This is a genomic window from Archangium violaceum, from assembly GCF_016859125.1.
GTDB lineage: Bacteria > Myxococcota > Myxococcia > Myxococcales > Myxococcaceae > Archangium > Archangium violaceum_A.
The window spans coordinates 6434768-6491510 of sequence record NZ_CP069338.1 but is presented as its reverse complement, the minus strand read 5'-3'; the positions used below and the strand labels follow the sequence as shown (position 1 = coordinate 6491510).

Below are 56743 nucleotides of genomic sequence, written 5' to 3'. Positions count from 1 at the left end.
GAAGAGCGATCCCTCGGCCCTGCTGACCGGCGTCTTCAAGATCATGAAGGAGGCCAATGGTGCCTTCTGGAAGTGGCTCGCCGAGTTCGCACCGACGATCGTCCGGTGGAAGCAGGAAGAGGCGCTGGGGTACATCGAGCACCTCATCATCCAGCGCGTGCGGGGCATCTCGGTGGACCTGCTGCGCAAGAAGGTGAACCTCTACGAGACGACGACCATCGTGCGCGTCCGGCAGACGTTCACCATCACCGTGCTGACGCCCGAGCACATCCGCCTCAACGAGACCCCCAACGCCCAGCGCATCAGCGGTTTCCTGAACAAGGCCTTCGAGGCCATCAACCTGGCGCTCGCGCTCAACGAGCTGAGCAAGAAGCAGGGCACCAAGGAGATCCTCTCCGCGGTGGGAGCGGTCGCGGCCATGCTGGAGCAGTTCAAGTCCGTGACCACCGTGCTCACGGCGCGCAAGTGGATGCGCGTGGCCGGCGCGGGCACCGAGGCCTCGGTGCTGGCGATCATCACCGGCGTGTGCGACGCCGTCACCGGCAGCATGGACGCCTGGGACCGCGCCTCCAAGGGTGACTACGACGCGGCCCTGCTCTACGGGGCGGGCGCGGCGGGAGGCGCGGCGGCGGCGGTCGGCGCCTCGCTCATCGTCTTCGGCGCGGGCACCTCCTGGACGGGCGTCGGCGTGGTGGTGCTGCTGGCCGGGGCCATCGTGTCCCTGGGAGCGGCCCTCGCCTCGGTGTTCGGCAACTTCGATGACACCGCGCTCCAGCTCTGGGTGCTCAACAACCGCTTCGGCAACGATGGCGATGACCCCGCCAGTGAGTTCCGCGAGTGGAAGAACAACCCCACCAGGCAGCTCGAGGGACTCAAGGACGCACTCGCCCTCGTCGAGTTCGAGGGCAGCTTCAGCGAGGAGCGGCATCAGATCGTCATCAAGCCATCGATGGTGCTGACGTGCTCGCAGGTGCGCATGACCATTGGCGCCGCGTGGGACCTGGGCGGGTACCAGCACTGGCGCAACCGCCTGCTCGACGAGCGCAGCGCGTCCCTCAAGCTGGAGGGCAACCGGGTGACGGAGATCACCATCACCGTGCCCCAGCCTCCAGGTCAGCGGAAGCAGGTGCTGTATACGGAGCTCCGCGTGGAGATGCTCGTGGACGCCTACAACGACGGCAAGACGATGACGTACAAGCGCTCGGCCAAACTGTCGCCGTCGGTGACGGAGAGGATCCGCTCATGGTTCTGACGCCCCCTCCTCCTTCGCGAGCCCTGGCGGCCATCTGCTATGTGGCGGCGCTCGGAGCGGGTGGACTCGGCGTGTTCCTGCTGGCGCGGGTGCTGCCGGGGGACGGCTCGCAGCAGAAGCGACTGTTCTTCATCGGGCTGGCGGGGCTGTCCCTGTCCTTCGCCGTGCTGATGGTGGCCGTGGCCGAGCTGGGCCGCCGCGGACTGCTGCTGTGGCGGAACGAGGGCGGGAAGCTCATCGGACAGGTGATGTCCACCGGCGAGCAGGTGTTCATGCCGGCGCGGGGCCCCGCCCGGGTGGAGGTGGAGCTGCGGCCCCTGTCCAACGGGGTGCACGCGGAGCAGTACTCCGTCTGGCTCTTCTCGCCGTTGTTCGGCCCGGTGCGAATGGGAGCGGGCGGTGGTGGGAACGTGGAGGTCGTGCGTGAGCGGTGGGGCGCGGCCACGTTCTCCGCGACGGACGCGGAGCTTCCGCCTCGACCCCCACCGGATAGCGGCGTGGAGGTGGAGCCCGATGGGCGGTGCCGGGTGCCCGCCGGATGGGGCCCCTTCGCGATGCTGTTCCTGATGTCCGGACTGCTGGTGGTGCTGCCCGTGGTGGCGCTCGCGCTCATGTCGTCCGGGCCGGGAGGCCAGCTGTTCGCGGCGGCAACGGGCATGCTCGCCGCCGCGGTGGCGCTCTTCACCAGCCTGTACGCCTTCTCCCACTGGGAGCTGCGGGTCGAGCCGGACGGAGTCCAGATACGCCGCCGCGTGGGGCCGCTGTCCCTGGGCTCGTGGCGGCGGTTGCCCGGGGACCTGCGGTTGGATCTGTCCCGCGCACCGCGGATTTCGTGGGTCGACAGCTCCGGACGGGTCTGGTTCCGAGTCCTGGCCCTCGTCCGGCGTCCAACGCTGACCGGCGTCCTCTGGCTCACGGCCGCGCTGCGGCGCACCAGCGGCGCGGACGCCCGCTCCTGGCGCGCATGAGCCAGCGCCAGCCACTCACCCCTGCTCGAGCAGCAGCTTCAGCTCGCGCACGCGCCGGGTGATGTGGTCGCGGTCCAGCCGGCGGAAGCTCTCGGGCAACAGCTCGCGGCTGGTGCACTCCTGCACCGCCACCAGGTTCTGCAGCTCGATCTCCAGCGGGTAGCTCGGCGGCACGAAGTCCTCGAAGACAGCCTTGAGGTCCTCCACCGTGGCCTGCTCGCGCCCCTGGGCCAGCGCACGGAAGCGCGTGCGCACCAGCACCGCCTCCATGTCCGCGCCGCTCAGCTGGCGCGTCCCCGTCGGAATCAGCTCGGAGATGGACGGCACCTCCAGCTTCAGGCCCGTCTTCTTCTGCATCACCTTGAAGAGCTCCTCCCGCTCCTCTTCCGTCTCCGGATAGAAGAGCGCGAGGTGTTCCTCGGCACGGCCCTGGCGCTTGAGGTCGATGGGCAGCAGGTCCGGCCGCGCCGTCATCAGGAACCAGACGATCTTCCCGCGGTACACCGTGTTGCCCATGAACGAGGCGATGGAGCCGAACACGCGGCTGCTCGTCCCCGAGTCCCCGCCCGAGTCGCGGTTGCCCAGGAACGTGTCCGCCTCGTCCACCATCACCGCCACCGGCCAGAGCGCCTTGAGCAGGTTGAAGATCTTCTCCAGGTTGGCCTCGGTGACGCCCTGCCACTGGCTGCGGAAGTTGAGGAACTTCACCACCGGAATGCCAATCTCTCCCGCGAAGCAGGACACGAGGAACGTCTTGCCCGTGCCCACCGGGCCGCTCACGAGGTAGCCCATGGGCATCACCTCGATGCGCCCCTTCTTCAACGCGTTGGCCGCGTTGCGCAGCATCTCCTTGGCCTTGGCGTGGCCCGCCACCGCGTCCAGCGTGTGCACCGGCTCGATGAACTCGAGCAACCCGTGGCACTCGGCCTGGATGAGCTCCTTCTTCTTCTCCTTGAGGAGGTCGGAGGTGATGCGCACGCCATGCTCGAGGGCCTCGGTGAGCACGCGGTCCAGGTTGATGCGCGACAGGCCCGCCGTCATCTTCGCCAGGCCCGCCAGCGGCACGTCCGACACCGCCGCCAGCTTCTTGCCCTCCAGCTTGTAGCGCACGTACTCGAGCCGCTCCTCCTCCGTGGGCAGCGGCAGCTCGATGGGCGCCACGTAGGGGTTGCGCGTCAGGCGCTGGGACATGTCCGCCAGGTTCTCCGCCAGCAGCACCACGGACACGTCGCCCGCGAGGAACTGCGGGTCGTGCGCCCACTTCTCCAGCGTGGCCAGCACGAAGCGGTCCTCGGCGGACAGGTGGCTCATCTCCCCGCCCGGCACCAGCGTCTCCGCGAAGTCGATGATGAGCGCCAGCGACTTGCCCTCGCTCACGCGCATCCGCAGGAAGTTCTCCAGAATCTGCAGCGCCCGGGCCGGATCCCTCGGCAGGCTCTTGGCGTAGTCCGTGCCGTAGAGCGCGTCATAGCCGGCCATCGTCCGCTGCAGCTCCTTCTGCGTCTCCGGAGAGGCGGAGCGCACGCCGGACGAGCGATCGTAGAAGAGGACGTGGTCGCGCCCGCCGAAGAGCTCCTCGGAGAGGAAGGTGCGCAGGGGGCCGAACCCCCGGCTGCCATCCTCCTGGGTGGTGGGCTGGAGGTCCCTCACCGCTCCGTAGAGGAGGAACGTGCTGACGGTCTTCGTGTAGTACTTCTGGGCCAGCTTCCGAGCCCACCCGGGTAGATCCGCGAGCGGATCCGCTGCATCCACCTTGCGTGACTTGGTCACGGACACACCCCTCCGGCCCCTTCCCGGGGCGCTCGCGCCCACCCCGGCCGGGTGGGCATCTGTCTGATTGCCAGGCTACTTGCAGCCGCGCTGCTTCTTGAGCCGCGCCTTCACCTGGGCGGCGACCCCCCCAGCGGGAGTCACATCGACGTTCACATCATCATGGCAACGCAGGCGCAGGGCCACCTGTTTCACGTTCAGCGGCAGGCGCACCCGCTTCGGGGTGGTGCCCCACTCCTGGCCCCCCGCGACGATGGTGGCCCCCGAGGGCGTGGACAGCACTTCCACATCGAAACCGTCCGGCTCGAGCTTGAGCTGCACGTCCAGGGCCTTGTCACCCGCGGCCGGGGTGATGCGCTGCTGGGCTGGCTTGAAGCCCGGGGCGCTGGCGGCCACCAGGACCTCCTCGTCCGCCGTCAGCTCGCCAATGTAGGTCGAGCTGTTGCCCTTCTCGCGCACCACCTTGCCACCCACCGTCAGCTCGGCGTCGGCGGGCTGGGTGACAATCACCACGCGCCCCATCCGCACCTCGCGCTCGAGCTTCACCTCCACCGGCGTGGGCGTCATGCCCTCGGAGATCACCACCGTCTGGGTGAAGGGCTTGTAACCCTCGGCGCTCACCAGCACCACGGCGGGGCCGGCCTTCACCGACTGGAGGATGGGACCGCTCTTGGGCACGTCCTTCAAGTCCTGGCCGCTGACATTCACCCGGACCGGGCCACGCACCTCCTGAGGCAGGTGCATCAGGATGAAGCCGGTGGGCTCCGGCCGCGTCATGACGAAGCCCGCCACACCCGCGATCATCAGGATCGCCAGGGCGGCGAGCCCCGCGACGAGAGGCATGCGGTTGGATGTCTTGGTCGTCGGGGCCGGAGTCGGGGCCGGGGCCGGAGCCTGGGCCGCGGCGGCCCGCGCGGCGGCGGCCTGGCGCAGCGGCGTGGCGGGGGTGAGCGCGAGCGGATCCTCCTCCTGCTCCAGGTCCTCCTCCCTGATGGGCGGAGGCGCCACAGGGACCTGCTGGGACGGCCTGGGGGCGGCCACGGGCATGGACTGCGAGGGCCTGGACGGCATGCCCACCGACGAGTCGGAGACCGGAGGCTCCGAGCGAACGCGCGGAATCCCGTCCATCGTGTTACGGCCCTGCCGGGCCACGGTGGTGCTCTCGGCGGAGGGCACCGACGTGAGCGTCGGAGGCCTCGGCGGAGGCGACATCACCGGAGGCATCCGCACGTTGGAGACACGCTGCGGCGGCTGCTCGTCGATGATGGGCGCGCGCGGCACCTCCACCGGCGTCACCATGCGGCCGGGGCCCACGAGCCCGGGCTGGGTGGTCGGCTCGTCGAAGTACTCGGAGCTGCTCACCACCTGCGTGGCACCGGACTCCTCCTCCGGCGGGGGCGGCGCCACGGGCGTGGGCGTCACCTTGGGCGCGGGCATGGCGCCGAGCGTGGGGGAGCGGCGGACGCCCGCCAGGGACGGCGTGGCGGGCATCGGAGCCGACACCGCGGGCTGGCCCGTCAACGACGGGGTGGCCGGTTGCGGCGCCGACGAGCTCCCACTGAAGCCCATCTCGATGGCGGCCAGCATGCCCTCGGGGGGCTTGATGTCCGAGTACTCCAGCAGCCGCTGCTTCTCGCGCTCCACGTCCTCGGCGAAGGTGGACTTCATGTACTGCATGAGGTCCTTGCGGCCGAAGATGGACTCCGAGGTGAGCAGGAAGCGCTGCAGGTCGTCGCCCAGCTCGTTGGCGTACTGGTAGCGCTCGTCCACGTCGCGCGCGAGCGCCTTGAGGACGATCTTCTCCAGCGTCTCGGGGATGCGGCGGTTGTACGTGGAGGGCGGGGCCACCTCGGCCTTGCGCACCTTCTCCAGCACGCTGAAGTCGCTGTCGCCCACGAAGAGCCGCTCGCCGGTGAGCATCTCGTAGAGGCACACGCCGATGGCGAAGATGTCCGAGCGCCGGTCCAGCGGCAGGCCGCGGATCTGCTCCGGGCTCATGTAGCCGAACTTGCCCTTGAGGATGCCGGCCTGCGTCTTGGTGGCCTTGCCCGCCGCCTTGGCGATGCCGAAGTCGATGACCTTGACCTCGCCATCGAAGGAGATGAGGACGTTCTGCGGCGAGATGTCGCGGTGGACGATGTTCAGGTCCCGCCCCATGTTGTCCTTCTTGCGGTGGGCGTAGTCGAGCCCCTCGCACATCTTGGACACCACGAAGGCCACCAGCGGGACGGGAGCGGGCTCACCCTTCTTCCGGCATCGGTCGAAGATGGCCCGCATGTCCTTGCCGGGGATGTACTCCATCGCGATGAAGTAGCTGTTGGAGATCTGCCCCAACTCGTAGATCTGCGCGATGTTGGCGTGGTTCAGCTGGACGCTGATCTTCGCCTCATCGATGAACATCGTGATGAACTCGTCGTCCTCGGCGATGTTCGGGAGGATGCGCTTGATGGCGACGAGGCGTTCGAAGCCTCCCGCTCCAAACATCTTTCCGCGCCACACCTCCGCCATGCCGCCGATGTTGATGCGGTCGAGGAGAAGGTATTTCCCAAACGGGATGGGTTGCCGCTTCGGTTGAGTGGTCGTCACGGGCGTACGTGGCTCGGGGTGGATGGCCGAGCCTATCGACCGCGCCTCCACAGGGTCAACCGCGCGAAGTTGCGCACATCGAGAAGGCTCCCCTGCCCCGCTCAGGGTGTGGGGGCTGGCGCCACCACCCCGGCGTCCAGGGACTCCTCGGACCCGACGGGCGCCGGAGCCCCGATCCCCCCCTGGAAGGGGAGCTCCGCCATCCCACTCCCCTCGCGGAGTACGGGCCGCACGACCGCCACGTGCGGCTGTCCCTCGACGGAGAACACCGCTGGGAGGCCGAAGCGCTCGCCCGCCGGGAGGCCAACCAGGGTCACCCAGGCCTTCTCGTGACCCGGGGCCACGCAGTAGATGACCGTCCCCACCGCCAGTCCTGGAGCTTCCAGGACGGGCCCCTGGCACTGCTCACGCACCTGGAGCGACCAGGCGGGCACACGCTCGCCCTTCACCAGGTATGGCGGCGGGGCGAGCTCGTCGAGCAGGGGTCTCAACACCGCCGGCTCCGAGGGAACCGCCTTCCCGTTGGCCAGCGCCGCGGCCTTCTCCTGGAAATGGTCCAGCACCAGGGAGGCCACGTCCTCGGGAAGCAGGGGAACCTGCCCCTCGGCGAGCACCAGGTCGAAGAAGAGAGCGCTCACCAACAGGATGGGCAGCAACCGGTAGCCCTTGAAGCCCTCGGCGCGGCCACGCACCAGCCCCCAGAGGACGAGCCCGAGCGCCACGCCCGTGGCGGCCAGCACCACGGCGGGCCACACCAGCGGAGGCGGCGCCAGGAAGGCGGACACCTCCGCGGTCCGGGCGCGCAGGGAGTCCCACAGGTCCCCTCCGTAGAGCCACGCGAGGGTGAACAGGCAGACGATGTTGGCGAGGAGCGTCTTGAACGAAGGCAGCTTCATCCGGCGAGCGTTCGGGCGGGGTCGGTGGCGGCGGCCCTGTGGCTGGGGAACCAGGCCCCGGCCACCGCGGCCAGCAGCCCGAGCACCACTCCGCCCACCACCACGGTCCAGGGGAAGGAGAAGAAGCTCTCGGGCTTGAAGGGGAACTGCGGCAGGTAGGAGGCCGCGAGCCGATCGATGAGCAGCGCGAGGAGGAGCGCCGCGAGGGTGCCCAGGAAGCCCCCGATCAGCCCCACCACCCCCGCCTCGGCCAGGACGATGTTGCGCACGTCCGAGCGAGAGGCGCCCACCGCCTGCATGACGCCAATCTCCTTGGCCCGCGCGCGCACCGAGGCGCTCAGCGCGTGGGCGATGTTCACCGCCGCGAGCACGCAGATGAGGATGGACAGCAGCGCCAGCGCGGACGTGGTGAGCGTCACCGCCGCGCCCACGTTCTCCGCGAGCCGCCGCTCCTGGTCGTCGATCTCCAGGCCCATCTCCTTCACCGCGGCCACGATGGCGGGCACCGCGCCGGGGCTGCTGGCCACCAGCGTGACACCCGTGAACGTGTCCGCGTCCTGGCCCAGCTCGCGGTTGAGGCGGATGGCCGTGTCCAGCGGCAGGGTGACGCCCGCGAGCAGCGCCCGGTCGGACGCGCCCACCACCTGCAACTGGGACGAGATGACCGGGGCGTTCGGCTGAGGGGCGGCCACGTAGGAGCGGTTGAAGTCCACCGGGAAGGTGAAGCCAACGAGCATCCCCGGCGCGAGCCTCGGCAGCTTCCGGGCCGGAGCGAAGGTGTTGTTGTAGATCTCCAACAGCCGCGTGGAGATGAGGACCGGCAACGGCTGGCCCGGCCCCGGATCGACGAACTTGCCCATCTGCACGTCGCCCTCGACGAGGCCGGGGTCCACGCCCACGGCGAGCACGTCCACACCCATGCGCAGCCTGCGGCCGAAGAAGTCCCCGTTGTAGAGGCTCGCCGCGGGGACACGCACGCTCATCTTCCGGTAGAGCGTCTCCACGTCCGGCAACGCCTGGAGGCGCTCCACCATGGCCGCGTCCAGCTTGCCGCCACCGAGGAACGAGCCGAGCGACACCGCCGGAGGCACCACGTCCACCAGCCTCGCGTCGTTGGGGAAGATCTTCTCGCGGATGACGCGGCCCACGCCCAGGCCCAGGCCCAGGAAGAAGACGAGCGCCCCCACCCCCATGGCCACGCCGAAGGCGGAGAAGAACGCGCCCCGCCGCTCGCGCGCGAGGCTCAACCGCACCAGCCGGGACAGCGCCGCCAGCCTCATGACACACCTCCCGCCAGCGCGGGACGGGGCTCCTCGACGAGCCGGCCCTCCTTGAGGCGCAACACGCGCCGGGCCGCCGAGCTCATCCGCTCCTCGTGGGTGACGGTGAGCAGGGTGAGGCCCTCGCGGTGCAGTTCCTGGAAGAGCGAGATGACCCCGGCGCCCGTGGCGGCATCGAGGTTGCCGGTGGGCTCGTCACACAGGAGCAGCCGCGGACCGGTGAAGAGGGCGCGGGCGATGGCCACACGCTGGCGCTCGCCACCGGAGAGCCGCACCGGCGTGCGATCCTTCTTGGCCAGCAGGCCCACCCGGTCGAGCAGGGACTCGGCGCGCTTGTGCGCCTCCGGGGAAGCGGGGCCGAAGTGCGAGGGCATCAGCACGTTCTCCACCGCGGACAGGTTGGGGATGAGGTGGAAGGACTGGAAGACGAAGCCCACGTGCTGGTTGCGGAAGCGCGCGAGCTCCTTGTCCTTCAGGCCGGACAGCTTCACGCCGGCCACCTCCACGTCGCCCTGGTAGTGCACGTCCAGGCCACCCAGCAGGTGCAGCAGCGTGGACTTTCCACTGCCGGAGGGTCCCACCACCGCGACGAACTCACCGTCCGCCACGTCGAGCGAGGCTCCATCGAGGACGCGCACCTCGGTGCCATCCCCGTCCCGGTACTGTTTGACGATGTCGCGTGCGCGTATCACTGGGGTGCCAACCAGAGGGTGAGCTCGGCCTGCAGGGCCTTCTCCTTCTCGGAGAGGCCCAGCGTCACCGCGCGAAGGTCATTCGTCGCGTCCAGCCAGCGCACCGTGGTCGCCTTGATGGCGAAGCCGCCAATGCCCCAGGCCTCGGAGGGGAGCGCCTTCACCGCATCGGACAGGCGCCGCAGGTCCAACACCGCGCTCAGCACCGGGCCCTGGAGCGACGCGCGCAGATCCTCGGCCACGGGGCTGTTGCCAGCGGGGCCCTGGAGCCGGGTGAGCGCCGCCTCGAGGCGGGACCGCGGCGCGGAGAGCACCACCTTGTCGCCCACCATGGCGAAGTGCGCGCCCTCTCCCTGCCGGTACGAGGTGAGGTAGACGCGCTGGCCGTTGATGTCCGAGGGCTTCACCTCGGCACCGAAGCGAGGCGCGATGGAGGGCAACTTCTCCAGCGTGGAGGCGAAGCCGGCCGCGTCCTCCGACTCGCCCATCACCACCATGTGCACGAAGCGGAAGGGGTTGGTGCGCCGCGGGTCCAGCAATGGAATGCCGGCCCCGAGCTGCACCGTGGGCGACAGGGACACGCCCGCGACGACGCCGGGCTTCAACTTGTCGAGTAGCTCGCCCTTCACGTCGAAGCCCGTCTCCTGCACGGCGCGGGTGACGTAGGAGCCGACGAGGTAGGGCCAGACGCCGTTCAACTGAGAGGGATCGCCCCGGTAGCGCGCCACGAGGAAGCTGTCCTCGGGAAGGTAGCCGAGCAGATCCGGCCCCTGCTGCGGGGTGAGCGCGGCGAGCGAGGCCTGCGTGTCGGGCCACGGCGTGTCCATGCGCAGCGTCACGGCGCGATCGCCGAGCGAACCCGTCAGGGTGACGGACTGGGTGGTCCCGGCCGGGACGAGGAGGCCGACGCCCCCTGGGAGGAAGGCGTAGAAGTCGCGCTCGGCGGGCAGCCGGTTCAGGGAGGCGGTGAGGAGCGGCTCCTGGAGGAGCGACTTCTCCGCGGGCAACGTGGCGTAGCTGGAGAGCTGGGAGACCATGGCGCCCGCCCCCAGCAGGGCGTAGCCCTCGGAGAAGAGGAGACCCAGCGCGGGCTGCTGCGCGCCGGACCTGCTGAAGGTGATGAGCGTGCCACCGGGGACCTTCTGCTCGGCGCGCTCGGAGGCCCCGAGTCGCTCCCGAGCGAGCCTGGCGAAGGTGTCCGTCAGGGCCTTCTCGTCCTTCACGCCGAGCACGGAGAAGGCCTGGTTGCCGCCGAGCAGGGCCGCGCCCGCGCCCCGGGCCGGGTCGATGCCAGCGGCCTCCATGGCCTGGCGGCTGCGCAGGTCCACGCCCACCTGCCGCATGATGCTGGAGACGTAGGACTCGGCGGTCCGGGCGTTCTGGAGCTGGGCGATGAAGTTGGCCAGCTTGAGGTTCTGGAAGCGCGCGAGCTTCTCGCCGAGGGCCCCGAGATCGGGGACGACGAGGGCGGCCGGGGCGCCACGGGGCAGGAAACGGGCGGGACTGGTCACCTTCGTCCCGCCCTGCTGCCCACCGCAACGGGAGCAGCCGGCGAACACGAGCAGGACGAGCAGGAGCCAGGAAGGGGCGCGGCGGTGCATGGAACCGGGAGTGCAGACGGCCCGGGGCCCGGAGTCAATTTCTTCCTGCGGGGTTCCCCTGAAAGGCCGTCCGGGGGCCGACCTTGCCCCTCCCCGAACAGTACTGGGAGAGCGGGCGCTTGACCCGCGACCCGGCGGGTCTCCTCACCAGATGTTGTCGGAGAAGAGGCAGTGGAGGAGCTTCACCTTGCCGAAGCTGGTGTTGCCCACCTGGAGGTCCGGCACGGAGGTGAAGAGCACGTCATTGGGCAAACGGACCGACCCGAAAGACTCACGAACGAGCGCATCCAGCTTCGCCTCGAGAGGTTGGAGCTCGGGAGGAAGTGGAGGGAACCAGGCCTCGGAGGCCGACCGCTCATCATCATCCAGCTCCACCTCTCGAGAAGCATGGAGGAGGTGCACCGGAGCCAGGATGCTCACGAACACCACGATGCACTTCCTCTCTCGCTGGGACTTCTGCGTGCCAGGCAAGTAGACCCGGACGTGGCGACTCGGGTCGTAAGGGAGCCCGGGCAATTCCCATTGTACGCATTCGGGGAGCTGCTCACGCACACGCTGCCGGAAGCCCATCCAAACCGCGTCATCCTGCTGTACTGTCTGACGCGCGGCCGCCAACCGCTTGTATTCCTCGCTCTGTCGATGTCGCGGCTCATCCCCATGGATGCCCGATGGGTAGTAGCGATGCACGAGCTTGATGAGGGACTCCGCGGAAAAACGCTCATCCATGCTGTCTACCCCTCAATCCTCAGGGAAGGATTTCGGCTCGATTCCCTGCCGAACGAACTTCGTCACCGTGGCGCCCCTGATGGACTTCACCAACAACCTCAACATCTCTTGCCGGAACTGCTGGCAGGCAAGTGCCGAAACGGTCTCGGGTCCACTCAGAATCAACTGGGCAGCCGCATCAGCGGCTTCTGACGCCCTCTTCTGCGCGACCGCATTCGAAATCGAGCGCTTGCAACGGCCTGTGCCGAGACACCCGGGATAGCAGGATGTTCACCTGGGCAATCTTCCACCCCCCAGGCTCTGGACCCTGCGCGGACACGACATCGTGGAACTCGAAAGCCGAGGGCGGGATGTGCCCGCCCGAAACGGTCGCGCACGCCTCCAGCAACAGCGCCAGCGCCGCCAGCAGGAGCACTCGCAGCAAGGAATCCCGCGTCATGTTGCCGTGCGCTGTCGGGAATCCCTCAGCGCACCCGCGTCCCGTGCGGCAGCGGGCCCGAGGTCTCCTCGGTGAAGTCGAGGAAGCGCTCCATGTCCCGCACCGTCTCGTCCGTGGCGTGGGCCTCCGCGCTGAGCGCCTCGAGCTGCCGGTTGACGCTCTCCGGATCCCGGATCGCGATCGACTGCTCGTGCGTCAGCCGCATCAGATCCTCGATGCTCGCCAGCTGGTGGCTGACCACCTCGCGGCTCTCGCTCGCCTGCTCGAAGCGCGACAGCCGCCGCTTCAGGATCTCCAGCCGCTTCTCCTTCACTTCCTTGAGCCGCGGATTCGTCTCCTGCGCCACCTCCGCGTCCAGCGTGCGCACATCCTTCTCCAGCGACTGCCGCTCCGCCGAGTTGAGGTACGTCCGGTACTGGTTCAGCGTGGAGATGAGCCGCAGGAACGAGGTGAGCAACGCGTCCAACCGCTGCTCGCTGCTGGCCGCCAGCACCCGTCCTCCGGGCAGCTTCGCGTAGTTGGCCAGGATCTTCTCCTTCAGCCCCACCAGCTGCTGGTAGTGCTCGCGCTGAGAAGCGGCCAGCTCCGCCAACAGCGCGTCCACCTGCTGCCGCGCGGCCTCCGCGTCCTGCGTGTCCGGCGTGCGCGAGCGCACCGCCCGCCGGAAGCGCTTCGAGGAGGACACCACCCCCAGGTACAGCCCCTCCACCCCGAGCGCCACCAGCGCCGGCAGCGGTTCCCCGGTGAGCGCCGAGGAGGCCCCCGCGGTCAACAGCCCCACCAGGTTGGCGGGCATCATGAAGGCGGCCTTCAGGAAGTTGGGTGTGCGGGCCACGGAAGTCCTCGCCAGCGAGGCGCCTCGCGGTTCAGAGGGCTCAGGGCCCTCGCGCCTCCGACACGTATTTCAGCGCGCCGAGGTCGCGGGTGTCCTCGGCCGGCGGAGCCACCGCCGTGCGCCTGATCTTCTGGTAGAGCGCCGAGGCGCTCTGGAAGAGCTCGTCATAGGTGACGGGCGCCTCGCCGGAAAGTCCGAAGAAGGCCCGATTGTCCGCCAGTGTCGCCGGGGGCGCGCTGCGGATGGCCTCCGTGGGATCTCCCAGGTAGGGAGCCACCTCGCCCAACAGCCGCGCCGCGGGCCCTGGCTCCTTCTGGACGCTGGCGCCGGCATCCAACAGGCCACGGATGATCCGGCGGACCGCGTCCGGGTAGCGCGCGGCGTAGTCACCCCGGGCCACCAGCACCGTGGCCACCAGGTGCGGCGCGTCCGCCGTGGTGGCCAGCACCGTGCCCCCCCGATCCCGAGCGGCCAGTTCCACGTCACCCCACAATCCCGACACCGCGTCCGCCCTGCCCTCGCGCAGCGCCCGGCCCGCGTCCAGCGTGGAGGGAAGATCCACCCACCGCACGTCCGTCATGCGCAGGCCCGCGCGCGACAGCACCCACAGTGAGAAGTAGTACGAGGCGCCCGAGGTGTACACGCCCAGCCGCTTGCCGCGCAGCGAGGCCAGGTCCGGCACGCCCACCGCCGCCAGCGCCTCCTGGCCGCGGCTGCGCCCCACCAGCATCACCGTGCGGGGCGCCGCGTCTCGCAACGACGGCAGCCAGGCGGCCAGCCGGTCCACCGAAATGGCCGCCATGTCCACCCCACCATGCTCCGCGCCCACCGCCAGCGCCTGCCGGAGCTCCTCGTCGGTGGCGAAGACGACGGCGCGCGCGTCCATGGCGTACGCCGTCTTCAGCACACCCTGCGCCGCGCCCGGAGGAGCCCCGGGGTTGTCCAACGTCGAGGCCCCACCGGTGGCCAGGAGCAGCGCCGCCGCCGAGCCGCGCGCGGTGAAGCCGATCAGCGTGGGCCGCAACGGCACCGACGCCAGGTCCGCCACCGGGGCCGCCACTCCCGCGGGGAAGTCTCCCGGCGATAGGCGCACGGCCTCCTTCGCCGCCGGGAAGAAGCGCGCCTGGAGGCGATTCAGGTAGCCCTGCCTCGAGGCCACCAGGTACACCGCCCCCAGGAGACACAACGCCAGGAACGGATAGAGGCCGGGTCCGCGTCTCACTGCCATCCGAGCGGCCTCCTCCGTCCCCTCGTCACTACTTGATCTCCACCTTCTTGCCGATGGTCTTCTCCGGACCGGCGCCCACCTCGGACACCGGCGCGGGGCTGTCCAGACCCATCTCCATCTTCATCTGCTTCACCAGGTCCATGGCCTGCAGGCGCTCGGCGTCCTCCTCGATCTGCACGGACTGGTGGTCCACCGACTCGAGCGCCATCTGCATGCGCGCCTCGTTGATGGCGGCCTTCTCCTGGACCTTGCGCAGCATCTCGTCGTGCGTGGCGTCGATGCCGGCCACCTGGAAGGACTCCATGGCGTCGGCCACCTTGGACTGCCACTGCGCGCGGCGCGCGTCGCGGATGGCGTTCATCGCCTCCTGCGTCTTGCGATCCTTCTCGCGCATGAAGGCCTTCTTCAGATTCATGGCCTTCTCGTACGCCTGCTTCGCGGTGGCCAGCTGCTGCTCGTTGCGCTCGAGCGCCGCCCTCTCCGTCTGCAGCTTGGTGGCGTACTGCGCCGCCAGGTCGTCACGCCCCGCCTGGATGGCCGCCTTCACCTTGGCCGTCAGGTCGCGGATGTCCTGCTGGTACTTGGCGTTCTCCTTCTCCAGGAGCGTCAGGTTCGCCCGCACCATGGCGATGGACTCGTTCATCTTCGGGACCTGATCGTTCAGGTCACGGATGTTCTGCTCGAGGATGAGCTCCGGATCCTCGATGGAGGAGACGAAGAATCCGAAGAAGCTGCGCATTGCCCTCTTGAAGCGTGGCCACATGGCGGGTGTCTACCTCCTCCAATTTGAATCGCAGTGGGGACCTTACACCAACCCACCGTATTCCACGTATGACGAATACCCCCGGGTCTACGCTCGCTCAACGGTGATGATTGCCAACCGACTCCCCGGAAGCCGCTGGTCCGCTCGGAGTGCGAGCAGCCCCTACCCGTGAAGTGCCCGGAGCCAGGCGGATCCGCCCGGCGATGCGCGAGGCCTGCTGGCGGGCGGTCGATGCCACGGAGGCCCCGTCCAGGGTGATGAGGGTGCGGTCCTTGAGGACGAGCCTGCCGTCGATGAGCACGTGCACCACGTCCGTGGAGCGGGCGGCGTAGACGAGCGGGGAGAACACGTCCCGGGGGTCCGACGGGGTGGAGTGCAGGCCGGAGAGGTCCACCACGGTGATGTCCGCGCGCTTGCCCTCCTCCAGCGAGCCCAGCTCGGCTTCCAGGCCGAGCGCCCGGGCTCCGCCGAGCGTGGCCATCTCCAGCACGCGCTCGGGCGGCATGCCCCGGGGGCCGACCCGCGGCTTGTGCAGCAGCGCCGCGAGCCGCATCTCCATGAACATGTCCAGGTTGTTGTTGCAGGGCGCGCCATCCGCGCCGAGGCACACGGACACGCCCGCGTCGAGCAGCTCGGGCACCGGGGCGATGCCCGAGGCCAGCTTGAGGTTGGAGCCGGGGCAGTGGCACACCACCGTGCGCGTGTCCCGCAGCAACCGCTGCTCCTCCTCCGCGAGCCACACGCAGTGGGCCAACGTCACGTGCGGGCCGGTGAAGCCCACCTCGTGGAAGTAGGCCACGTTGCCCTTGCCGGTGCGCTCGCGCACCACGTCGCACTCGGTGCGGTTCTCGCTGGCGTGGGTGTGGATGCGCACGCCCTTCTCCCGAGCCAGGCGCCCCACCTCCCGCATCAGCTTGTCCGTGCAGGAGAGGACGAAGCGCGGCGCGAAGGCATACCGCAGCCTGCCTCCCTGGGTCCCGTGCCAGCGCTCCAGCAGGGCGAGGCTCTCCGCCAGCGAGGACTCCGTGGACTCGTGCAGGCTCGTGGGCACGTCGGGCGCGTCCATCATCGCCTTGCCACCGGTGAGCCGGAAGCCGCAGTCCCGGGCCGACTCGAAGACGGCGTCGTAGTGGCGCACCGTGCCCATGTCGAGCGCCGCCGTGGCCCCCGAGCGGATGAGCTCCGCGAAGGTGAGATCCGCCGAGGCCCGCATGGAGTCCGCGTCGTGCGCGGCCTCGAAGGGCCAGATGCGCTCGCGCAGCCAGTCCAGCAGTTCCAGCCCGTCCGCCCGGTTGCGGAAGAGCGTCTGGCAGGCGTGCAGGTGGCCATGGATGAGCCCGGGCAACACCACCTTGCCGGCCACGTCCAGGACACGCAGGCCCGCGCCCCTCGTGCGGATGTTCCGCCCCACCCGGGCAATGCGCCCATCCTGGATGAGGACATCGGCATCCGCGAGCACCTCGCGCTCGCGGTTCATGGTCACGACGGTGCCGTTGGTGAGGAGGAGATCCACGGTCCAACAGGTATTACCACGGTTCGCGCCCCGACTCGCGGACCGTTCGCGACCTGACGGAAAGTACTGAACCCCGCATGGGCCCGGGGTGCCCCGTTCGGGCCGCGAGCAGGGGGGCGCGGGCCCGACAGCTCAGAGGAAATCGCGGGTGAAGGCGTGCGGCAGCAGCTCCCCGAGCGAGTAGCGCGCCTCGTTGCCCCGGAGGTTGCGGCTGCGCACCGGCAGTTCCTTGGGGGCGAACTCCAGCATCACCTGCCGGCACATGCCGCACGGCGGGCACGGCGTGGGCGTGTCCACCACGATGGCCACCGCCACCGGTCGGCCATGCCCCTGCGCCACCCCGGCCGCCAGCGCGTTGCGCTCGGCGCACGCGGACAACCCGTAGGAGGAGTTCTCCACGTTGCAGCCCGTCACCACCGAGCCATCGTCGTACAGCACCGCCGCGCCAACCGGAAAGCGCGAGTACGGCGCATGCGCGCGCTCCCGCACCTTCATCGCCGCCTCGAACAACTGCTCCCAGGGAATGTTCGCGCTCATGCTCCGCCTCGTGCCTTGGACTCCGCCAGCTCGATCTCGTCGATGTAACGAGCGATGCGCAGCTCCGCCTCCGCCGATAGCTCCAGGAAGCGCACGTGCGCGGACGAGCCGCGCGAGCCGTGCCCCACGTGGAGCACCTCGCCTCGCACCTGGAGCTCCTCGTCGGAGCCGGGCAGCGAGAAGCGCGCCTCCACCTTCGTGCCCACCGGCATGGCCCAGCCGAACCAGGCGAAGCCCCCCAGTGAGATGTTGCCCTCCCGGGACTCGAACGCGTCCGAGGTGCCCGCCCGCCTCACGCGGATGCGCATCGACACGCGAGGGGATTCACGCCGGTCTTCCACCGGCCGCTGGTTCCGTTCCTTGGACTGCTCGCTCATATGCCTCTACTCGCTCCAGCGCGGGACACCGTGGGCAGGAAATCCTCGAGGAGCCGGGTGAAGAGATCCTTCACCCGGTTCGCCGTCTCCGCCACCTCTTCGTGAGACAAGGGCTTCCCACCAATGCCCGCCGCCAGGTTGGTGATGCAGCTCACGCCCGCCACGCGCACGCCCATGTGGTTGGCGGCGATGACCTCGGGCACGGTACTCATTCCCACCGCGTCGGCGCCCAGGACGCGCAGCATGCGGATCTCCGCCGGCGTCTCGTAGGACGGGCCGGCGAGGATGGCGTAGACGCCCTGCTTGAGCGCCACGCCCACGCGCTGCCCCGACTCCAGCAGCCGCGCCCGGAGGTCGGCCGGATAGGCGGTCGTCATGTCCGGGAAGCGTGGCCCCAGGCGCTCGTCGTTGGGCCCGTTGAGCGGGTTGAACCCCGAGAGGTTGAGATGGTCGGTGATGACCATCAGGTCGCCCGGTTGGAAGTCCAGGTTCACGCCCCCCGCGGCGTTGGTCACCACCAGGGTGTGGATGCCGAGCGCGCACAGCACCCGCGCGGGGAAGGCCACCTGGGTCGGGGTATGGCCCTCGTAGACGTGCACGCGGCCCTGCATGGCCACCGCCGGCTCGCCTCGCACGCGCCCCAGGACGAGCCGGCCCGCGTGGCCCGGCACCGACGAGTGGGGAAAGTGCGGGAGCTCCGCGTACGGAATGGTGACCTTGTCCTCGAAGCCGTCGGCGAAGCCGCCCAACCCGCTGCCGAGGATGATGCCCACCCTGGGAGCGACACTCCCCGCCCGGTGCCGGATGGCCCGTACCGTCTCCTGCACCTGTTCGTAGAGCCCCATCGTCGGCGCATCATACCCACCTGCGCGCCCACCGCACGGACTCACGAGGATGGGTGTGGCGCAGGTGACCCCCCGGTACGTCCCTGTTGCCTTCCGGGCAACACGCCCCATCGACCGCCCGCGTCAACGCCCTCCCGGGAGCCACGCGCGCTCGGGCCAGAGGAGCACGGTCGTGTCGGCGCCGCCCGAGGCCAGCAGGGCGCCGTCCGAGGAAAAGGCCAGGGCATTGACGAGAGCGCGGTGCCCCTCCAGCACCCCGAGCAACTCGCCATTCACGCGCCACACCTGGACGCGCCCCTCCTGGTCTCCCGTGGCCAGGAAACGTCCGTCCTCGGAGAAGGCGAAAGCGGAGAGCCTGGCGGACAACTCCACCCGGAGGCGGCGCTCCGGATGCTTGAGCTCGAGAAGGGCGAGCGCGTCCGGCCCCTCCTCGAAAGCAAGCCACCTCTCGTCCGGGGAGAACACGAGCGTCCCCATGTCGTGCGGCAGAGCCTGCTCGAAACACACCGTGCCGTCCTCCAGGTCCCAGAGCCGGAACCCGTAGGAGGAGCTCCGCCCCTGGAACCGCGCGCCCGTGACGAGGAAGCGGCCGTCCCGGGAGAGGGCGCACGGGCGGTCGTTCTCGAGGCGGAGGGCGACCTTCCGAATCAGCTTCCCCGTGCGGGTGTCGTGCACGAAGGCGAACTGATCGCCGTACCAGGAGTCGAGATGGGCGAGCAGCGTACCATCCACGGACCAGGCGATCCGGGACGGGATGTGACCGATCTCCGGCTCCACCTCGGTCCCGGCGAGCACATCCCGGATGAAGACATCCCCGTATTGTCGCACCTGGAGCGCGCGACCCCGGGTCAGGCAGATCCACCAGTGGTCAGAGCCTCGTCCCAGGTCGGCACAGGCCTCCTGTATGCCAGTGGCACAGTTCCAGGTCCGCACCGACCCGTCCAGGGAGGACGACACCAGGTGCTTTCCATCGCGAGAGAAGGTGAGCTGCATCACGCAATCCCGATGGGCTCGCGCCGGCAACACCCGCCCGCTCGACAACTCGATCAGAGCGAGCGTCGCCGGTCCTCCCGTGAGGAGCGCCCACCGCGAGTCGGGCGACACCACGAGCCCATGTTTCATATCGGAGGAGCGGACCCGAAGGTCCGCTCCCCGCACCACCTCGCCATCTCGGAGGAACTCGAGCTGGCCCGAGGACGCCCGGACGGACGTCCCGTCGGACAGGGGAATGGGCAGGTTCAGGGGATTCTCGGCCTCCGCCAGCAGGGCGCCCGTTCGCGTGTCGAAGGTACGCCGGAGCGTCCGCCAACCCACGGTGCTGACATCACGGATCACACTCCGGCCGTCCTCCGAGAACGCGGCCCACGCGGGTGTGTACTCCCCCCCGTCCTCGGCCGACCAGCACAGGGACCAGGTCGCCACGTCCAGGATGCACAAGCGTGAGAGATCGAAGGTCCGCTCGACGGTGGCGACCCGCGAACCGTCCGGGGAGAAGACGAGGAACGCCGTGTTGCCGACCTCCCCCTCCGGGCACACCCAGCGGAGGAGCTCCTGCGTCATGAGATCGATGACCGCGAAGCCATTCGCGGACCACGAGCCCGCCAGGAGCGTGCGCTTGTCGGGCGAGAGCGCCAGGCAGGTGGCACCGCCGCCGTGCAGCGACCACCGGCACAGCTCGGCACCACTCTCCGCGTCCCACAGTCGAACCGAGTCGTCCCGACTCGCCGTCACGATCCGCGTGCTGGAGACGTAGTGCAGGGCACGCACGGTGTCGCGGTGGCCGGAGAGCGCAAGGAGCTCTCGACCGTCCTCCAGGTCCCAGACGCGTGCCGTACACCCGCTCGCGGAGACGACCCTCCGGGAGTCGGGAGAGAAGGAGACCGCCTCCAGTGAGTCGGGGGGGCGGCCCTCCTCCGGAGGATGCCAGAGGCGAAGAGTCCCGCAGCGGCTGAGCGCCTGCGGGGGCAAGGGGTCTCCGAAGACGTCCAGCCGGGGCGGGAAACGCTCTTGATGTGCCATCGTGGGTGGCCAGAGGGACGGAAGAGGCCGGGGATCCTGACAACGGCTCCGCCCCACCCGGCGACTACTCCAGCCGCTCCACCACCAGCGGCCGGGGCGCGGGGGCCTGGGGCCCGAAGCGGTACGCCGCGAGCAACCGCGCCTTCACCTCCTCCACGGGGGCCGGGTCGTTGTAGTGCACCCGCACCACCGGCTCGCCCGCCTTCACGGGCTCGCCCACCTTGCGCAGCAGGGTGAAGCCCACGGCGGGGTCGATCCGGCTGTCCACCCGCTGACGCCCGGCGCCCAGCGCCACCGCCGCCAGGCCCACCGCCTCCGTCTCGATACCAGTGACGAAGCCCTCCTGGGGCGCCACCACGTCCACGGTGGCGCGCGCCTGGGGCAGCAGCGCGTAGTCATCGATGGCGCGCGGATCTCCGCCCTGCGCCTGGACGATCTCCTTCAACTTGCGCACCGCGCTCCCGTCCGAGACGGACGCCTCCAGCTTCTGACGCGCCTCGGCGATGGAGCCCGCCCTGCCCCCCAGCACCAGCATCTCCGCCGTGAGGGCCAGCGTCACCTCGGTGTAGTCCGCCGGGGCCCGGCCGCGCAGCATCTCCACGGCCTCCACCACCTCCAGCGCGTTGCCCACCGCGCGCCCCAGCGGCTGATCCATGTCCGTGAGGAGCGCCGTCACCTTGCGGCCCATCTCCGCGCCAATGCCAATCATCGTCCGGGCCAGCGTGCGCGCGTCCTCCACCTTCTTCATGAAGGCGCCGCTGCCCACCTTCACGTCCAACACCAGCGCGTCGATGCCCTCCGCCAGCTTCTTGCTCATGATGGAGCTGGCGATGAGCGGGATGCAATCCACCGTGGCCGTCACGTCCCGCAGCGCGTAGAGCTTCTTGTCCGCGGGCGCCACCGACGCCGTCTGGCCGATGAGGCAGCACCCCACCTCGCGCACCAGCCGTCGGTACTCGCTCACCGGCAGGTCCACCTTGAACCCGGGGATGGACTCCAGCTTGTCCAGCGTCCCGCCGGTGTGTCCCAGCCCCCGGCCGGAGATCATCGGCACCGGCACGCCACAGGCCGCCGCCAGGGGGGCCAGACTCAGCGAGACCTTGTCCCCCACCCCACCCGTGGAGTGTTTGTCCACCTTCACACCGGGTGTGTCCGAGAGGTCCAACACCTCGCCGGACTCGAGCATCGCCCGTGTCCAGGCGCCCAGTTCCACCGAGTCCAGCCCCCGGAAGAAGACCGCCATGCACAGGGCGGACATCTGGTAGTCCGGCACCACACCCGAGGTGTACGCCTCGATGAACGCCCGGATGTCCTCGGGCGCCAGCCGCTTCCCATCCCGCTTGGCCTTGATGAGCTCGTAGGGTCTCACGCGGACAGGCCATACCAGGAAGGCGGGCGGGCATGCCATCGATAGCCGTGGCCCTCCCATCATCTGATGATAAAGGTGGACTGTCTTGATCTCCCTCCGGAACATCCACAAGCGCTTCGGCGCCGTGACCGCCCTGGACGACGTGTCGCTGGACATCGGTACCGGGGAGGTGCTCGCCCTCGTGGGCGAGAACGGCGCCGGTAAATCCACCCTGATGAACGTCCTCTACGGGCTGTACCGGGCCGACTCGGGCTCGGTGCTCGTGAAGGGCCAGCCGGTGCGCCTGCGCAGTCCCAGGGACGCCATCGAGCGGGGCATCGGCATGGTGCACCAGCACTTCATGCTCGTCCCCACCCTGACGGTGGCGGAGAACGTGGTGCTCGGCCGCGAACCCTCACGCTGGGGCCGGATGGATCTGAACCGCGCGTGCGAGGAGGTGGCCGCCACCTGCGAGCGCTTCGGCTTCAAGCTGGACCCGCGCGCCCGGGTGGACACCCTCACCGTGGGCTCGCAGCAGAAGGTGGAGATCGTCAAGGCGCTCCACCGGGGCGCCCAGGTGCTCATCCTCGACGAGCCCACCGCGGTGCTCACCCCCCAGGAGGCAGACGAGCTCTTCCGGGTGGCGCGAGGGCTGGCGGCCGGTGGGCGCACGGTCGTCTTCATCAGCCACAAGCTGCGCGAGGTGCTCAGCGTGGCCGAGCGCGTGGCGGTGATGCGGCGCGGCCGGCTGGTGGCCGAGGTGCGCGCCGCCGACACCCGCCCCGAGGATCTGGCCAGGCTGATGGTGGGCGAGTCGCGCATCCCCCAGGCCGAGGCCCAGGCGTACCACCCCCCCTCGGGCGAGAAGCTGCTGGAGGCGAAGGAGCTCCGGGCCCGGGGGGCCGACGGGCGGCCGGCGTTGCGCGGGGTGTCCCTGGAGGTGCACGCGGGGGAGATCGTCGGCATCGCCGGAGTGGACGGCAACGGCCAGCGCGAGCTCGCCGAGGTGCTCACGGGCCTGCGCCCGCTGGACGCAGGTGGAGGCACCCTGCTGGGCAAGCCGCTCACGGGGCTCACGCCCGCCGAGGCGAGGAACCGGGGAGTGGGACACGTGCCCGAGGACCGGCTGTGGCGCGCGGTGGTGAAGGCCATGACGGTGGAGGAGAACGTGGCCCTGGGCCGACAGACGCGCTCGCCCTTCGCCTGGGGACTCCAGGTGGATTTCGCGGGCCGGCGCGAGCGCACCCAGACGCTGTTGAAGGCCTATGACGTGCGGCCGCCGGATCCCCAGGTGCCGCTGCAGGCCCTCTCCGGAGGCAACCAGCAGAAGGTGGTGGTGGCGCGGGAGTTGGACGCGGCGCCGAAGCTGCTGGTGGTGGTCCAGCCCACGCGAGGCCTGGACATCGGCGCGGTGGCGCAGGTGCAGTCGAAGTTGCGCGAGGCGCGCGACCAGGGCGCCGGCGTCCTGCTCGTCTCATTGGATCTGGAGGAGGTCCTGGCCCTGTCCGATCGCATCTACGTCTTCTTCGAGGGACGCATCACCGGCTCCTTCTCCCGCCCCGAGTTCGACGAACGGATGATTGGTTGCCGGATGCTCGGCACCGGCCAGACCGGACAGGAGGTGGCCCATGGGTGAGCGGTTGCGCGCGGTGCTCCCCTCCATCCTCTCCGTGTCCCTGGCGCTGGCGGTGTGCTGGGTGTTCATCGCCCTCACGCGCGATCCGGAGACGGCCACCGAGGCCTACCTGCAGATGCTCCGCGGGGGCCTGGGCGACTGGCCGATGTACCTCGACGGTGGCCGCGTCACGCTGCTCACCCGTCCCATCGGCGAGGCCGCCATCAAGGCCGCCCTGCTGCTGCTCACCGGGCTGTCGGTGGCGGTGGCCTTCAAGGTGGGCCTCTTCAACATCGGCGCCCAGGGGCAGATGTTGGTGGGCGCGCTCGCGGCGGCGGTGGTGGGCGCGCAGGTGCAGTTGCCCGCCGTGCTGCACATCCCGGCGGCGCTGCTCGCGGCGGGCCTGGCCGGAGGCCTGTGGGCCCTCATCGCCGCGGCCCTCAAGCTCGCCCGGGGCGTCCACGAGGTCATCTCCACCATCATGCTCAACTGGGTGGCGGTGAGCCTGGTGGACAACTGGTTGGCGGTGGGTCCGCTCCGGGCCGGCGCCGGCACCGGCCTGTCCACCACGGGCACCGCGGAGATCGCCACCAGCGCGCACCTGCCCCGGCTGTTCGGGGAGATGTCCCGCCTGCACCTCGGCTTCCCGCTGGCGCTGGCGGTGGCACTGGCCATCTGGGTGTGGCTCGCGCGGCTGCGCTCGGGCTTCGAGACGCGCGCGGTGGGCCTGGGCTCCGAGGCGGCGCGGGCCGCTGGAATCCCCGTGGTGCGGCGCACCGCCGAGGCCATGGGCATGGCCGGAGCGCTCGCGGGTCTGGCCGGCGCGGTGCTCGTGCTGGGCACCGAGTTCAAGTACCCGGGCTCGCTGGGCGCCCCCTACGGCTTCGACGGCATCGCCATCTCGCTCATCGGCGGCAACCACCCGCTGGGTGTGACGCTGTCCGCGCTCTTCTTCGGGGCGCTGCGCGCGGGCGGCACGCGCATGCAGCTGCTGGGCGTGCACAAGAGCTACCCCGAGCTCATCCAGGGTCTGGCCCTGCTCTTCGTGGCGGGCCGGCTGGTGTGGCTCGCCCTGCTAGAACGGCGGAAGGTGGAGAAACCCGTGGCGCCCGCCAGGCAGCCCGAGGCGAGCCCGGAGGTGCCCCGTGCTTGAAATCCTGGAAGCCCTCCTGTCCTCCACGCTCGAGTACTTCCCGGCGCTGCTCTTCGCCACGCTGGGAGCCACCCTCAGCGAGCGCTCCGGCGTGGTGAACGTGGGCATCGAGGGGATGATGCGCGCGGGCGCGTTCTGCGCGGCCGTGGCCTCCATCACCTTCCCCACGCCCGTGGGCGTGATGGTGGGCATGCTCGCCGGCGCCGGCATGGCCGCCGTGCACGGCTACCTCTGCATCCGCTGGCGCTCGGACCAGGTGGTGTCCGGCATGGCCATCAACCTCGTGGCGCTCGCCGGTGGCACCTACCTCCTTGAGGCCCTCTACGGGCCCAACGGCACGCCCCCCATCCAGCAGCTCACCCGCTGGCACCTGCCCGGCCTCTCCGAGGTGCCCCTGCTGCGCGCCTTCTCCGGGCACTCGGCCCTCACGTTCCTGGCCCTGGTGCTGCCCTTCGCCTTCCACTGGGTGCTGTACCGCACGCCCCTGGGGCTGCGGCTGCGCGCCGTGGGCGACAAGCCCCACGCCGTGGCCACCCTGGGCCTGTCCGTGATGGGGCTGCGCTGGCTCGCCGTGGTGGTGGGCGGGATGCTGGCGGGGCTCGGCGGGGCCACCCTGTCCACCGCCGTGTTGGATCGCTTCGAGCAACACACCCCGGCCGGCCTCGGCTTCATGGCCCTGGCCGCCATGGTGTTCGGCCGATGGACTCCCCTGGGGGGTTTCCTCGCGGCGCTCTTCTTCGCCGCCGGCAACGCCCTGCGCATCGGCCTGGCCTCCAGCGCCCCCGGCCTGCTGGAGGTGGTGCCCCAGGGCTTCCTCCTGGCCCTCCCCTACCTCCTGACGCTGGCGCTGCTCGCCATCCAGGGCCAGCGCACCCACGCCCCCGCCGCCCTCGGCACCCCCTACGAACAGGAGTCCCGCTGACCCGGGTGTGCCCTCCAGCCCACTTGTCAGCCCTCCCGTCTCCCGCGGCGTACGACCCCGGTTCCACTCCGAGCCGGGCATGAGACTTCTTTACCGGATGGGTCTCGAATCACCCGGGTCATTCCTGACGGAGATTCAATCCTGACCCACCTGTCCTCATGTGCGCCCAGGCGGGAATAAGTGTGCCTTCATCCTGGGAACACAGCAAAGAGTTGTATTTCAAGGAAGAAACGGTGAAACGTCCTGCGCCCCACAGTCGAAACAGGACCGTGACACAACCGGCACGCGCATCGCATGGAATGGCGCGACGACTGGTGCAGGACGTGAGGGTGGTCGCGGGGACGGGGTACGGAGGGGCGAGGTCGGCGTCCTGAATCGGTTGGGGGGGGGGAAGCCGACGTGAAACCAGACACAACACACGAAGCACGAGGTGACGCGATGAGCGCGGTGGCGATGGCCCGCAGGCCGAAGCAGATGCTGGTGATGAGTGGCGAGAGCCGGAGTCACCTGACCGCCGTGAGCACGCGGGTGGAGGAGGTCGACTCGCAATACCTCGACCTGTGCGCGCTGGCGCGGCATGCGGTGGCCCTGCTCCACGCCACCGGCCATGTGGAGGCCACCGAGGTGCAGTTGGAGCTGCCGGACGAGCCGGTGTTCGCGAGGGTGAGCCGCCGGAGGACGGAGCAGGTGATGCTCCACCTGCTCACCGATGCAGTGGGCGCGCACCGGGGCGAGGGAGCCCCCGCTCGGGCCGTGCGGCTGGGCGTGGAGCCGCAGGACGACTTCGGGGATTACGGCCCCTCCTTCCACCTGCGCTACGCGGCGAGGGAGCTCGTGGAGCAGGAGCCGGACAGGAGGGCCGGGAGCGCCCGCGCGGAGAGCCTGACGGTGGCTCGCGAGCTGGTGGAGACGCTGGGCGGGCACCTGGCGGTGAGGAACCATGGCCTGACGGGCACCACCGTCACCGTCACCGTGGAGCTGCCGGACCAGGGCACCGCGAGCTGGTAGCGCCCGCGGGCCCGGCCGGGACGACTACAGCCTGTAGGCGACGCCGAACATCGCCTCCAGGGTGAAGCGGGCGCGGCCCCGGCCGCGGAAGTCCCCGTAGGCGCCGATGGACGGCCCCATCCTCACGTTGAAGGTGATGGCGAGGTTGCGGTCGACGAAGTACTCCAACCCGCCGCCCAGGAGCAGCGGGAAGACGGGCCCGCCGCCCGCGCCGAAGACGACGTAGAAGGGGATGTCCAGGCCCACGTTGAGCATGAGCGCGCTGCCCACGGGGATGCCCACGGCGAGGGCGATGGGCAGTGACAGGCCCACGTCGGTGAAGTTCTCGTAGAAATAGAAGAAGGGCCCGGGGGCGAAGCTCAGGCCCACGTTCACCCGCGAGGACTGCAGCAGCATGAGCCGCACCCAGGCCTGCAGCTTCAGCCCCGGCACCACGCTGGTGACGATGCCCTCGCGGCCGTAGTTGAAGCTGAGCTTGCCGCCGATGTCGAACTTCGACGTGGCCCCGTGCAGCAGGCCCAGCGACAGCCCCGGCCAGCCCACCTGGCCCACCAACGCGGTGCCGCCCTGCCCCACCGTCTGGCCCGACAGCACGGACCAGCCCTGGCCACGCCCGTACGACACGTCCTGCGCCACCGCGGCGCCCGAGACGAGGAGCACCACCACCAGCAATCCATTCAGGACACAGCGCTTCACGCACCCACCTCCGGCTGCCCCCGCTCGCGCACCAGCGCGATGAAGGCGTCGATGAGCTTGTGGAGTCGGGCCTCTGCCCGGGCGCGCGCGGTTTCCACCGGCTCGCCGGAACCCGGCGTCTCCTTCAGCTCGAAGTAATATTTGATTTTCGGCTCCGTCCCGGACGGCCGTGCCGTCACCCGTCCACCACCCTCCAGCTCGAAGGCGAGGACGTTGGAGGGAGGCAGCTTCTCGCCCTTCTTGTAGTCCCTCACGTTCTTCACCGACAGCTCGCCCACGCGCGTGGGAGGCGAGCTCCGCAGGCCGTCCATGATACGCGCGATGACCTGCGCGCCCTCGGCGCCAGGGAAGGTGAAGTTGCGCTGCCCGCTCACGTAGAGGCCGAACCGGCGCTGGATTTCCTCCAGGTAGCCGAGCACCGTCTTCCCACGCGACTCGCACCAGGCGGCCAGGTCCGCGAACACGAGCGCCGCGCTGATGCCGTCCTTGTCCCGCGTCACGGTGCCCACCGCGTAGCCGAGCGCCTCCTCGTAGCCGAAGACGAACTGGGTGCCCTCGGCCTTCTCGCGCTCGATGGCGCGGTTGGCGATCCACTTGAAGCCGGTGAGCACCTCGTCGTACGCGGCCCCCAGCTCCCCGGCGATGTCTCCGAGCTGTGTGGAGGACACGATGGTGGCGACGAGGTGCGGCTTGGAGCGCCGCGTGGGCCCCTGCACCAGCACGTAGTGGCCCAGCAGCACGCCCACCTCGTTGCCGGTGAGCATGCGCAGCTTCCCCGCTCCATCGCGCACCATCACCGCCAGCCGGTCCGCGTCCGGATCATTGGCGAGCACCAGGTCCGCGTTCACCCGCTGGGCGGTGGCGAGCGACAGATCCATCGCCCCCGGCTCCTCGGGGTTGGGGAAGCGCACGGTGGGGAAGGAGCCATCGGGCCGATGCTGCTCGGCCACCACGTGGAAGTGGGGGAAGCCCGCGCGCTCCATGGCCCGCTCCATCCACGAGCCCCCCACGCCGTGCAGGGCGGTGTAGACGACGCGCAGCGAGTCCGAGCCACGCCCGTGCACACGCAGCTTGAGGATGGCGTCCAGGTACGCCTCGCCGAGCGAGTCCGGCACGTCCCGCCACAGGCCGCGCGCGTACGCCTCCGTGGGGGTGAGCAGCTCCACCTGGTTGGCGGGCTCCACCTTGGCGATGAACGAGGCGATGCCCTTGTCATGGGGCGGGATGATTTGAGCGCCGTTGCCCCAGTACACCTTGTAGCCGTTGTACTCGGGCGGGTTGTGGCTGGCCGTCACCATGACGCCCGCGGCGGCGTTGAGGTGCAGGGTGGCGAAGGCGGTGAGCGGAGTGGGCGCCAACGAGGGGAAGACGTGCGCGGGGATGCCCTCGGCGGCGAGCACGCAGGCGGTGTCCTCGGCGAGCTCGGCGCTCAACCGCCGGCTATCCCGGCCCACCACCACGCCCCGGGTGGTGACGTCCGGGACGGTGGCCTTGAGGTAGCGCGCCAGGCCCGCCGTGGTGCGGCGAACCACCGCGCGGTTCATCCGGTTGGGCCCCGCCCCCAGCACACCGCGCAGGCCCGCGGTGCCGAACTCCAGGTCACCCGCGAAACGGTCCGCCAGGTCCGCGAGGTCTCCGCGCGCGAGCACGTCCCGCAGCTCGGCCACGGTGGCCGCATCCGGGTCCGCCGCCAGCCATGCCTCGGCCTTCTCCTTCAATCCAGTCGCGTCCATGTACTCCCCTCCTTAAGGCCGGTGACGCCGTGGGACCGTGTCCCGCCTTCCCCGTCTGTTCAGCGATGATCAGACCCGAGCGAGGGCTCAGGTGTAATCGGTGAGTTTGCGCCGGGTCGGGCCACCCTTCGGCGCGTCCTTCTGGCCCTGGCAGTTCACACAGAACTCCACGTAGGGCATGGCCTCCATGCGGCCGAGAGGAATCTCGTCGCCGCACTCCTCGCACTCCCCATAGGAGTCCGGGTCATCGCGCAGCTTGCCCAGCGCCTTCAGCACGCGCTGCAGCACGCCATCCATGTTCCGGTTCCGGTTGGAGGCGATGGCCTGCATCATCTCGTTGAGCGGCTGCTCGTCCTCGTCCCCGCCCACACGCGCATCATCCGTGCGGTTGGGTTCGATCCTCGCTGGCGTCTTGCCCGTCAGCTCCGCATGGAGCGCCAGCAACTTCTGCTTCAACTTCTCGCGCTGTGCCTGGGTCACGACCCGTCTCCACCCCGGTGGCTAGTACTTCGCGGTGGACCTCTGACCGGTGACGATGGCCACGGACGCCGAGGCCCCCAGGCGGTTGGCCCCCGCCTGAATCATCTTCAGGGCGTCCTCCGCCGAGCGGATGCCCCCGGAGGCCTTCACGCCCACGTCATCACCCACCACGCGGCGCATGAGCGCCACGTCCTCCACGGTGGCCCCACCGGTGCTGAAGCCCGTGGAGGTCTTCACGAACGCCGCGCCCGCCGCCTTGGACAACACACAGCCGGCGACCTTCTCCTCCTGGGTGAGCAGGCTCGTCTCGAGGATGACCTTCACCGGGTAGGGCCGGCTGGCCTCCACCACCCCGGAGATGTCCTCGAGCACCCCCGCGTAGTCCTTCGCCTTGAGCGCGCCGACGTTGATGACCATGTCGATCTCCCGCGCGCCGAGCCGGATGGCCTCACGGGCCTCGAAGGCCTTGGCGCTGGTGAGCGCCGCGCCCAGCGGGAAGCCCACCACGGCGATGGGGACCGACTTCGAGCCGGCCAGGATGTCCGCCACCGTGGCCACGTGGCACGAGTTCACGCACACCGTGGCGAAGCCATGCTCCACCGCCTCGCGCGCCACCCGGGCGACGTCCTCGCGGGTGGCCTCGGGCTTGAGCAGCGTGTGGTCGATGTAGGGGGCCAGGGCCGCGTTGTCCTGGATGGACTCGGGCGCGATGCGCGCCGTTCCGATGGAGCGCGGGGGCTCGTTGCTGGCGGGGGGCGGGGTCGGCTCGCCGCCCGCCCGGGAACCGAGCATGCTGTTGCGGACGTGGTCGGCGATCTCCTCGACAACCCGCTTGATGTCTGGGGCCTCGGACATGGGGCGCGGTCTAGCCCAGTCCGGGCCGCTCGGGAAGCGCCGTGACGGGCCCGTAATGGCTCCCACGCCGCCTGGCGCGCACTGGAGTAGAGTCCGCCCCGCCATGGCCTTCGCGCGGCTCCTTCTCGCCCTCTTCCTGCTGCTCGCCGCCCTGCCGGGCCGGGCCGCCTCGTCTCCCGCCCAGCGGACGCCCCCACCCAAGCCGCTCACCGTCTACTTCTTCGACGTGGGCCAGGGGGACGCGGCGCTCATCGTCTCGCCCACCGGCAAGACGGTCCTCATCGACGGGGGCCCACCCGAGGCCGATGAAGCGCTGGTGCCCCGCCTGCGCCAGCTCGTCCAGGGGCCCATCGATCTGGTCATCCTCACCCACCCGCACCTGGACCACCTCGGAGGGCTCGCCAGAATCATCCAGGCAGTGGGCGCCAGACGCTTCATGGACCCGGGCTTCGACCACCCGAGCGAGGCCTACCGCAAGCTGCTGGAGGTGGTGGGCCAGAAGGCGGGACAGGTGATGACGCCCACGCCCAACCCGAGCGCGCCCGAGACGCCACTCACCGTCGGGCTCGGCGAGGGCGCGACGCTCACCATCCTCTGGCCGCGCGCCCCGCGAGACGCATTCCTCGACAACACACGCTCGGATGTCAACGCCAACTCCATCGTCGCCAAGCTGACATATGGGAAGACGGCGTTCCTCTTCACGGGAGACGCCGAGCCGGAGACCGAGGCCTACCTGCTGCGCAAGCCCATCGACTTCACCTCCACCGTGCTGAAGGTGGCGCACCACGGCGGTCGCTACTCCTCCACGGCGCCCTTCCTCGCGGCGGTGAAGCCCCAGGCGGCCATCATCTCCTGCGGCAAGGGCAACGACTACGGGCACCCCACCGACGAGGTCCTCCAGCGGCTCGGGGCCTCGGGCGCGCGCGTCTTCCGCACCGATCTCCAGGGAGAGGTGCTCGCGGTGAGCAACGGCACCACCGTCACCCTCACGCCGAAGAAGGGAGGGAGCACACCCACCGTCGTCACCGGACAGGTGACCGGGCCCGTCGCCACGGGCCCCCTGTCCATGACCAGGGCCGTGCCAGCCAGGGGGACCCTCCCCGAGAACAAGACCGCGACTCCGGCCTCCGGAACCTCGGGCATGCGCTACGTGAGCCTCAAGGGCAGCAAGGTGTTCCACCGCGAGGACTGCGGCACGCTCGAGCGGGCGAAGACGAAGGAGCGCACGGTGTACACCAGCCGGGCCGCCGCCCTGCGCGAGCGCCGCCCCTCCGAGGACTGCGACCCATGACCAAGGCCACCCTGGACCGATTCGAGGACGAGCTCGCCGTGCTCATCGTGGATGGGCGCGAGGTGACGCGCCCCCGCGGGAAGCTGCCGCCCGAGGCGCGCGAGGGAGACGTGCTGGACCTGGACACGATGACGGTGGACCCGGCCGCCACCGAGCGCCTGCGCGCCGAGGTGCGCAAGGCACGCAAGCGGGCCATGAAGAAGAAGACGCCACCGCCCGGGGACTTCGACCTGTAGTCCGGGCACTCAGGCCGGAGCCGGAGGACGCGCGCGAGGCAGCAGCCACACGAGCAGCAGCGCGCTCGAGCCGGCGAGCACTCCGGCGATGAGGAAGCGACTTCTCCGCGCCCTCCGACAGGGCGTGGTACAGCCCGTAGACGCAGATGACGGCCACCGTGAGGGTTACCCCCCGGGCCCAGGCGAGCGCGACGTAGCTCAGCGCGTAGAGGGACCAGCCCGCCAGCACGAGCCGCGAGGCCCCCTGCCGGTCCGCGAGCCGGCCCGGCACGGCGGCGACGAAGAACACCTGCTCCACGCGCAGCCCCACGGCCACCAGCACCATCGCGGCGAGCGAGCCCACCGCGGCGCCCACATGGTCCATGCCGCGGTGGAAGCCGAAGGCCCTGCCATGGGAGTCCGCGGAAACGGAGTGGGCGATGAGCGCGTCGCGGGGGCTCGAGCGCAGGCCCTTGCCCACGCGGTCCAGCGCGCGGATGGCGATGGGCTGCCAGGCCAGGGTGACGAAGACCATCAGCGGGCGCATCAGGCTGGACAGGCCGTAGCCGAGCAGCACCACGGTGCGCGGCAGGCGGCCCGCGCGAGGAGCGGCGATGTCCAAGCCCGGGCTCCCGCGCGGCTACATGGACTTCGAGAGGACGAGCGGAATCTCGATCTCGACGTCATCCCCCGAGAAGGAGGGGAACACCATGCGCCTGGCGCGCCCCTTGATGCAGTTGCCCATGGGAGAGCCGTCCAGGTCGCTCCGGTCGAAGGACACCTTCTTCACCGTGCCGGAGCTGCCCACGGTCGCGGTGAGCAGCAGCTTGCCATCGCGCAGCCTCGGGTTCTTGCGCAGGGCCGCCTCGATGCAGGACTTGAAGGCGGACTGCGACTGCGCCACCACGCGGGCGATCGCCTCCTGGGGCGGGCCGGACTGCGCGGCCGAGTCCGTGGCGGCCACCTCGGTGTTCTCACGCACCTCGGGGCCCACGTCCTTCTTCTCGCCCTCGGCGTAGAGCGCGGCCACTTCCTGCTGCGTCACGCCCTGCTGCGCCTCGGCCTGGGGTTGGGCGGCCTCTTGCGGCGGCGGCTCCTGCTTCGCCGGCTCGCTGGGGCGCGCCTTGGGCTTCGGCGCGGGCTTCGGCGCGGGAGGCGGAGGCGGCTTGGAGCGGCCGAGCATCAAATCCCTCAGCTCGCTCATGCCCTCGGACGAGAAGACGGACACGGGCTCCTGCACCGTGTTGCCCTGCCCATCCACACGGGTGACACGCAGCGGCACCACCTGCAGCTCGGTGAGCGCGTACAACACGCCCACGGGAATCCCCAGCAGCAGCACGATGAAGAGGGCGATCTTCCAGGGCGGGTTGCGCCGATGCACTCCCGCCTTCTTCACGAAGTACTGGGTGTTCTCCGCTTGTGCGCGCTTGGGCTCCGGCTCCTTGCCCAGCGCGGCGAGTGGATCCTCCTGCTGCGCTCCCGCGAGCATGTCCGGCCCCAGCTCGCCCTGCGGCTCGGACTGGGGGAGGTCCAGGTCGGAGAACAGCTCACCCAGGGGCGCGCCGTTCGCATCCGCGCCATCGGAGGCGGGGGCGGGGGTCGGCTCGGACTCCGGTTCTGGCTCCCAGGGCCTGGCGTCCTGGGCCATGGGCGCCGGGCGGCGCTGCGTGGGACTGGTCTGCCAGATCGTCTGCGAGGGGGCCGGCGGCTCGGGTTGCCACGAGGTGGCGGACTGCTCCGCGGGAGCGGGCTCGGGCTCGGGCGCCATCACCGGAGGCGGCGCGGGGGCGCGCACGGGGGGAGGCGGCGCCGCGGGCGGCGGGGCCTCGGGCGCGGCGAAGAAGCCGGCCAGCTCGGCGATGTCCTGTCCCCGCTTCCAGTCCGGCATGCCCTGCTGCCAGAAGTAGCTACGGGCCGTGACGGCGCCGGAGGCCACGAGCTCGCTCAGGGCGCCCTCGTCCAGCGGCCCCTCCTGCTTGCTCTTCACCATCACGAACCAGGGCGAGCGGCTGTCGCGCAGCGGCATGGTCCGCGTGGGCTCGTCCTCCCAGGACTGCGCCGACGCGGCGGGCGCGGCCTGCTGGGCCAGGGCGGCGGCCGATTCCTCCTCGGCGGCGAGCGAGCGCTCCTGCTCGCGAAGGCGCTCCACGTCCGCCAGGGACACGACGCGCGTGCTCTCCTGCTCCTCGACGGGTGGGCCCTCCACCGAGATGACGTTCTGGCAATTCTTACAACGAACCTTGACGGTCTTCCCGCGGACCTTGTCGTCCGCGATGGAGTACCGCCGCTGACACTTGTTACAGGAGAAGTTCAAGGGGGGCTGTCCAGCGCGCGCACACAAGGGCGAGCGCCCGGAATGCTAGCGCCTGGGCCGTGGAGTGCAAACCATCGGGTTGACTCCGCCTGCCGGCCCAACTAAGAGCCGCCTCCCCCTACCCTCTTGACACAGAAGGTGGCGCATGCCCGCGAAGGACCTCGGGAACAAGTACGTCTGCTTCAAGTGCTCCACGAAGTTCTACGATATGAAGAAGCCGGACCCTCTGTGCCCCAAGTGCGGCGCGGATCAGCGCGAGAGCCCGGCCCTCAAGCCGGCCTCCGAGGGCCGGCGTGGTCGCCTGTCCTCCATCCCCAAGGTCATCGAGCCCATCGAGCCCGAGGAGCCGGCGGCGGAGAGCGAGGACGAGGAACTGGCCGAGTTCGACGACGAGGATGCCGAGGTCCCGGCCGACGAGGACGAGGACATTTGAGTCCCCCAGAGAGAGGGGGGCTCCGCCCGCGGGTGGCGGCCCCCCTTCTCGCCGGGTGGGTGATTCAGCGCTCGGCCGTCTCGCGCAGCTGGTGGAGCGCGCGGCGCAGCTGCTCGTAGCGGACGGTTCCCAGGGCCTGGATGCCCACCGGGCGGACTGGCTCCTGGCGCTTGACCGCCATCCGCGGGGCGGCGGTCGCCCTCGGATTCGATCGCTTCTTCGGCTGCATGGGTCGTCCCCCTCGTTCCATGGGCGCACCCTGTAGCAGGCTTTCCGCCAGGACGGAAACTTTTCATTCCTGCTCTCTTTTCAGGGGGCGGACTGCTGGCGAACCTCCTCCGAGGCCCAGGCGTGGTCGAGCCGGACCGTCTCCCCGCCGCGCACGGAAATGGAGCGGGAGACGCCGGGCAGGCGGGGGTGCCAGAGGAAGACGGAGTGCGTGCCCGGAGGCACCTCCAGGCGGAAGTGGCCGGAGGCGTCCGTGGTGGTGAACCAGGGGTGCTCGAAGGTCCGGACGACGGCGCTCACCCACGGGTGCAGGTCGCAGCGGACCGCGAGGATGCCCGGCGCGCCCGGCAGCGGCCAGCGCACGCGGGAGCCCTCGATGGGGAGGGCCACGTTGAGGATGGGCCTGTGCGAGCCGGCCAGGGCGTCGACAGTGTGGAAGACGGCATCCGAGTTGCGCACCTCCAACCGGGAGCCCGCGCGGGCGGCGAGCACCGGCGGCTCGAAGGCGCACTGCTTCTGCTCCAGCTGGGCCGGGGGGGCGTCCGGGTCGGGCGCGGGCGCCTCGGTCCCATCGGCGAGCGCCACCACCACGTAGGCGAGCGCCCCCCCCTCCCCCACGACGATGGAGCGATCCGGCACCGAGGTCCCACAGACGGAAGCCACCGAGGGAATGGTGGGCAGGGGTGGCAGCGTGGGCGGGCTCCCCGAGAGACGGAGGGTGCCCACGATGACACCCGGGGGGGTGTTGGCCGCCTGCCCTCCCGGTGAGGCAGTGGGCGCCTTGCAATCTGGGGTGAAGGGAAGCAGCGTGGTCAGGGCGAGCAGCGGAAGCGGGCGACGGCGCACCCCTGCCCGTCTAACTGGAGTGTGAAGGCATTTCAAACCGAGCCCGCCCGTCCGCATCATGAGGGGATGACATGGAGTCAAATTGGGCGTTGGACCCTGGAAAACCTTGTTGGTAGAAGGGGCCGGGCCCCGGGGTAGGGCCCCCATTGGGAGGCAGCAAATTTGCGGGAGAAACTGAAGGCGCTGGCGGAGCTGCAGAAGGTGGACCTCGAGGTCGCCTCGCTCCGAAAGGCTGCGGACGTGCATCCCCGGCAGTTGGCGGAACTGGAGCGCGAGCTGGGCGCCGCGCGCAGCGCCATCGAAGCGGAGCGCAACCGCGTTGCGGACATCGAGCGGCAGAAGACGACGCTCGAGCAGAACATCACCGACGAGAAGGACAAGGTGAAGAAGTGGGAGGCGCGGCTCGCCGAGCAGCGCTCCACGCGTGAGTACTCCGCGCTCGCCCGGGAAATCGATATCGCCAAGAAGGCCAATCAGACGATGGCCGACGAGCTCGTGGAGCTGAGCAAGACGCTCGGCGCCGCGCGCGAGGCGGTGAAGGCCAAGGAGGCCGAGTTCGCCTCCCGTCAGGAGCAGCTCTCCAGCCGGATGGCGGAGCTGCGGAGCAAGCAGAGCCAGGCCGAGGGCCAGGTGAAGACGCTCGAGGGCAAGCGCTCCGAGGTGTCCTCACGCGTGGACCCCACCCTGCTGCGCCGCTACGAGACGGTACGAAAGAAGAAGCTGCCGGCCATGGTGGGCGTGGTGAATGGCACCTGCCAGGGCTGCAACATGAACGTGCCGCCGCAGCTCTACAACAACCTGCGCGTGTCGCTGGGCACGGACGTGTGCCCGTCCTGCAACCGCATCATCTACGCCATCGAGGCGCTCGAGACGCCGGCGGAGAAGTAGTGCCCTCGAACACGATGGCCCCGCCGGACCTCGTCGACATCCTCCGCTACATCGGGCGCGAGGAGCCGCTCTCGGGGACGGTGCGGGCCTTTCCGGGGCTCACCCGCGAGGACCTGAGCCGCCTCCTGGAGACAGCGGCCGGACGGCTCGCGGCCCTCCCACCCGAGCCCATCCCGGAGCCGCGTCCCCCGGAGCCGCCCGTCTCGAGCGGACCACCTCAGAGCCTCAAGCTCTTCTCGGACGGAGCCGCCCGCGGCAATCCGGGTCCCGCTGGAGCCGGCGCGGTGCTGGTGGACTCCGCGGGACGGGTGGTCGCCCGGCTCGGCAGGTTCCTCGGCGTCCAGACGAACAACTACGCCGAGTACATGGGCCTGCTGCTCGGCCTGAAGCATGCCCTGAGCCTGGGGGTGAAGCAGCTCGAGGTGGCCGCCGACAGCGAGCTGCTCATCCGCCAGCTCCAGGGGCGCTACCAGGTGAAGAGCCCGACCCTCCGCCCCCTCTACGAGGAGGCCGTCGCCCTGCTCAAGCAGTTCCCCCGCGTGAAGCTCGTCCACGTGCCGCGCGAGAAGAACAAGGCCGCCGACGAGATGAGCAACCGCGCCATCGACGAGCGGATGTAGCGCGCGCGGGTGAAGTGAACCCTCCCCGCTCGCCCGGAGTGACCTCGGAGCCACGACTGTTGTATGAGGCGTGTGCCGGAGTGGTCCGGGTGAACGCTGGTCACCGCTGGAACGGGTGACGGGAGGAAAGTCCGAGCTCCATAGGGCAGGGTGCTGGTTAACGACCAGTCGAGGCGACTCGCAGGACAGTGCCACAGAAAACAAACCGCCGGTTCCGCGAGGGGCCGGTAAGGGTGAAACGGTGCGGTAAGAGCGCACCGCGCCCGGGGTGACTCGGGCGGCACGGAAAACCCCACCTGGAGCAAGAGCCAATAGGAGCGCGTCCCCGAAAGGGGACAGGGGTTGCCCGTCCCATGCGCTCGGGTTGCTCGCTGATGAGGTCCCTGGGCAACCAGGGCCCTAGATGAATGTTCACTGCCCACCCCGAAAGGGGTGGTGACAAAACTCGGCTTACAGGGCCACTCCGGTTTTTTTTCCCTGTACCTACCGCTGCTCCACGGGCAGCTGCAGCAGCAGGACGCGGCTGCGCCCATCGTTGCGCACCGCGTCCGGGTTCTTGAGCTGCAGGCGCTCGTCCGTCTTGGGCTCCCAGAACCCCAGCCAGACGTTGAGCTGGCGGGCGGAGGCACCGGGCGGGAGCATGATGTTGAACTCGTCCTTCACCGTCTCGCCGGCCTTCCACTGGGTGGTGGGGTAGAGGCCACCGGCCGGCTTGTGGTCGACGTTGAGGCGCTCCATGCGGCCCTCGGCGTCCTCCACGTGGACGAAGATCATGTAGTCCTCCTCCAGGGGCTTGAGGACCTTGAAGTAGGCGGTGACACGGGCGGCCTCGCCCGGCGCGAGGCGGCCCGGATTGACGGTGGCGCCCACCAGTTCCACGCGCTCCCCGAAGTTGGCGCCGTTGCGCACAGATTGCGGCGGCACCTGGGTCACCACGGCCTGGCGCCGCTCGTTGGGGCTGGCACCACCGGGTGCCTCGACGATGCAGGCGCTGAGGAGGGACACGGGAACCAGGAAGGCGAGGAACGAGGGACGGCTCATGGCGCCCCCGGTTCTACCGGCTTCCCGGCATGGCATCCACAGGCCCGTGGTCTCTCTTCCTGAAGCGTTCAATGCCATGCCGGGACCGGCGCGCGTCCGGGCCCGGGTCGAAGAGGGATGGGACTCGGGATGCATCTTGAGGTATGCGGTGCGCGCCATGAAGACGCCCACCGCCCTTCCCTTCCTCCTCGCGCAGGCGCCGTCGCCGCAGCCCACCCCGCCCCAGGAGCCGCCCCAGGCTCAACCTGGAGTGCCGGAGACGGGAACGCCGCCGCCGCCCGAGGGAAGCCCCGTGGAGACCGTGGTGGGCGTTGGCGTCACGGTGCTGCTCGTGGCGCTGATGGTGGCGGCGGCACGCAAGCTCTTCTTCAAGCGCCGCCCCGAGGAGCCCGGCCGGGCGCCCACGGTACCGCCCACGAAGGAGAAGCCCGAGCTGCCGGCGGAGCGGCCGGAGCTGCCGCCCACCGAGGCGGAGCTCGCCAGGCGCCGCGAGGCGGAGGAGATCCACGCCCGCGCCGAGGCGCTCGCCCGCCAGCGTGAGGAGGCCACCCGCGCCGCGAAGATCACCACGGACGCCGCCGAGCGCGCCCGCCTGGAGGCCGAGGCCCGGGCCCTCAAGGAGCGTGAGGAGGAGGAGAAGCGCGCCGAGTATCGCGCGAAGAAGGCCGCGGAGGACGAGGCGAGGGAGCGGCGCAAGCGCGAGCGCGAGGAGGCCGAGCGGCTGCTGGCGGAGCAGAAGGCCCGCGAGGCGGCTGCGGCCGAGGAGGCCCGGCGCGCGGAGGAGGCGGCGGCTCGCGCGAAGATCGAGGCCGAGGCGGGCCGGACGCTGGCGCAGGGCCTGGACAAGACGCGCAGCCAGGGCTTCATGGCGCGGCTCAACGGCCTCTTCGGCTCCAACCGCAAGGTGGACGAGTCCGTGCTGGCGGAGATGGAGGAGATCCTCTTCACCGCGGACATTGGCGTGCGCACGGCGTCCAACCTGGTGGAGGTGGCGCGCGAGAAGCTCAAGCGCAACGAACTGAGCGACGCGGACCGCATCAAGGGGCTCATCCGCGAGGAGGTGACGCGCATCGTGGACCTGCCGGTGCCGCGCACGTTGGAGGGCGGAGGCCCACCGCACGTGGTGATGGTGGTGGGCGTCAACGGCGCGGGCAAGACGACCACCATCGGCAAGCTGGCGGCGAAGCTGACCGGCCAGGGCAAGAAGGTGATGCTGGCCGCGGGCGACACGTTCCGCGCCGCCGCCACCGAGCAGCTCGACGTGTGGGCGGACCGGGCGAAGGCGGAGCTGGTGAAGGGGGCCGAGGGCGCGGATCCCAGCTCGGTCATCTTCGAGGCCATCAAGAAGGCGAAGGAGATGGGCGCCGACGTGGTCATCGCGGACACGGCGGGCCGACTGCACACCAAGGTGAACCTGATGGACGAGCTGAAGAAGGTGAAGCGCGTCATCGACAAGGCGCTTCCCGGGGCTCCCCACGAGGTGCTGCTGGTGCTGGACTCCACCAACGGACAGAACGCCATCCAGCAGGCCAAGCAGTTCCACGAGGCGGTGGGCGTCACCGCCATCGCGCTGACGAAGCTGGACGGCACCGCCAAGGGCGGCGTCATCATCGGCATCTGCGACGAGCTGAAGCTGCCCGTGGTGTGGGTGGGCGTCGGCGAGAAGGTCGCCGACCTGCGCCGCTTCGAGCCGCGCGAGTTCGTCCAGGCGCTGTTCGACTAGCCCCTACTCCTGCTGCTGGAGCAGGCCCGGCAGGAGCTCCTCGATGAGCTTCTGCGTCTCCGGATCGAGCTCGGCTCCACCGGTCAGCAGGGCCCCCATGTTCGCCTGGCCGAGGTCCTCGTCTCCGTGGGCCTCCTTCCACCAGCGCACGCGCAGGCGCTCGAGCTCCTTGGCGTTCGAGGGGCTCGCCTTGGCCAGCTCCCGGGTGAGGCAGTCGCCGCACGTCCACTTGAAGCGGTAGGTGTCCACGTAGGAGCGCAGGCCCTTGAAGAAGGCCTCGTCCCCCATGAGCTTGCGCGAGGCGTGGTGCAGCAGCGGCGCCTTGCCGTACACCAGCGCGCCGTACTGCATGGAGTCCTCGAAGTCGGAGGTGGGCCTGTCCGCCGGGGCGTCCTTGCCGCCCGAGAGCCGGAAGAGGTGGTAGGCCGAGACGAGCGACTCCTGCCGCGTCTGCTCCGCCGCCGCGCGCCCGTGCTTCCACTCCATGTAGAGCAGCGCCGCGTACTGGGCCAGCGACTCGTCCACCACGGGTGCGTTGATGGGATCCGAGCCCACCAGCGCCGCGAAGTACTGGTGCGCCACCTCGTGGGCCACGGTGAACTCGAGCGTGCGCTCCAACGTCTTGCCGAGCTGCGCGAGCGGCGCCGCGTCCCCACCCATGGCCTGGAGGAGCTGCTGCATCTGCTCCATCCCCTTCAGCCCCTCGAGCGCGCCGCCGGGGTTCGCCGCCCCGCGATACAGGGCCGTGCCCACGGTGACGAGGCCGGGGAACTCCATGCCACCGGCGCCCCCCGACAGCGGAGCCTCCACCACGCGGAAGTACTTGAACGGCAGGGGGCCCAGACGCCGCTCGAACTCGGTGAGCGCGTCGCTGGCGTACTTGAGCACGCGCTTGCCCACCGCGGCGTCACGGGCGGCGAAGTGGCTCTCCACGGTGACGCCATTCACCGTCGCGGTGGCGCTCTGGTAGCCGCGCGAGGCGAACACGGGGAAGTCCCGCACCGCGCCCGCGGCGAAGCTGTAGCGGATGCGGCCGTCCTTCTGGGGCAGCTCGCCCATGGGGACGCCCGTGGCGAACACCTTCCAGCCCGACGGGACGATGATGTTGGCGAGCACGTTGGAGGGCTCGTACAGCGCCAGGTCCCCCACTCCCGAGGGACCGGCCCAGGGGTTGCCGCTCGTGTCGAGCGGGGGGACGAGGGGCACCACGCCCACCAGGCTCATGAAGTCGTCCATGGCGGCGAAGGCCCCGTAGTCCCCTCCCCCACCCGAGGCGCCCAACGAGCCCAGCAACGAGGTCGAGCCGGGCTGCGCGCGAGGCACGCGAGCCTCCAGGTCGAGCTCCACCACCGCCGAGTCACCCGGGGCAACGGGGCTGGCCAGCGGCAACCGGTAGAGGCTGTCCTCGGGGCGCTCCGGCTTCACCGGCTGCCCATTCACCTTCACTTCCGAGAGCGCCACCCGCGGATCGAAGGCATTGGGCGTGACGCGCAGGTGGACGGCCTCCAGGGGGCGGTTGCGCACGGAGAGCTCCACCCGCAGGTGGCCCGTCACCTTGCGCGCCTTCGGATCCACCTCGAGCCGCACCTGGTAGCGAGGCAGGTCCTCGAGGGGGCCGAGCGCCTGCGCGGCCCGGGCCCGCTCCTCGGACTTGAGGTGCTGGAGGGAGAACTGCACCTCGGGCGGGACGAAGTTCCCAGCGGGAGCAACCCCAGGCACGAGCAGCAGTGCCAACAACGGCCAGCGACGCAGGTGGGCGAGCATGAGGGGATGTTACACCCTCCCATGCCCTCCCTCTCCCTCAGGGAGAGGACCGGGGTGAGGGTCTACACCCCGGTTCAGAACTGGAACAACCCACCCGTGGGCTTGTTGATGACCCCGTCGCAGGTACCACCACAGACCTTGTCCGGGTCGAGCGGCTGCGAGGCGATCACCGTGCCCACGGCGGCGGCGGTGACCACCGCGCCCACACCGGCCCAGAAGTACCAGCGCTTGGTGAGCGGAGTGCTGGTGGAGACGGCCGGAACCTCCTGGGTGAGCGGAGAGGGCGTCTCGGTGCTGCTCGGGGTGAGGATCGGCGCCCGCGGCTGGTCGGTCTGGGCGAGCGCCTCCGGACGCAGGTTGACGCCGACGGTGTACTCCTTGCCTGCGCGCACGGCGATACGCTGCGACTCGGGGCGGAAGCCCTCGCGCTGGACGACGATCTCATAGGAGCCCGCCGGGAGCATCACGCTGTCGAGTGGGGCCACGCCCTTGTCCTCGCCGTTGATGAGCACGCGGGCGCCCTCCACATCCGCCTTCACGGAGACGAAGCCAGCGGTGGCCTCGAGCAGCACGCTCACCTCGGTGGACTCGCCCTCCGGGACGGTGACGCGCCGGGAGAACTCGCGATAACCGGGCCTGCGCACGACGAGGGTGTGCTCGCCGGGGGTCACCTCGATGGGGCCCCTGGGCACCAGACCCACGTCCTTGTCATCGATGAACAACCGCGCGCCCCGCCCGACGCCATTGAGCTTCACGAGCAGTTCGGTCTTCTTGACGAGGGGCGCGAGGAGATCGGCGTCGGAGGATGGCGCCTCGGCGGTCTCCGCCTCCTCCGGCGCCGACGCGGGGCCCTGCTTGGAGCCCTTGCCGGACTTCGAGCCCTTCGAGCCCCGACCCGCCTTCGCCCTCTTCGAGGCCTTCGACGATTTGCTCCTGGTGGCCTTGCTCTTTCCCTTCCCCTTCGCCTTGTCCGAGGAAGGGGGCGTCAAGGGGGCGAGCAGATCGTCCATCCCCTGTGCGAAAGCGGAAGGCGCGGCGAAGCAGAGGAGCAGGGCGATCAGGAAAGCGCGGCGCAGGAGCATGTCGGGGCAAAGGTTAGAGAGTCACGACAGAGGGGTCAAACAAGAGCCCACCCCGGGGGCGGGTTGGGGGAATATCACTGCCCCATGTCACGACGGATTCCCTGGATTGTAGCAGGTGGCCTCGCCGCCGCCCTCACGGCCTGTCCGGCCCGGACCCCTTCCCCGCCGTCGGCGCCCCGCCCCATCCGGGTGCCTCCAGGGTGCGAGAAGAACCAGGCGGGAGAGTACCACCATATGGAGAACCCCGCGTTCCGCTACCTCGGCGAGGATGACGGCGGCACGTTGACACTGACGCTGGCGCGTACCCGGGAGGGTGCGGAGGTGCGGACGGATGGGGGGACGACGGTGCACATCGTGCTGAACCGGACGCCGGACGGCTTCGTGGGCGAGACCCGCTCCACGACGTTCACCCCCGCGGGAACGGAGTGCCCGGTGCGCTTCCCGACGCAGGCGCTCGTCTGTGACGACGAGGGCCTGACGCTGCGCGCGGTGACCTCGGCGGCCATCGACGAGGACTGCCACCCGGCGACGAACGGCGCGAAGCCGACGTGGAAGGAGCAGCGGCTGCTCCGGGGAGCCCCGGATGCGGGAGTCCCGGATGCGGGAGTCCCGCCCACGGGTGGAGACGCCGGAACACCCACGGGGCGCTGAGCGCCTCTTCCTGGGAGAGGGAGGGCTGGGGCGAAGGTCCTCCCCTCGCCCCAGGAGCCCACACGGCGGACTACGCCGCGCGGCGGGTCTGCTCCTCGGCGACCTTCACGGGCGCGGGAGCGGACTCACTGAACTTCAGGCGGCCCTGCAACAGGCTGGACACGCCGACGTACAGGAAGCCCAGCTGGAACAGCAGGATGAAGGGCACCGAGCTGTAGATGTGCTTGTCGATCGCGAACCACAGCGCGCCGGTGAAGTAGAGCGCGAAGGAGAGCTCGATGACGGGCATCAGGGTCTTGTCACCCCGGTAGCTCTTCTTCACGGTGGCGACCTTCTTGCCCTCGGCACCCGTCTTCGGGGTGCGCGTGAAGCCGGACTGCTGACCCAGCAGCGCCTCGAGCACGGCCCGGGCGTTGTTGATGGCCAGACCGATGCCCAGGCTCATCAGGAAGGGCAGGTACTTGAAGCGGGCCCACCCCTTGGCGCCCTGCTCGCGCTGGGCGGCCACGTAGAAGGCGCAGACGCTGGCGGTGGCGCTCAGGAAGAAGGGCAGATCCAGGAAGAGCGTGCCGTAGAGGCCGTGCTGGAAGCGCACCACCATGGACAGCGGCATGAGCGCGCTGAGCACCACCATCAACAGGTAGGCCATGTTGTTGGTGAGGTGGAAGAACGCCTCGCGCTTGACCGCGAAGGGCAGGTCGCTCTTGAGGATCATCGGCAGCAGCTTGCGCGCCGTCTGGATGGAGCCCTTGGCCCAGCGGTGCTGCTGGCTCTTGAAGGCGTTCATCTCCACGGGCACCTCGGCGGGCGAGATGACCTCGGGCAGGAAGATGAACTGCCAGCCCTTCACCTGCGCGCGGTAGCTCAGGTCCAGGTCCTCGGTGAGCGTGTCGTGCTGCCAGCCGCCCGCGTCGGAGATGGTGACCCGGCGCCAGATGCCGGCCGTGCCGTTGAAGTTGAAGAAGCAGCCCGAGCGGTTGCGCGCGGTGTGCTCGATGATGAAGTGGCCGTCGAGGAAGATGCTCTGGGCCTGGGTGAGGATGGAGAACTCGCGGTTGAGGTGGCCCCAACGCACCTGCACCATGCCCACATTGGGATCGGCGAAGAAGGGCACCGTGCGCAGCAGGAAGTCCGGCGTGGGCACGAAGTCCGCGTCGAACACCGCCACGTACTCGCCCTTGGCCGTCTTCAGGCCATTCTCCAGCGCGCCCGCCTTGTAACCCTGGCGGTTCTCGCGGTGGATGTAGACGATGTCATGGCCCTGCTGCCGGTAGCGCTCCACGCACGCGCGGGCAATGCCGCACGTCTCGTCCGTGGAGTCGTCCAGCACCTGGATCTCCAGCAGCTCGCGCGGGTAGTCGATGCGGCACACCGACTCCACCAGGCGCTCGACCACGTACATCTCGTTGAAGACGGGGAGCTGGATGGTGACCCGAGGCAACGCCGGCAACACGCCCTTGGGCGTGGGCAGCTTGAACTTGTGGCGGTAGTACAGGTACGCCATCCGGTAGCGGTGCGATCCGTAGACCGCCAGCACGCAGAGGACGCTGAAGTACACGCCCAAGAAGATGATCTCGACGGTGGTCATCTGACCTGGCCCCTACCGCGGGTGAAGTCGCCGCGGTCCTTACCCTGCTCGGCGGAGATGAAAGACCGACCCACGCGGACCGCCGCACCCGGTCGAGCGGAGCCCCCCGCCTCGTATGTGCCCGGAAAGACAAGGGATTGTCGTATCCAGGGAGTAACGAGCGCGGACAATAGGGACGCGTCAGGTGGCTGTCAAATGCTTGTCGGGACCATCACCAGGGGAGGAGACACTGGAGGCCGCGCAAACCCGCGACCTCCGGGGCCTTCAGGGCCTCAGCTCGCGACGCGCTGGGCCACCACGGCGGGAACGGCCGCGGGCGCCACGACGGCCAGGGGCGCCTCGGCCACATCCGCCTCGTCACGCGTGGCGAGCGCCAGGATGCGCTCCACCAGCTCGGGGAAATCGAGCCCCTTCTGGGCGGCGATTCTGGGCAGCAGGCTGACGGGAGTCATGCCCGGCAGGGTGTTCACCTCGAGGATGACGTCATTCTCATCCTCCGAGCAGATGAGATCCACCCGGCCATAGCCGCGGCAGCCCAGGGCCCGGTAGGCGGCGAGCGCCAGGGACTCCACGTTGCCCAGGCGCGTGGGGGACAGACGCGCGGGGAGGAAGTAGCGCGAGCCACTCTTGTATTTGGCGTCGTAGTCGAAGCCCTCGCGCGGGGTGGAGATCTCGCAGGTGCCGAGCACCTCGTCACCGAGGATGCCCACCGTCACCTCACGGCCGCGCGCCATGCGCTCGACGAGCGCCTCGCCACCGAAGCGGCAGGCCAGGGCCACGGCGGACATGAGCGACTCGGGCTCGCGCACCACCGAGAGGCCGACCGAGGAGCCACCACACGCGGGCTTCACCACGCAGGGGAAACCCAGGTCGCCGTGGAGCTCCAGGGCGCGCGGGACATCGGCGCGACCCACGCGGTAGCCCTGGGGCGAAGGCAGGTTGTGCAACCGGAAGAGCTTCTTGGCCATGGGCTTGTTCATGGCGAGCGCGGAGGCCAGCACGCCCGAGCCCGTATAGGGCAACCCCATCAGCTCGAGCAGCCCCTGCACCTTGCCATCCTCGCCCATGCGGCCATGGAGAGCGATGAAGGCCACGTCGAACTCGGCCGAGCGCAGGGCGCGGTCCAGACCCGGGCCGGCGAAGACGCGGCTCACGGTGTGGCCACGGGACTCCAGGGCCGCCACGACGGCCTCACCGGTCTTCAACGAAATCTCCCGCTCCTCGCCCCAACCGCCCATCAGAACACCCACGCGCTTGCCCATGACTTTGGATTCCTCCTTGTCAGGGGGCTAGAGCACGAGGGATGCCAACGGCGGGTGGAGGAGAATCGAGCACGCCCGCTCGCTCCAGGGAGCCACATTCCGGGCACTTCGAGACGCGGAGCGCGCGAACACACACGGAGCGAGCGTGTCCCGAGAACCACGGCGAGGCAGAGGAGCCACAGCCCCTCTCCCTCTGGGAGAGGGACGGGGTGAGGGTATGGGGACCCCGGGTTCCCCACCCGTTCACCCGAACCAGCGGCCCGAGGGGGGAGCGAAGATGCGCAACCTGTCGCGAAGCCGCTCGGGAGCCCGAGCCAGAATCGTGGAATGAACCTCATCGGGGCCGTAGGCCTGGCTGAAGTGCATCAACACCAGGGCCTCGTTCTGGAAGAGCTCGGCCCGAGCGAGGATTTCATCGAGGTGGATGTGCGAGCGCTCCTGGGCATCCTGCACCGTGCGCTTCCCATCGATGAAGGTGCACTCGAGAATCAGCACCCGGCTCTCGAGCAGCGAGGGCGCGGTCTCCAGCACGCGCGAGAGCGTGTCCGTGGCATAGGCCAGCTCGAGCCGGTCGACCTCGTCGAAGAGGGGCTCGCCAGCCTTGCGCCTGCGGGCAATCTCCTCGGGGGGAAGCCCCTGGTGCTCGGGCTTCAGCTTCGAGACGCGGCGGAAGAACTGGTAGCAGAGCGAGGGCACCGTGTGGTGGGTGCGGAAGGCGCGAACCCACAATCCATGCCCGAGGTGCAACGTGTCCCCCGGACGCATGGGAACGGTCTCGACGTCCGTGTCGGTCTGGTGCAGCCGGCCCTGGACGGCGAGGGCCTCGCGAACGGGCGCTTCGATCTCCGCGGGGAGGAACACCTGGGGAAACCTCTTGCCGATGAGGTTCCGGATCCCGAGCAACGAGCCGAGCGCGCTCGCGTGGTCGGAATGACCGTGGCTCAGGAAGATGCGATCCGTGCCGGCGAAGGAGCGGATGGGCACGCCGACATCGAGCACCACACCGAGCTCCGGAACCTGCAGCGACGTGTACACGCCACCGACCGAAATACCTCGAACCGTATAGGGCCCCGCGCTGACCTCGGTGAGCATTCCGGAGAGGCTAAGCCAGGTGGAGCCCGACCTGTCAGCCGACGTTCGTCGCCCTGGCGGGTGGATACCTGGCCGCATAGGGTAGAGACATGGAGAAGGAGAACCGCCCCACCCTGGTCTTCGCTGACGGTGCATGCTCCGGCAATCCCGGTCCGGGAGGCTGGGGCACCCTCATCGTCACGCCCGATGGCCTGGTGACGGAGCTGGGAGGCCACGAGCCGGAGACCACCAACAACCGGATGGAGCTGACCGCGGTGGGCAAGGCGCTGCGCCACCTGGAGCGGACACCGGGGCCGGTGCACATCCACACGGACTCCACCTACGTGATTCAGGGCATCACCCGCTGGGCGTTCGGGTGGAGCCGGCGCGGGTGGAAGACGGCCGAGGGGGGCGAGGTGGCCAACGCCCTCTATTGGAAGCGGCTGATGGCGCTGGTGGCCCAGCGCAAGCAGGGCTTCCCGCCCGAGGCCGCCGTGGTGGAGTGGCGGTACGTGCGCGGACACGCGGGAGTGCCGGGCAACGAGCGGGTGGACGAGATCGCCGTCGCCTTCTCCAAGGGCCGGAGCACGAAGCTCTACGTGGGCCCGCTACAGGGGTACGGGGTGGACGTGCTCGAGGTGCCCGAGGACACCTCCCTGCCCGAGGAGAAACCCCGGCAGCGCGAGGGCTCCGCCAAGGCGTACTCCTACCTGAGCGAGGTGGGCCGCACCGTGAAGCGTCACGCGACCTGGGCCGCGTGCGAGCGCAGGGTGAAGGGAGTGCCGGGAGCCCGCTTCAAGAAGACACGTAGTGCGCAGGACGAGGCGAAGGTATTGGAGGAGTGGGGCTTCAAGGCCCAGGACGTCCAGACGGAGGATTGAACGCATGGCCATCACCGAGCATCCACTCCCCAACCAGGCCTCGGGTCCGTACAGCATCGTGGGGGGTCCGGATGGCGCGCTCTGGTTCACCGAGATTCACGCGGGCCGGATTGGCCGCATCAGCGTCGACGGCGGGGTGAGCTCCTTCCCGCTCCCGACGCCCGATGCGGGGCCGTCCATCATCGTGGCCGGGCCAGACGGCGCGCTCTGGTTCACCGAGAACAAGGCGAACCGCATCGGGCGCATCACGACTTCTGGGGCGGTGACCGAGTACGCGCTACCCACCGAGAACGCGGGGCCATTCGGCCTCACCGTGGGACCCGATGGAGCGCTCTGGTTCACCGAGATGACGGCGAATCAACTGGGCCGCATCACCCTGGACGGGACGGTCACCGAGTTCCCTCTTCCCTCCCCCGACACATTCCCGTCCTTCATCACGACGGGAGCCGATGGCGCGCTCTGGTTCACGGAGAACAAGGGGAACCGGATCGGCCGGGCGACCACGTCCGGACAGGTGACCGGGTATGCACTGCCCACGCCTGGCGCGGGACCCGTGGGCATCACGGCCGGGCCGGACGGTGCGCTCTGGTTCGTCGAGATCCTCGTGGACCGGATCGGCCGGGTGACGACGCAGGGGCACGTCACGGAGTTCCCGCTCCCGAGGCCGGGCGCACGGCCGCACGCCATCGTCACCGGACCCGACGGTGCCCTGTGGTTCACGCAGTGGGGCAGCAACCACATCGGCCGGATGACGACGGAGGGAGCCGTCACCGAATACGAAATCCCCACCGACCGTGCGGAGCCACACGGCATCGCATCAGGCCCGGACGGCGCGCTCTGGTTCGCGGAGGAAGCGGGCAAGATCGGGCGTCTCGCCCCGCGGTGAGACCGGGCTCGAGCTCCCCTCGGGACGAGCTGTCACCTCCCGCGAGACACCGCTGACAGCTTGTCGCGTTCGAGGCGTGTGACACACGGGGAAGAGCACCCCTCTTCCCTCTGGAGTGCCTCCTGGCGAGGCCGTTGGTCCCGACCTTGCTCTGAGGGCGGGCATCCACGCGCAACCCCTGGAGGTCACCGATGTCCACCCTCATCCGTCCTACGTTCCATGCGCTCACCCTGCTCTGTGCCGCGTGCACGTGTCTGGTGGCAGCCCACGCCGTGAACTCGGTGGTGGACGCATGGCTCCAACCCCTCCCCTCCTTCCCGGAAGAGACCCCCAAGAAAGCGCGCTCGACCCAGGAGATGGCCACTCCTCTCGCCCTGGCGCCGCTCGCTCGCTACCTCGGACTGCCGGACAAGCTGCGCGAGGAGGTCCGTGTCACCCTTCCCTCCGAGCATGGGGATGGGGCTGTGCCGAACACACTGGGCCTGAAGCTGTTGGGCACGATGCTCGGAGCCACCCCCTCCACGACTTTCGCCTCTGTGTACGAAGGCCCTACGCGCCGCACGCGTTCCGTGTGGATGGGCGGCGACATCCAGGGCGCACAGGTGGTCGCTATCGAGCGCGCGCGGGTGCTGCTGATGAACGCAGGACAGATGGAATACGTCGAGCCAACGGCGACGGACGCGGCCCCCCAGCTCCAGGAGCCCCGCGAACCACGCGCCTCCTCCCTCGACGTGCGGCAGATCAGCCCACGGAACTACGAGGTCTCGCGCAAGGACCTGGATGCAACGCTCGCCAATCCCAACGAGGTCATGATGCAAGCGCGCCTCGTCCCCGCTTTCCGGGACGGAGAGCCCCAGGGCTTCAAGATGTTCGCCATCAAACCCAGCTCCATCTACAACCAGCTCGGCCTCCAGAATGGGGACGTCCTGAAGCGCATCAACGGGCACTCACTCCAGAGCCCGGACCGCGCGCTCGAGGCCTACCAGGCGCTGCGCGAGGCCTCACGCATCGAGCTGGAAGTGGAGCGCAACGGGCAGCCACTCCAACTGACGTACTCGGTGCGGTAGACCTGAGCGGCCCGCCTGACCTGCCCCTCGTGCATCAACGCATGGGGAACACGCCGGGCGTTGAGGTCCGAGGAGCGGTCCGCGGCGCCTCGGGCGTGATGAACGGAGTCACCATCAGGCCGCGGAAGGACTGGTACCGGGGCTCATCGAACTCCGGGAGACCGAGCTCGATGTCCCGGTCCTCGGGAGGCATACGGTAGGTACCGAACAGCCGATCCCACCACGCGAAGATGGCGCCATAGTTGGTGTCGGTCTCCTCGACGTAGCGGGAGTGGTGGACGTGGTGCATGCCCGGGCTCGTCAGCACCAGCGACATCCACCGATCGGCCCACGCGGGCAGCCGGATGTTCGCGTGCTGCAACATCGCCGAGGCCGTGTTGAGAACGGAGTGGAGCAGGAGCGACAGCAGGGGAACTCCGAACAGCGCGACCGCGAGGAGCTGGCAGATGAAGACGGAGAGGTTCTCGAGCGGATGAACCCGGAAGAGGGTCGTCGTATCGACGTCCGGGTCACTGTGGTGGACGCGATGCAGGCGCCACAGGAGCGACACCTTATGCATGAGCAGGTGCCGGCCATAGTGCACGAGGTCAATCGCGAGCAGGCCCAGGAAGACCTGGGCGAAGCCGGGCAGGGACACCAGGTTGAGCAGGCCGAAGTGGCGCTCCGCGGCACTCACGGCCAGGGTGCTCGTGAAGGCGACGATGAAGCCGAAGACCACCGTGCCCAGGGCGAAGAGACCCACGTGGCGCAGCCCGTGGACGAGGCGTCCGCGCCGCCCCGTGGCGAGTGGCCGGTACGTCTCGAGCACGAGCAGAGGGACGAGCACGGCGAGCATCAGCAGGAACTGATAGCGCTCGATGAAGGCTTCGAGGGCGAGGTGCATATGGAGCGACCTCTCTAGAGCAGTCGGCGAGAGGAGGAAACCCCACATCCCCGGCGCCCATGAATCCCGGCAGGTGTCCTCACGGCACGTACGGAGTGCCCGTACCACGTGTCCGCCTTCAGGAGGGCTTCGCCTTGGCCTTGAGGCCGGGCCACACGGAGCGGAGCGTGCCGGCGAGTTCCCGAAGCGCATCGGCGCGCGGGAAGCCCGGGCGCCACACCAGGGCGAGGGTACGGCTCGGCGACAGGCCCGCGAAGGGACGCACCACGAGTTGGCCCAGCCTGTTTTCGATGGGCACGGAGAGCGCGGGCAGCAGCGTGATGGCCCCCTCGCCCGACATCACCATCTGCGCCAGGGTGGTGAGGCTGGTCGCGCGGAAGTCCACCTCGCGAGCCCCGATGCGAGTGCACAGGGCGAGCGCCTGACCCCGGAAGCAGTGGCCATCCTCCAGCAGGAGCACGTTCTCCTCGTCCAGGTCCGCGAGCTGCACCTGCTTCTTCTTCGCCAGCGGATGCCCGGGGGGCGCCGCGACGACGAAGGGATCCTCCGCGATGACGGCGTGCTCCACGTCTCCGAGCTCGGGCACGAGCGCCAGCAGGGCCGCGTCCAACCGTCCCTCCTCCAGGCCGCGCACGAGAAGCTCCGTCTTGTCCTCGCGCAGCCGGAGCTTCAACCGGGGGTACTGCTTCACGAGCGCCGGGACCACCTCGGGCAGCACATAGGGCGCGATGGTGGGGATGACACCGAGCTGCAGATTTCCCGCGAAGGGATCGGACAAGCGGGACGCCGCGGACAGGATGTCACCGGCCTCGGTGAGCACCCGGCGCGCACGCGACACCAGCTCCTCTCCGGCCTCGGTCAGCATCACCCGGCGCTTGTCCCGCTCGAACACCTTCACGCCGAGCACCTCCTCGAGCTGCTGAATCTGGGCGCTCAAGGCGGGCTGGGAGACGTGACATCGCTCGGCCGCCCGGCGGAAACCGAGCGTGTCGGCGACGGCGACCAGGTACTCCAACTGCCGCAGGGAGATGTCGTTCAGGGAGGGCATGGCTTGGGAAGAACTGATAGCCGCAGCCTATCAATTCCATCGGAACGATGTCTTGGGAAACTCAGCGCCCACTCTCTACCTTCCACGACGTCACGAACGCACTGACGCCACTGGCAGGAGAGAACCGCGTGTCCAATCGTCCCCAATTGACCACCGAGGGCGGCGCCCCCGTCGCCGACAACCAGCACTCCCAGACCGCCGGCGCCACGGGCCCGGTGCTGTTGCAGGACCACCATCTGCTCGAGAAGCTCGCCCGCTTCAACCGCGAGCGCATTCCGGAGCGCGTGGTGCACGCGGTGGGCTCGGGCGCCTACGGCTACTTCGAGGTGACGAGCCCCGACGTGTCCCGCTTCACGCGCATGAGGCTCTTCAACGCCAGGGGCAAGCGCACCGAGGTCTTCGTGCGCTTCTCCACCGTGGCCGGCTCCAAGGGCGCGCCCGACACCGCGAGAGATCCCCGCGGCTTCGCGGTCCGCTTCTACACCGAGGACGGCAACTGGGACGTGGTGGGCAACAACACGCCCGTCTTCTTCCTGCGCGATGGCATCAAGTTCCCGGACTTCATCCACTCGCAGAAGTACGACCCGTTCACCAACTGCCAGGAGCCCGACAACCAGTGGGACTTCTTCTCGCACTCGCCCGAGGCCACGCACCAGTTCACCTGGCTCTTCGGTGACCGTGGCATCCCCGCGACGCTGCGGCACATGGATGGCTTCGGCTCGCACACCTTCCAGTGGGTGAACGCGCAGGGCGAGCGCTTCTGGGTGAAGTTCCACTTCAAGACCGACCAGGGCATCAAGACGCTCACCAGCGAAGAGGCCGCGGCCATTGGCGGAAGGGATCCACAGCACCACCAGCGCGACCTGTACGCGGCCATCGCGCGCGGCGAGTACCCCTCGTGGACGCTCGAGGTGCAGGTGATGCCCGAGGCCGACGCGGCCACCTACCGCTTCAACCCGTTCGATCTCACCAAGGTGTGGCCCCACAAGGACTACCCACTCATCGAGGTGGGCAAGATGGTGCTCGACCGGGCACCGGACAACTTCTTCGCGGAGGTGGAGCAGGCGGCGCTCGACCCCGCCAACTTCGTGCCGGGCATCGGCCCGTCGCCGGACCGCATGCTGCAGGCGCGCCTCTTCGCCTACGCCGACGCGGCCCGCTACCGGCTCGGCATCAACCACACCCAGCTGCCGGTGAACTCGCCCAAGGGGGTCAAGGGCGGCGCGCGCAACTACGGCCGTGACGGCGCCATGCGCTTCGACGGCAACGGCGGACGGAGCAAGAACTACGAGCCGAACAGCTTCGACGGCCCCGCGCAGTCGAACGAGCCTTCCGGGCTCGGCATCTCCGTCAGCGGCTCCACGGGCACCTACGTGCCGGTGCGCCACGCCGAGGACAACGACTTCGTGCAGGCCGGCAACCTGTACCGGCTGATGAGCGAGCCGGAGCGCGAGCGCCTCGTGGCGAACATCGCGGGCAGCCTGTCGCAGGTGAGCCGCGAGGACATCATCACGCGCAGCATCGCCTACTTCCGCAACGCCGACGAGGAGTACGGCGCGCGCGTCGCGGCGGCCGTCCACAAGCTGCGCAACTCCCGCTGAGCCGCCCTTCCCTCCCCTTCTCCGACTCGAGGACCCTCTCCATGAAGACGAACACCCAGGACGCACAGGCGATGACGATGGACGCGGATGTGATGGCCGTGGCGCGGAGCGCGTTCCAGCACGCGAGGGCCGGGGACGCACTCATCCTGGCCCGACTCGTCGAGGCGGGATTGCCCGCCAACCTCGCCAACGAGAAGGGGGACACGCTGTTGATGCTCGCGAGCTACCACGGCCACGCGGACGCCACCCGCGTCCTGCTCGAGCACCAGGCCGACCCGGAGAAGGCCAACGACCGGGGACAGACGCCGCTGGCCGGGGCCGCCTTCAAGGGAGACGTCACCATCGCGCGGCTCCTGCTGGACCACGGGGCCCGCGTCGATGGCGTGGCACCGGACGGCAAGACGGCCCTCATGTTCGCGGCGATGTTCGACCGGCTGGAGGTGCTCGAGCTGTTGCTCTCGCGCGGCGCGGCGCCTGAACGGACGGATGCCGGGAATCGCACGGCGCTCGACTACGCACGCGCCATGGGCGCCCGGCGCACGACGGAGAGGCTCGCGGAGTTGCGAAAGACGAACGGGCAGCAGCGGGCCTGACAAAACCAGACACCGGCCACCGCGCGCCGCACGGTGTCCGGACAGTCGTCGCAACCCGGCTTGACAAAAAATGCGCTCACACGCACCTTGCATCCCGTGAGCTTCGCATCCGCCACGACCACCACGACTACCACCGCCACTCGAACTGGCGGGAGCGGACTCGTGCGTGGAGTGAGCTGACGGACGCACGGTTCCCTGCCCCGCCTTCACCGGCCGGGGCGTCCGTGCAAGCGCTCAGTGCTCCGACCGGAAGACCTCTTTTCCCGACTCGGAGACTGACATGCTCGACGAACACGATCACCGTTCCCTTGGCCAGCGCCTGGATCTCTTCCACCTGCAGGAGGAGGCCCCCGGCATGGTCTTCTGGCACTCGCGCGGCTACCAGCTGTACCGGCTCATCGAGAACCGCGTGCGGCAGCAGATGCAACGCGAGGGCTACAGCGAGGTGAGGACGCCTCAAATCCTCGCCCAGCCCATCTGGGAGCGCAGCGGCCACTGGGAGAACTTCCGCGAGAACATGTTCCAGCTCGCCGACGAGGGCGGGCGGCACCTCGCGGTGAAGCCGGTGAGCTGCCCCGGCCACATCCAGCTCGTCCAGCGCATGGCCCCCAGCTACCGCGACCTGCCCCTGCGGCTGGGCGAGTTCGGGCTCGTGCACCGCAGCGAGCCGAGCGGCTCGCTCCACGGCCTGTTCCGCCTGCGCCAGTTCACGCAGGATGACGGGCACATCTTCTGTGCCGAGGACCAGATGCGCGAGGAGGTCTTCCGCTTCTGCCGCTCGCTCCACGCCTTCTATGCCGACTTCGGCTTCGAGCACGTGGAGGTGGCCTTCTCCAGCCGGCCCGCCCAGCGCGCCGGAAGTGACGAGGTGTGGGAGCTCGCGGAGTCCCTGTTGCTCGAGGCCGCGCAACAGGCGGGGTTGAAATGCCTCATGCAGCCCGGCCAGGGCGCCTTCTACGGGCCCAAGCTGGAGTTCGTGCTGAAGGACCGCCTCGGCCGCAGCTGGCAGTGCGGGACGATCCAGCTCGACCTGGTGCTGCCGGAGCGGTTCGACCTCCACTACGTGGATGCCTCGGGACAGAAGCGCCGGCCGCTGATGCTCCACCGGGCGATGCTCGGGAGCCTGGAGCGCTTCATCGGCATCCTGCTGGAGCACCACGGGGGCGCGCTGCCCGCGTGGCTGGCACCGGAGCAGGTGGTGGTGGCACCGCTGGGCGAGGCCGCCGCCGGTTACGCCGAGCGCTTCGCCGCGAAGCTGCGTGAAGCGGGCTGCCGGGTGAGCGTGGATGCGCGGGACGAGTCGCTCTCGCGGAAGATCGTCGACTAGCACCAGGCCGGCGTGCCGTGGCTCGTGGTGGTGGGCAACCGCGAGGTGGAGAAGAACGCCGTGCGGCTGCGGCGGCGGGATGGGGAGCAGCGAGACCTGCCCTGGGACGAGGCGGTGGCGGCGCTCGTCGCCGAGTGCCGCCCCGCGGCCTCCGCGTGAGTGACGGGGCGGTGACCCCACGAGGTCACCGCCCCTCCCCCGTTCTCGGTTCGACTGTGGGCCGCCATGAGCCTGGAGCGGGAAACCCCTGCTGTGCTTGTCTGCGCCGCATATGCCAGAGCGAGTGAACAAGATTGCCATCATCGGGGCCGGCGCGGTGGGCGCCACCATCGCCTATGCCGCCATGATCCGCGGAGTGGCCAAGCAGATCGCCCTCTATGACGTGAACCGGTCCAAGGTGGAGGCGGAGGCGCTGGACCTGAACCACGGGCTCCAGTTCGTGCCCATGGCCACGCTGGAGGGGTCGGACGACATCGGCGTGTGCGCGAGCTCGGACGTGGTGGTCATCACCGCGGGAGCCAAGCAGAAGCCGGGGCAGACGCGGCTGGAGCTCGCGGGAGCGAACGTGGAGCTGTGCCGCAAGCTCGTCCCCCATCTGTTGAAGGTGGCGCCCGACGCACTGCTGCTCGTGGTGACCAACCCGGTGGACGTGCTGACGTACGTGGTGCAGAAGCTGAGCGGCCTGCCGACGCGGCGGGTGTTCGGCAGCGGGACGGTGCTGGACTCCTCGCGCTTCCGCTTCCTGCTGGCGCGTCACCTGAACGTGGCGGTGCAGAACGTGCACGCCTTCATCGCGGGCGAGCACGGCGACTCGGAGATTCCCCTGTGGAGCTCGGCGACGGTGGGCGCCCTGCCGCTGATGCAGTGGTCGGTGCCCGGGCGCGCGCGGCTGGCGGAGGAGGACCGGAAACACATCTTCGACAACGTGCGCAACGCCGCCTACCACATCATCCAGGGCAAGGGCGCCACCAACTACGCCATCGGCCTGGCCACGGCGCAGATCCTCGAGGCGGTGCTGCACGACGAGCAGCGGGTGCTGCCCGTGAGCTCGCGGGTGGAGGGCTACCTCGGCATCAGCGACGTGTGTCTGAGCGTGCCGAGCATCGTCAACCGCGGTGGCGTGGAAGCGGTGCTGGAAGTGCCCCTGAGTGACTCGGAGCGCGAGGGCTTGAAGCGGAGCGCGGATACGATCCGCCAGACCATCCGCACCCTGGGATTCTGACGCCCGGCGCGGGAAGATACAGTGCACGGCCGTGTTCCCTCCGCTCGATTCCTTCCAGGAGCCTCCCCTCGTGAACTCTCG

Annotated in this window: 52 protein-coding genes, 1 other RNA gene and 1 pseudogene (2 of these 54 cut by a window edge); 23 read left to right on the top strand and 31 right to left on the bottom strand. The window is 69.7% G+C overall.

What is annotated here, in order from left to right; translation table 11 throughout:
- Together JQX13_RS27755 and JQX13_RS27750 are read left to right on the top strand one after the other, a co-directional pair.
- On the top strand, positions 1–1252 hold the 3' portion of the coding sequence (locus tag JQX13_RS27755; protein ID WP_203402498.1) for a LysM peptidoglycan-binding domain-containing protein. Its footprint begins 647 nt before the window's first position; the window shows 1252 of its 1899 coding nt (coding positions 648–1899); the start codon falls outside the window, past its left edge; the stop codon is at positions 1250–1252.
- On the top strand, positions 1243–2220 hold the full coding sequence (locus JQX13_RS27750) for a hypothetical protein (RefSeq protein ID WP_203402497.1): 978 nt from the start codon (positions 1243–1245) through the stop codon (positions 2218–2220). The genes JQX13_RS27755 and JQX13_RS27750 overlap by 10 nt, the downstream gene beginning before the upstream one ends.
- A gap of 15 nt (positions 2221–2235) precedes the next feature.
- Here the strand turns inward: JQX13_RS27750 and JQX13_RS27745 are convergent, their stop codons facing one another.
- The 16 genes from JQX13_RS27745 to JQX13_RS27670 all read right to left on the bottom strand — a co-directional run bounded on the left by JQX13_RS27745 (position 2236) and on the right by JQX13_RS27670 (position 21696).
- Positions 2236–3990: an ATP-binding protein gene (locus JQX13_RS27745; RefSeq protein ID WP_203402496.1), complete on the bottom strand. Its 1755-nt coding sequence runs from the start codon at positions 3988–3990 to the stop codon at positions 2236–2238.
- A gap of 75 nt (positions 3991–4065) precedes the next feature.
- Complete coding sequence (locus tag JQX13_RS27740; protein ID WP_203402495.1) at positions 4066–6576, bottom strand: serine/threonine protein kinase; 2511 nt, start codon at positions 6574–6576, stop codon at positions 4066–4068.
- Between the two features lie 101 nt (positions 6577–6677).
- On the bottom strand, positions 6678–7472 hold the full coding sequence (locus JQX13_RS27735) for a hypothetical protein (RefSeq protein ID WP_203402494.1): 795 nt from the start codon (positions 7470–7472) through the stop codon (positions 6678–6680).
- A complete protein-coding gene (locus JQX13_RS27730; RefSeq protein WP_203402493.1) occupies positions 7469–8752 on the bottom strand; it encodes an ABC transporter permease in 1284 nt (427 codons plus the stop codon). Before JQX13_RS27730 ends, JQX13_RS27735 begins: the two co-directional genes overlap by 4 nt.
- On the bottom strand, positions 8749–9444 hold the full coding sequence (locus JQX13_RS27725; protein WP_203402492.1) for an ABC transporter ATP-binding protein: 696 nt from the start codon (positions 9442–9444) through the stop codon (positions 8749–8751). The genes JQX13_RS27730 and JQX13_RS27725 overlap by 4 nt, the downstream gene beginning before the upstream one ends.
- Positions 9441–11045: a hypothetical protein gene (locus JQX13_RS27720; RefSeq protein ID WP_203402491.1), complete on the bottom strand. Its 1605-nt coding sequence runs from the start codon at positions 11043–11045 to the stop codon at positions 9441–9443. Before JQX13_RS27720 ends, JQX13_RS27725 begins: the two co-directional genes overlap by 4 nt.
- A 144-nt stretch (positions 11046–11189) precedes the next feature.
- Positions 11190–11771 (bottom strand): hypothetical protein, encoded by a 582-nt coding sequence (locus tag JQX13_RS27715; protein ID WP_203402490.1) that lies wholly within the window; start codon positions 11769–11771, stop codon positions 11190–11192.
- A gap of 464 nt (positions 11772–12235) precedes the next feature.
- Positions 12236–13045, bottom strand: coding sequence for a hypothetical protein (locus tag JQX13_RS27710; protein WP_203402489.1), 810 nt, complete (start codon positions 13043–13045; stop codon positions 12236–12238).
- A gap of 40 nt (positions 13046–13085) precedes the next feature.
- Entirely contained in the window at positions 13086–14273 is a 1188-nt protein-coding gene (locus JQX13_RS27705) for an ABC transporter substrate-binding protein (RefSeq protein ID WP_203402488.1), read from the bottom strand.
- Between the two features lie 28 nt (positions 14274–14301).
- On the bottom strand, positions 14302–15036 hold the full coding sequence (locus tag JQX13_RS27700) for a PspA/IM30 family protein (RefSeq protein WP_203402487.1): 735 nt from the start codon (positions 15034–15036) through the stop codon (positions 14302–14304).
- A gap of 97 nt (positions 15037–15133) precedes the next feature.
- Entirely contained in the window at positions 15134–16549 is a 1416-nt protein-coding gene (locus JQX13_RS27695) for a 5'-deoxyadenosine deaminase (protein ID WP_203402486.1), read from the bottom strand.
- A gap of 132 nt (positions 16550–16681) precedes the next feature.
- On the bottom strand, positions 16682–17086 hold the full coding sequence (locus JQX13_RS27690; protein ID WP_203402485.1) for a cytidine deaminase: 405 nt from the start codon (positions 17084–17086) through the stop codon (positions 16682–16684).
- Positions 17083–17463 (bottom strand): PilZ domain-containing protein, encoded by a 381-nt coding sequence (locus JQX13_RS27685; RefSeq protein ID WP_203402484.1) that lies wholly within the window; start codon positions 17461–17463, stop codon positions 17083–17085. The genes JQX13_RS27690 and JQX13_RS27685 overlap by 4 nt, the downstream gene beginning before the upstream one ends.
- Entirely contained in the window at positions 17460–18308 is an 849-nt protein-coding gene (locus JQX13_RS27680) for a purine-nucleoside phosphorylase (protein ID WP_203402483.1), read from the bottom strand. Before JQX13_RS27680 ends, JQX13_RS27685 begins: the two co-directional genes overlap by 4 nt.
- A 123-nt stretch (positions 18309–18431) precedes the next feature.
- Positions 18432–20327 (bottom strand): WD40 repeat domain-containing protein, encoded by a 1896-nt coding sequence (locus tag JQX13_RS27675; protein WP_203402482.1) that lies wholly within the window; start codon positions 20325–20327, stop codon positions 18432–18434.
- Positions 20328–20391: 64 nt separating this feature from the next.
- Positions 20392–21696 (bottom strand): thymidine phosphorylase, encoded by a 1305-nt coding sequence (locus JQX13_RS27670; RefSeq protein WP_203402481.1) that lies wholly within the window; start codon positions 21694–21696, stop codon positions 20392–20394.
- A gap of 154 nt (positions 21697–21850) precedes the next feature.
- Here JQX13_RS27670 and JQX13_RS27665 point away from each other — a divergent pair, with 154 nt between their 5' ends.
- From JQX13_RS27665 to JQX13_RS27650, 4 genes are all read left to right on the top strand, one after another.
- Entirely contained in the window at positions 21851–23311 is a 1461-nt protein-coding gene (locus JQX13_RS27665) for an ABC transporter ATP-binding protein (protein WP_239015365.1), read from the top strand.
- Positions 23304–24443: an ABC transporter permease gene (locus JQX13_RS27660; RefSeq protein WP_203402480.1), complete on the top strand. Its 1140-nt coding sequence runs from the start codon at positions 23304–23306 to the stop codon at positions 24441–24443. Before JQX13_RS27665 ends, JQX13_RS27660 begins: the two co-directional genes overlap by 8 nt.
- Positions 24436–25365 (top strand): ABC transporter permease, encoded by a 930-nt coding sequence (locus JQX13_RS27655; protein ID WP_203402479.1) that lies wholly within the window; start codon positions 24436–24438, stop codon positions 25363–25365. The genes JQX13_RS27660 and JQX13_RS27655 overlap by 8 nt, the downstream gene beginning before the upstream one ends.
- A 438-nt stretch (positions 25366–25803) precedes the next feature.
- Positions 25804–26373 (top strand): HAMP domain-containing histidine kinase, encoded by a 570-nt coding sequence (locus tag JQX13_RS27650; RefSeq protein ID WP_203402478.1) that lies wholly within the window; start codon positions 25804–25806, stop codon positions 26371–26373.
- Positions 26374–26397: 24 nt separating this feature from the next.
- Here the strand turns inward: JQX13_RS27650 and JQX13_RS27645 are convergent, their stop codons facing one another.
- The 4 genes from JQX13_RS27645 to deoC all read right to left on the bottom strand — a co-directional run bounded on the left by JQX13_RS27645 (position 26398) and on the right by deoC (position 30137).
- Positions 26398–27069 (bottom strand): hypothetical protein, encoded by a 672-nt coding sequence (locus JQX13_RS27645; RefSeq protein ID WP_203402477.1) that lies wholly within the window; start codon positions 27067–27069, stop codon positions 26398–26400.
- Complete coding sequence (locus JQX13_RS27640; protein ID WP_203402476.1) at positions 27066–28802, bottom strand: phospho-sugar mutase; 1737 nt, start codon at positions 28800–28802, stop codon at positions 27066–27068. Before JQX13_RS27640 ends, JQX13_RS27645 begins: the two co-directional genes overlap by 4 nt.
- A gap of 87 nt (positions 28803–28889) precedes the next feature.
- A complete protein-coding gene (locus JQX13_RS27635; RefSeq protein ID WP_203402475.1) occupies positions 28890–29282 on the bottom strand; it encodes a TraR/DksA family transcriptional regulator in 393 nt (130 codons plus the stop codon).
- Between the two features lie 21 nt (positions 29283–29303).
- On the bottom strand, positions 29304–30137 hold the full coding sequence (deoC, locus tag JQX13_RS27630; RefSeq protein ID WP_203402474.1) for a deoxyribose-phosphate aldolase: 834 nt from the start codon (positions 30135–30137) through the stop codon (positions 29304–29306).
- Between the two features lie 103 nt (positions 30138–30240).
- Between deoC and JQX13_RS27625 the strand changes: the two genes are divergently transcribed.
- The 3 genes from JQX13_RS27625 to JQX13_RS55545 all read left to right on the top strand — a co-directional run bounded on the left by JQX13_RS27625 (position 30241) and on the right by JQX13_RS55545 (position 32209).
- A complete protein-coding gene (locus JQX13_RS27625) occupies positions 30241–31428 on the top strand; it encodes a ComEC/Rec2 family competence protein (RefSeq protein ID WP_203402473.1) in 1188 nt (395 codons plus the stop codon).
- The gene (locus JQX13_RS27620) at positions 31425–31664 is read left to right on the top strand and encodes a DUF3006 domain-containing protein (RefSeq protein WP_203402472.1); all 240 of its coding nucleotides are present in this window, start codon (positions 31425–31427) and stop codon (positions 31662–31664) included. The genes JQX13_RS27625 and JQX13_RS27620 overlap by 4 nt, the downstream gene beginning before the upstream one ends.
- 419 nt (positions 31665–32083) lie before the next feature.
- Positions 32084–32209: a hypothetical protein gene (locus JQX13_RS55545; RefSeq protein ID WP_275424862.1), complete on the top strand. Its 126-nt coding sequence runs from the start codon at positions 32084–32086 to the stop codon at positions 32207–32209.
- 74 nt (positions 32210–32283) lie between these two features.
- On the opposite strand, the gene JQX13_RS27615 is transcribed toward JQX13_RS55545, so the two are convergent.
- Positions 32284–33957, bottom strand: a complete 1674-nt coding sequence (locus JQX13_RS27615; protein WP_203402471.1) for an AgmX/PglI C-terminal domain-containing protein — start codon at positions 33955–33957, stop codon at positions 32284–32286.
- 145 nt (positions 33958–34102) lie between these two features.
- Here JQX13_RS27615 and JQX13_RS27610 point away from each other — a divergent pair, with 145 nt between their 5' ends.
- Positions 34103–34390 (top strand): FYDLN acid domain-containing protein, encoded by a 288-nt coding sequence (locus JQX13_RS27610; protein WP_203402470.1) that lies wholly within the window; start codon positions 34103–34105, stop codon positions 34388–34390.
- Between the two features lie 64 nt (positions 34391–34454).
- Here JQX13_RS27610 and JQX13_RS27605 read toward each other — a convergent pair whose 3' ends face one another.
- Both JQX13_RS27605 and JQX13_RS27600 read right to left on the bottom strand, forming a co-directional pair.
- The gene (locus tag JQX13_RS27605; protein ID WP_203402469.1) at positions 34455–34619 is read right to left on the bottom strand and encodes a hypothetical protein; all 165 of its coding nucleotides are present in this window, start codon (positions 34617–34619) and stop codon (positions 34455–34457) included.
- Positions 34620–34699: 80 nt separating this feature from the next.
- Positions 34700–35464 carry a carboxypeptidase regulatory-like domain-containing protein gene (locus JQX13_RS27600; protein ID WP_203402468.1) on the bottom strand — a complete coding sequence of 255 codons (765 nt, stop codon included), beginning with the start codon at positions 35462–35464 and terminating at the stop codon, positions 34700–34702.
- A gap of 162 nt (positions 35465–35626) precedes the next feature.
- Between JQX13_RS27600 and JQX13_RS27595 the strand changes: the two genes are divergently transcribed.
- The 3 genes from JQX13_RS27595 to rnpB all read left to right on the top strand — a co-directional run bounded on the left by JQX13_RS27595 (position 35627) and on the right by rnpB (position 37441).
- Positions 35627–36352: a zinc ribbon domain-containing protein gene (locus JQX13_RS27595; protein ID WP_203402467.1), complete on the top strand. Its 726-nt coding sequence runs from the start codon at positions 35627–35629 to the stop codon at positions 36350–36352.
- A 14-nt stretch (positions 36353–36366) separates the two neighbouring features.
- Complete coding sequence (locus JQX13_RS27590) at positions 36367–36972, top strand: ribonuclease HI family protein (RefSeq protein WP_203412236.1); 606 nt, start codon at positions 36367–36369, stop codon at positions 36970–36972.
- Between the two features lie 77 nt (positions 36973–37049).
- Positions 37050–37441, top strand: an RNA gene (rnpB, locus tag JQX13_RS27585) — RNase P RNA component class A.
- Positions 37442–37455: 14 nt separating this feature from the next.
- Here the strand turns inward: rnpB and JQX13_RS27580 are convergent.
- Entirely contained in the window at positions 37456–38013 is a 558-nt protein-coding gene (locus JQX13_RS27580) for a hypothetical protein (RefSeq protein WP_203402466.1), read from the bottom strand.
- 157 nt (positions 38014–38170) lie between these two features.
- Here JQX13_RS27580 and ftsY point away from each other — a divergent pair, with 157 nt between their 5' ends.
- A complete protein-coding gene (gene ftsY, locus JQX13_RS27575) occupies positions 38171–39736 on the top strand; it encodes a signal recognition particle-docking protein FtsY (protein WP_203402465.1) in 1566 nt (521 codons plus the stop codon).
- A gap of 3 nt (positions 39737–39739) precedes the next feature.
- On the opposite strand, the gene JQX13_RS27570 is transcribed toward ftsY, so the two are convergent.
- Both JQX13_RS27570 and JQX13_RS27565 read right to left on the bottom strand, forming a co-directional pair.
- Complete coding sequence (locus tag JQX13_RS27570) at positions 39740–41500, bottom strand: M1 family aminopeptidase (RefSeq protein ID WP_203402464.1); 1761 nt, start codon at positions 41498–41500, stop codon at positions 39740–39742.
- A gap of 74 nt (positions 41501–41574) precedes the next feature.
- Positions 41575–42582: a PEGA domain-containing protein gene (locus tag JQX13_RS27565; RefSeq protein ID WP_203402463.1), complete on the bottom strand. Its 1008-nt coding sequence runs from the start codon at positions 42580–42582 to the stop codon at positions 41575–41577.
- A 234-nt stretch (positions 42583–42816) separates the two neighbouring features.
- Here JQX13_RS27565 and JQX13_RS27560 point away from each other — a divergent pair, with 234 nt between their 5' ends.
- Complete coding sequence (locus JQX13_RS27560) at positions 42817–43233, top strand: hypothetical protein (protein WP_239013896.1); 417 nt, start codon at positions 42817–42819, stop codon at positions 43231–43233.
- A 70-nt stretch (positions 43234–43303) separates the two neighbouring features.
- On the opposite strand, the gene JQX13_RS27555 is transcribed toward JQX13_RS27560, so the two are convergent.
- The 3 genes from JQX13_RS27555 to JQX13_RS27545 all read right to left on the bottom strand — a co-directional run bounded on the left by JQX13_RS27555 (position 43304) and on the right by JQX13_RS27545 (position 47175).
- The gene (locus JQX13_RS27555; protein WP_203402461.1) at positions 43304–44821 is read right to left on the bottom strand and encodes a cellulose synthase family protein; all 1518 of its coding nucleotides are present in this window, start codon (positions 44819–44821) and stop codon (positions 43304–43306) included.
- Positions 44822–45093: 272 nt separating this feature from the next.
- Positions 45094–46083: a D-alanine--D-alanine ligase gene (locus JQX13_RS27550; protein ID WP_203402460.1), complete on the bottom strand. Its 990-nt coding sequence runs from the start codon at positions 46081–46083 to the stop codon at positions 45094–45096.
- 243 nt (positions 46084–46326) lie between these two features.
- A complete protein-coding gene (locus JQX13_RS27545; protein ID WP_203402459.1) occupies positions 46327–47175 on the bottom strand; it encodes an MBL fold metallo-hydrolase in 849 nt (282 codons plus the stop codon).
- Between the two features lie 89 nt (positions 47176–47264).
- On the opposite strand from JQX13_RS27545, the gene JQX13_RS27540 reads away from it, so the two are divergent.
- The 3 genes from JQX13_RS27540 to gspC all read left to right on the top strand — a co-directional run bounded on the left by JQX13_RS27540 (position 47265) and on the right by gspC (position 49988).
- Positions 47265–48035: an RNase H family protein gene (locus JQX13_RS27540; protein WP_203402458.1), complete on the top strand. Its 771-nt coding sequence runs from the start codon at positions 47265–47267 to the stop codon at positions 48033–48035.
- 4 nt (positions 48036–48039) lie between these two features.
- Positions 48040–48921 (top strand): virginiamycin B lyase family protein, encoded by an 882-nt coding sequence (locus JQX13_RS27535; RefSeq protein WP_203402457.1) that lies wholly within the window; start codon positions 48040–48042, stop codon positions 48919–48921.
- Positions 48922–49112: 191 nt separating this feature from the next.
- Entirely contained in the window at positions 49113–49988 is an 876-nt protein-coding gene (gspC, locus tag JQX13_RS27530) for a type II secretion system protein GspC (protein WP_203402456.1), read from the top strand.
- A 34-nt stretch (positions 49989–50022) separates the two neighbouring features.
- Here gspC and JQX13_RS27525 read toward each other — a convergent pair whose 3' ends face one another.
- Both JQX13_RS27525 and JQX13_RS27520 read right to left on the bottom strand, forming a co-directional pair.
- Positions 50023–50871: a sterol desaturase family protein gene (locus JQX13_RS27525; RefSeq protein ID WP_203402455.1), complete on the bottom strand. Its 849-nt coding sequence runs from the start codon at positions 50869–50871 to the stop codon at positions 50023–50025.
- A 118-nt stretch (positions 50872–50989) separates the two neighbouring features.
- Positions 50990–51919, bottom strand: coding sequence for a LysR substrate-binding domain-containing protein (locus tag JQX13_RS27520; protein ID WP_203402454.1), 930 nt, complete (start codon positions 51917–51919; stop codon positions 50990–50992).
- Positions 51920–52047: 128 nt separating this feature from the next.
- Between JQX13_RS27520 and JQX13_RS27515 the strand changes: the two genes are divergently transcribed.
- The 5 genes and pseudogenes from JQX13_RS27515 to JQX13_RS27495 all read left to right on the top strand — a co-directional run.
- On the top strand, positions 52048–53520 hold the full coding sequence (locus tag JQX13_RS27515) for a catalase (RefSeq protein WP_203402453.1): 1473 nt from the start codon (positions 52048–52050) through the stop codon (positions 53518–53520).
- A gap of 41 nt (positions 53521–53561) precedes the next feature.
- Positions 53562–54113 (top strand): ankyrin repeat domain-containing protein, encoded by a 552-nt coding sequence (locus tag JQX13_RS27510; protein ID WP_203402452.1) that lies wholly within the window; start codon positions 53562–53564, stop codon positions 54111–54113.
- Between the two features lie 280 nt (positions 54114–54393).
- A pseudogene (thrS, locus tag JQX13_RS27505) lies at positions 54394–55599 on the top strand (threonine--tRNA ligase).
- A gap of 124 nt (positions 55600–55723) precedes the next feature.
- Positions 55724–56662 (top strand): L-lactate dehydrogenase, encoded by a 939-nt coding sequence (locus tag JQX13_RS27500; protein ID WP_239013895.1) that lies wholly within the window; start codon positions 55724–55726, stop codon positions 56660–56662.
- A 70-nt stretch (positions 56663–56732) separates the two neighbouring features.
- Positions 56733–56743 carry the start of a glutaminyl-peptide cyclotransferase gene (locus JQX13_RS27495; RefSeq protein ID WP_239013894.1) on the top strand. Its footprint extends 778 nt past the window's final position, so only the first 11 of its 789 coding nucleotides appear in the window; it begins with the start codon at positions 56733–56735; the stop codon falls past the right edge of the window.

Bases quoted from the DNA above. Each gene is read 5' to 3' on its own strand.
- JQX13_RS27750 (WP_203402497.1), top strand. From the start codon at position 1,243: ATGGTTCTGACGCCCCCTCCTCCTTCGCGAGCCCTGGCGGCCATCTGC.
- JQX13_RS27735 (WP_203402494.1), bottom strand. From the start codon at position 7,472: ATGAAGCTGCCTTCGTTCAAGACGCTCCTCGCCAACATCGTCTGCCTG.
- JQX13_RS27730 (WP_203402493.1), bottom strand. From the start codon at position 8,752: ATGAGGCTGGCGGCGCTGTCCCGGCTGGTGCGGTTGAGCCTCGCGCGC.
- JQX13_RS27720 (WP_203402491.1), bottom strand. From the start codon at position 11,045: ATGCACCGCCGCGCCCCTTCCTGGCTCCTGCTCGTCCTGCTCGTGTTC.
- JQX13_RS27715 (WP_203402490.1), bottom strand. From the start codon at position 11,771: ATGGATGAGCGTTTTTCCGCGGAGTCCCTCATCAAGCTCGTGCATCGC.
- JQX13_RS27705 (WP_203402488.1), bottom strand. From the start codon at position 14,273: ATGGCAGTGAGACGCGGACCCGGCCTCTATCCGTTCCTGGCGTTGTGT.
- JQX13_RS27700 (WP_203402487.1), bottom strand. From the start codon at position 15,036: ATGTGGCCACGCTTCAAGAGGGCAATGCGCAGCTTCTTCGGATTCTTC.
- JQX13_RS27690 (WP_203402485.1), bottom strand. From the start codon at position 17,086: ATGAGCGCGAACATTCCCTGGGAGCAGTTGTTCGAGGCGGCGATGAAG.
- JQX13_RS27685 (WP_203402484.1), bottom strand. From the start codon at position 17,463: ATGAGCGAGCAGTCCAAGGAACGGAACCAGCGGCCGGTGGAAGACCGG.
- JQX13_RS27680 (WP_203402483.1), bottom strand. From the start codon at position 18,308: ATGGGGCTCTACGAACAGGTGCAGGAGACGGTACGGGCCATCCGGCAC.
- JQX13_RS27675 (WP_203402482.1), bottom strand. From the start codon at position 20,327: ATGGCACATCAAGAGCGTTTCCCGCCCCGGCTGGACGTCTTCGGAGAC.
- JQX13_RS27660 (WP_203402480.1), top strand. From the start codon at position 23,304: ATGGGTGAGCGGTTGCGCGCGGTGCTCCCCTCCATCCTCTCCGTGTCC.
- JQX13_RS27650 (WP_203402478.1), top strand. From the start codon at position 25,804: ATGAGCGCGGTGGCGATGGCCCGCAGGCCGAAGCAGATGCTGGTGATG.
- JQX13_RS27640 (WP_203402476.1), bottom strand. From the start codon at position 28,802: ATGGACGCGACTGGATTGAAGGAGAAGGCCGAGGCATGGCTGGCGGCG.
- deoC (WP_203402474.1), bottom strand. From the start codon at position 30,137: ATGTCCGAGGCCCCAGACATCAAGCGGGTTGTCGAGGAGATCGCCGAC.
- JQX13_RS27625 (WP_203402473.1), top strand. From the start codon at position 30,241: ATGGCCTTCGCGCGGCTCCTTCTCGCCCTCTTCCTGCTGCTCGCCGCC.
- JQX13_RS27620 (WP_203402472.1), top strand. From the start codon at position 31,425: ATGACCAAGGCCACCCTGGACCGATTCGAGGACGAGCTCGCCGTGCTC.
- JQX13_RS55545 (WP_275424862.1), top strand. From the start codon at position 32,084: ATGAGCGCGTCGCGGGGGCTCGAGCGCAGGCCCTTGCCCACGCGGTCC.
- JQX13_RS27610 (WP_203402470.1), top strand. From the start codon at position 34,103: ATGCCCGCGAAGGACCTCGGGAACAAGTACGTCTGCTTCAAGTGCTCC.
- JQX13_RS27605 (WP_203402469.1), bottom strand. From the start codon at position 34,619: ATGCAGCCGAAGAAGCGATCGAATCCGAGGGCGACCGCCGCCCCGCGG.
- JQX13_RS27590 (WP_203412236.1), top strand. From the start codon at position 36,367: ATGGCCCCGCCGGACCTCGTCGACATCCTCCGCTACATCGGGCGCGAG.
- JQX13_RS27580 (WP_203402466.1), bottom strand. From the start codon at position 38,013: ATGAGCCGTCCCTCGTTCCTCGCCTTCCTGGTTCCCGTGTCCCTCCTC.
- ftsY (WP_203402465.1), top strand. From the start codon at position 38,171: ATGAAGACGCCCACCGCCCTTCCCTTCCTCCTCGCGCAGGCGCCGTCG.
- JQX13_RS27570 (WP_203402464.1), bottom strand. From the start codon at position 41,500: ATGCTCGCCCACCTGCGTCGCTGGCCGTTGTTGGCACTGCTGCTCGTG.
- JQX13_RS27565 (WP_203402463.1), bottom strand. From the start codon at position 42,582: ATGCTCCTGCGCCGCGCTTTCCTGATCGCCCTGCTCCTCTGCTTCGCC.
- JQX13_RS27560 (WP_239013896.1), top strand. From the start codon at position 42,817: ATGGAGAACCCCGCGTTCCGCTACCTCGGCGAGGATGACGGCGGCACG.
- JQX13_RS27555 (WP_203402461.1), bottom strand. From the start codon at position 44,821: ATGACCACCGTCGAGATCATCTTCTTGGGCGTGTACTTCAGCGTCCTC.
- JQX13_RS27550 (WP_203402460.1), bottom strand. From the start codon at position 46,083: ATGGGCAAGCGCGTGGGTGTTCTGATGGGCGGTTGGGGCGAGGAGCGG.
- JQX13_RS27545 (WP_203402459.1), bottom strand. From the start codon at position 47,175: ATGCTCACCGAGGTCAGCGCGGGGCCCTATACGGTTCGAGGTATTTCG.
- JQX13_RS27540 (WP_203402458.1), top strand. From the start codon at position 47,265: ATGGAGAAGGAGAACCGCCCCACCCTGGTCTTCGCTGACGGTGCATGC.
- JQX13_RS27535 (WP_203402457.1), top strand. From the start codon at position 48,040: ATGGCCATCACCGAGCATCCACTCCCCAACCAGGCCTCGGGTCCGTAC.
- gspC (WP_203402456.1), top strand. From the start codon at position 49,113: ATGTCCACCCTCATCCGTCCTACGTTCCATGCGCTCACCCTGCTCTGT.
- JQX13_RS27525 (WP_203402455.1), bottom strand. From the start codon at position 50,871: ATGCACCTCGCCCTCGAAGCCTTCATCGAGCGCTATCAGTTCCTGCTG.
- JQX13_RS27520 (WP_203402454.1), bottom strand. From the start codon at position 51,919: ATGCCCTCCCTGAACGACATCTCCCTGCGGCAGTTGGAGTACCTGGTC.
- JQX13_RS27510 (WP_203402452.1), top strand. From the start codon at position 53,562: ATGAAGACGAACACCCAGGACGCACAGGCGATGACGATGGACGCGGAT.